Source organism: Pseudoalteromonas sp. S2721 (assembly GCF_005887425.1).
Classification (GTDB): Bacteria; Pseudomonadota; Gammaproteobacteria; order Enterobacterales; family Alteromonadaceae; genus Pseudoalteromonas; species Pseudoalteromonas simplex.
This window is the reverse complement of record NZ_PNCZ01000012.1, coordinates 1-57,671: the sequence shown is the minus strand read 5'-3', so window position 1 is coordinate 57,671 and position 57,671 is coordinate 1. Positions and strand designations below refer to the sequence as shown.

Sequence of the window (57,671 nt, the reverse complement as noted above, 5' to 3'; positions counted from 1 at the left end):
CATCGCCATCAATGGCAAATAACTCCTTATGTTCGCTACAGCAGCGCTGATTTAGCTGACTACCTCGCTGATGATAAGCTTAACTCAGGTATTTTTAATTTTTACAGAGAAAATCATTCATCTGGTTGGTTAGGGCTCTACCAATATAGATATCAACCCTGGGTCGATAACTACCTTAATTTTGGTGTTTCTTCCGGTTCTAATGATGATTGGAGCAGCTTGGATTATTTACGTTTTAACTCTAGTTGGAATCAATATTATGAAGGCCATATTTTCCAGGTGGGGCTAGATAGTTATTACCGCTTCGCTGATGAACATCGTGCTACTGCCACATGGCAATATATCTCTCGCTTTGCATGGCAAAAGCAGATTGACTTAGGGGGCTTCTCACAAGGCTGGCTTAAAGTAAGCTGGCAACAAGATTGGGTTTGGAATAACCACAATATTAGTGTTGAGTTTTCATCTGGCAATAACTTGCATACGGGCTTTGCTCCCTATGCACACGATGAAATTATTTTTCCAACACTTCAACTTAACCATTTGTTAGAGCTGAGTGACTATGAGCAGTAAAGTTTTAAAAGAGCGCCTTGAGTCTCTACTATTTGCCGATATAGCCAATTTTTGGTTAGACCTTTATCGCCAAAAGTATAAGCAACTCGTTAACGAATTAAGTGAGTGGGAGCTCATAAAGAACCAGCCAGATGATAATGACGAAGATGATTGGTTGTTACTTCAAGCTATTGCTTTTTTAACTCACAAAATTGATAAGCTGCAAAACCAATTAACCAAACTTGATGGCGATCATCGTCGCTTTGTTGAGCGTTTGAGTCATGCGGAATTAAAAGCCGAGAGGCAATTTCATATCCTTGATTATGCAAAAACATTAGGGGCAAGTGAGTTGCAACTGCAAAAGGATCAAGATGCTTTTCAGCGTTGGTTTGATGAAGGGGCAATGATTAATCGTTACCAAGATAAAACCTCTGAACTTGAGCAATCATTAAAGTTTTTGATAGGAAAGCTCGGTGATTTAACAAACCGTTATTTACGTAATCACCAAAATGACATGGCTCAGTCATGGTTAAGGCTCGATTTAGAAGGCTTCTTTTTAAACCTACTAGAAAAAACAGACAATGAAGCAACACGAAACTCATTATTTAGAGCGTTAGCTAATCAGGTAAATTTGCTTAATGAATATGTCGAAGATCCTGAGTTTAATGCAGATTTAGTTGAAAACTTACTACAGTCATTAGAGAAGCCAACAACACCACACGCAGCAAAAGTCGATATTTTAGAAATACTAATTAATCTTAGACCCACTTTTACTCGCTACTTTATGCGCTCTCATATTGATCTGGACGTTGATAAAAACGGCAAAGTAGATCGCCAGCAGTTATTTTTAATTACTTCATTTGCCAAAATCATCAGCAAACAGTTTTCCTTAAATGAGGCAAACCGTAAACTGATTTTTTTGCTTGCTAAACATGCTTACCCTCGTGTTCGTCAAAGTGTTATAGAGCAATGTTCCGTTTTGCCTTGGTCATGTGTAACCAATTTACTCAATGAGCGGATGCAACTTGAAAACAGCCCAGCTGTAAGACTAACATTAATTAAACAGTTATCAGACCCGCGCTTTAGTGAACAGCAATTAGGCTTTAAGTTATGGCAACAACTCCTTGAGGAAACTGATAACTTTGCAGAACAACGTCTATTACTTGAACTCACTCCGAGGATCATGTTTAACCTTCAAGTTGATAATGATAATCATGACTATACTCAAGATATATTTAAAGCGTTTATAAATGTATTAAACCGACAACTTGAAGAAAAAACTAACCTTGCAGTAAAACGTATTATTAGCCGTGTTCGAGAGCAGTTAGTCAGTTTTATGCATCAGCAACAAGTTGCACAATTAGAGGTGAGCTTAAGTTCAGACACATCCATTGACTGTAAAGAAGTAGATGAAGATTTGCTTGGCCGACTACTAAGTAAACAAGCTCAGCATTATGAAGCGTTCAATGTTATCCTGAAGAAAAAGTCATGGCAGGTGCAATTGGGTTATAAGCGTGGCTTTAGAATCTGGCGCTTATGGCATGAATTTAAGAACCCTAGTACCGGAAAAAGACAAAGCTATAACCATTTACAGGCCAGAAAGCCTAGTGCATTTATGCATGTACCAAGTTGTACTGTTGCAGAGATAAGCCAGACAGAAGTACCCGGTGAGCCTCGTTTTGATGAGTCTCAATTTAGCTCACGACCACACTTGCCATTACTTGATTTCTTATTAAGTACCTTGTCTCAAGATAATTTAAAAGCGCCAGCTAAATCCTATACCCCTGATGGCATTTTGATAGCTTCACCACCAACAAGTTTATTTAAGCGTTTATATGCATACTGTTGGATTTCATTGAACTACGAAAAATTGAATGAGTTACGAAATGGTACTGAAGTAGAACAACAACACTACCTAGAGAACATTCGCAGTAAGGGCTTTACGCTAGACTTCCAACCATATGGAATGTTGTTTGATGTAGCGTTTCCTGTCGAATCAGGTATTGCTAACCTTTATAAAAAGCTCGCAATTACACCCTTTATTTTTAACATTGGGTCAAGCTTTAAAGAGTATGCGTATTCAATTTACCAAAACAGCATTGGTCAGCTAATATTTTTTGTCATTAGCTTTATCGCTTACTTTTGGGCGAGACATATAAAAATCAGCCGTCAGATTCAATCTGACAGAGCACTTATTCCTGTATCAATTGGCGGCTGGGGAACACGTGGGAAATCCGGAACAGAACGCCTTAAAGCGGCCCTTTTTAGCAGCTTAAGTCTAAAAGTAGTAAGTAAAACAACGGGCTGTGAAGCTACGATGATTTATGCAAGGGCAAGTGGTGAGCAGTTTGAAATCCCATTATTTCGTCCATTCGATAAAGCCAGTATTTGGGAGCAAGGAGATGTTTTGCACTTTGCTAAGAATGTAAAAGCAGACGTATTTTTGTGGGAATGTATGGGGCTCACACCACGTTATGTGCGTATTCTTCGCAACTGGATGAAAGACAATTTCTCAACCATAACAAATGCCTACCCAGACCATGAAGATATACTCGGTCCAACAGGTATCGATGTTGCAAACGAAACCAGTCACTTTATTGGCGAGAATAGCTTAGTATTTACCAGCGAACAAAATATGGCTCCTATTTTAGACGTCAATGCCAAGCAGAAGAACTCAAGTTTGATCCAGGTGCATTGGGCCGATGGCTTGCAAATTACAGACGATATACGTTCTTTATACCCGTACCAAGAACATCCAGCTAATATTGCGCTAGTTTGTAAAATGGCACAGCATATTGGCTTAAGTAAAGACTATGTTTACAAAGAAACATCGGCCAGAATCATTCCCGATATTGGTGTTTTACAACATTTTGAAAAAGCTAAAGTGGGTAAAGTAGAACAATCATTTATTAATAGCATGTCAGCAAATGAACGTTTAGCAACGTTAGAGAATTGGCAACGGTTAGGGATCTATGATTTAAATGACAACCCCAAAAAACAGGTTATTGCTTTAATCAATAACCGAAATGACCGTGTGGCTCGCTCAAAAGTGTTTGCAGATATTTTAAGTCACGATTTGCGTTTCGATAAAATAGTTGTAATTGGTACAAACGTTGATGGGTTTTATAGCTACTTTATTAACGCACTCATTGAGCGATTAGATAAAATTATTGCTAATAATGATCTAGAAGAATTTAATAAACTTTTATCTCAGTTCAACTTTTTAACTGAAGAACAATTAATTGCTCGTTTGAGCGACGCATACGATCTAACTCTTGCTAATAAGCTCATAAAATTAAACGGCGACTCGCTTAAGAAATCTAATATTAACGCTCTTTTGAAAGATGCTACCGGTAACTCAAATGAGGCCGAAGCATCAGCTATTTTACAAAATCTATTTGTTTATCAACAACGTCTAACATTAGAGTTGCTTAAGCAAGATATCGTTAACAATAGCGAAAAGCTAAAAGAGGTTATTGTAAATACAATAAAATCTAACGTTGTGTTACATGAAAACAGTAGTTTATCTGCTGATGAACTAACGCGGTCAATTGCCCAATTAGGTTTAGTAAATAACCATCAAGTTATTGTTGGTATGCAAAACATTAAAGGCGCTGGCTTGAACTATGTTTACGCTTGGCAGCAGTGGCAGCGAATAAACCATACTCTTGAACATCTATTTGACCAACAATGTACAGCTAAGGAGTTCAGAACAGCACTAACAAACCTCAACATGATTGTTTCCTTTAATAGGTTAGAAGTGGCCACATTAAAACAACATTTGAGCACATTGAAAAAAATGCACTTGGCGCAGAATGAGTTCTGCCAAGCAGAAATCACTAATCTACTTGAAAAACTTGAGGCATATAGTTCTGAAGATAACATTGAGAAACAGCAAGCATTGCCTATTCAATATTTAAATCAAGTGGTTGAGTCATTTCTTGATGCAGGAGCAGCTGTTAAACGTAAGAAAAGAGCAAATCAAATTTATAAAGATATAGCTGATCAGCGAATTACCTTAGAAAAGGCGATAAAAATATTAGGCAAATTAAGCCGCAATCAAAAATCAGGTTGGTTTGCTAACAAATCTAAACCCAATTAACTTTTAACCTAGCATAAAAACGCAAGGTAATCCAAAAGGATTGCTTTGCGTTTTTTATTATTTTCCCATCGAAAAATCAGAATTTTCCTACAAACTAAATTCTTATTAAAAATCAAATGATTAATATAAATAATTAAAAAAGTATAAATTTAGATCTATTCCCTATTTGATAAACACCAGCAAAAAACAGTAAAATGATATTATTAAATATTAATTTTATGTTAACAACTTCGGAGACTGTCATGAAAAGCTTAGTTTCTAAATTAGCAGTGTTACCTTTAGCTATCGCATCTGGTATGGCAATGGCAAGCACAAACCTAGTTGAAAACGGGTCATTTGAAAATAACACAGTAACTGGCCATGGTGGACAATGGCAGTTATTCAGTAATATCGATAACTGGAGCCGTAGTAACAATGCTAAATTTGAGTTACAAACTAACAAATTAGGTATTGTTCCAGCTCAAGATGGTAATCAACTTCTGGAACTAGACTCAACTGCTAACTATTCAATTTCACAGAGCGTAGCTACTTCAGCAGGTAAAAAGTACGAACTTACTTTTTATTACTCTGCGCGTGTTGAAGGTAATGCGACAACAAACGCTGCCAAAGTTTTATGGAATGGTAATGAATTAGCGACCATTAATAGCAGCACAAAAGGCTGGACTAAATATAGCTTTACTGTAGAAGCAAACGATACTAGTTCAGTATTGAGCTTTGCTGGTGCTGGTAAATCAGACTCTTTAGGCGCATTTCTTGATAATGTTTCTCTAACAGAAATTCCAGAACCTTGTGCAGTTGAAACAGGTCTATATGGTATTAATAACTTCGGTTCAGAAACTGAGGGCTATGTTTATCATTTCAACCCAGTTTCAAGCTCTGTCACTATTGTTGCAGGCCTAAATAACACAGCTTCAAATATTGCAAGTAAAGACGGTGTGCTTTATTTCATGGAGCAACTAGATAAGAGCAGCAAAGCATCTAAAATTTACAGCTTAGATTTAGCAACTAACCAACAAGCGGAAGTAGTTGATGCGACTTCATTCCCTATTTACCGCTCAACAGTCACCGCTGATGGTCTTGCTCTTCGTGCAACAAGTAAGACATATATGTACGACTTTGATTTAGAAACAGGTGATAAGACAGTTCTTGGTAAACTATCTTACCCTGGTGATACTTTCTCAGATGGTGATATTGCTTACTCAAATGACTTTAACGTACTTTACGTGTTAACAGGTAAAGCACTTTATACGCTAGATGAAGGTAGCTTAGAATTGACACTTGTTGGTGAGCATGGTGTAAATTGGGCATCAGGTATTGCGATTGCAGATGATGGTACAATTTATGTTTCAGGCCGCGAAAGTGGTGAAAATGCTAAAATCTACTCACTTGACCAAAACACTGCAGAAGCAACGTTTGTAATGGATGGTCCTTCGCATGTTAATGACTTAACATTTGTTAGTGAAGCAGTTTGCGCTGCAGAGTAAACTGTGTTTAAAACCATAAAAATGCCAGCTTAGCTGGCATTTTTTTATTTATCTTGGGTATCACTTATTTGTGAGTTTCTTTTGCTCTAACATTTCTTTCCAGTGCATTACTTCTGTTGGCAAGATAGGAGCTACACCTTCAAACCCAGCAACTTCAAGCATTTCTTCAACGCTCACAACACCTTTCTTACGTTTAAATACCCCTCGTACATAGGCAATCGCATGCAATCCACGCTCAGAGTGAAACTTTTGTTCAATGTAAAAGTATTTATGATCCCAGCCAACTAAACGCGTACTAACAGTGTATTTTTGCATTGGTTTAATATCGCGAATATAGGTAATTGCAGTCGCATTAACGATCGGGAACCAACGACGTTTCATAATATGTTGAAGCAACCCTACTCTTTCTGTCATCCAAGTGCGCGCCAAATCCATCATTGCTAAATAACGGGAATTAGTCAGGTGCAAGTTAATATCGCAATCAGTCGGCAGTGCTCTGAATTCAATATCTATCGTGTCGAGTAAACCTTGATAGTCACGATTACGTTTGATTTTAAAAAACAATAATATTAGTCGAAAATATAGATTCACAATAAAAGGTCTAACCAGTTGATAATTCACAAAGTGTATCACAGCATATTGCTAAGGCGAATATTCTGCTCTAATCTGTGCATATATTATTATAAAAACAGATAAGCCTAATGAAACTATTCAGTTTGGTAACTCTATTTTCTGCTAGTTTATTTACCGGCTCAGCATATGCTGACTTCAACTTTCCAGGTAACGGTACTTTAAAATACCCAACGGGTGTGGAAAAAGATTTTAAATTTGGTTTTGCTTGGCAACAAACTGCCGAAAAATTCACTATTGGTGATAAAAGCTATGACATGTCTTTGCCTGAGTCATACTCCGTTGCGATTACACTGAGTAAAGACGAACAACAAGTTTGGGTACAAGAGTTTAATAATGGCTTTATTGAAGGCTTCAATTGGCAAATAGCAGATCACTCCTTAAAACTCGAAAAGCGCAAATTTAGCGACTCAGTCAAAGGCGATTATGTTATAAGCCTAGATAACCGAGATTACTTTTTTGCCCGCAATAACATAAGTATTGTTATCAAATTTGACAATGACGGTATCAAAAATATTGCCATTGATGGTGTCACCAAGGATATGGGTACCAAACAGTAGCAAAAAGCTTGGCTTTTCACCCAAGCTTTTTGCTTAATTAACGATTATTGTGGGGGGTTACTTTTAAACCTTCACTGTCTTACGGTTAATGCCATAATCTCGAAGTTTGTTTGCCACTGCGGTGTGGCTCAAACCTAATCGCTTAGCAAGCTGTCGAGAGCTAGGATAAGCCGGATAGAGCTTACGAAGTAAGGTCGCTTCAAAGCGTTTTACCGCTTGATCTAAAGTTCCTTCAAAGTCAGACTCAAGATAACCTAAATCATGAGTAAAGGTTGGTAACTGCAAATGTTCAATACGCAGTTCGTTATCATCTAACAACGACACCGCACGGTAAATCGCATTTTCTAATTGGCGTACGTTACCCGGCCACGGATAATCTTGTAAAAAGCGTAAACAATCTTCAGACATCACAGGCACAGAATGACCATTTTGTTGGGCATACTTTTGAATAAAATGTTCTGCTAACGGGCCTATATCAGCTTTTCTGTCACGTAATGGCGCAATTTCTAAGGTCAAAACATTAATCCGGTAATAAAGATCTTCTCTAAATGTCCCCTCTTGCACCATGGCCGGTAAGTCTTTTTGCGTTGCAGCAACAATACGTACATTCACTTTTACTTCGTTTTCATCACCGACTTTGCGAAATGTGCCATCTTGTAAAAATCGCAGCAACTTAGTTTGCAATTGAGTCGACATTTCACCAACTTCATCTAAAAACACTGTACCACCATCGGCTTGCTCCAAAACGCCACGTTTTGGTGCCGCGTTTTCTTCATAGCCCGCATAACCAAATAACTCTGACTCAGCCACGTCATCAGGTAACGATGCACACGATAAGGCAATAAAGGGTTTTACTGAACGGTTAGATGCATAATGACAAGCCCGTGCAAGTAGTTCTTTACCTGTCCCCGTTTCACCAGTTATCAAAATTGGCGCTTCAAGCTGTGCCATTTTGCGAGCTTCACGAACAACACGACGCATTGCAGTGCTAAAATTATGGATTGTCGCAAAACTTTCTTGGCCATATCGACGAAAGGCACTCACTTGCTGACCAAGTCGACTTTGCGATTTAATGTTAATTACGGCGCCCGCTAACACATCCCCTTCAGCACCTTGTGGAACTGAAATAGGAAGAATATCAGCAATAAAATCTTCGCCAGCAACTTCTACACGCGTTGTTTGACCAAGCACCTCTTTACCCTCTAACCAGCGAGTAAAGTTAAAGCCTTTCAGCAAGTTATTAATATTAGCGCCTATAACTTCATTTTCAGATAGCTGTAAATCGCGACAAGCTGCATCATTGCATAATCGCACCCAGCCTTTAGCATCAATAGATATTACACCATCAGGCAATGCTCGCAGTAATGTATTTAATTCATTATGCTCTCGCTCAGAAGGTAGAAATGCAGTTGTGCGAACATCCATCACGCCGTCAATTAAGCGAATAGAAGGCATGATCTTTTGAAATTGCTCAAATTCAATAGGAGGAAAACTGACATACATACGACAATTAACCGAATCTACTTCAATACCTTTTAAGTCAACCTGATAACTTACTAAGATATTGAGAATCTCTTGTGCGATACCGATTCGGTCAGCACAGTGGATATCTAAACGCATTACATCCTCAAAAAACGGGAACCTATAGTATGAGAATAATACGCTAACTACTAGCGGCTGAATAGTCTATTGTAAACAATTTTGGACAATTTAAAGTACTTGCTCAGCTATCCAGATGCCAAAAGATCCGCTTTCATTGCAACAAATTACACCTACCCAAACAAAAATAACTCATCACATAAACTTAAAATGAATTGCTAAGTATTACTGACAAGTATCAAGTAATCTTAAATTGGTTGTATTTGGTAAGGTTAAGTTAACGCAACAAATGGTGTACCTACCGCAAGATCTTCCCCTGACCAAGAGGTCTATGTATACTGTAGCGCACTTGTAGCTAGGATAAGGGTGTGTCCTATACCCTTAAGTTCATAACTTGAGCAACAAACCATTATCTTAGCTGCATCAAAAAAACATGGCCGCCCGTTCACTCAATAAATTACATAGAACGACCAAAGCAAAAACAATAAGGCCTCAAATAAAAACTTAGAGTTAGGAAGTAAATATGAGTTCATTACCTAAAGCAGGTGACTTTTTAGGGCATCCTAAAGGGTTATTCCTGTTGTTCGGCACAGAAATGTGGGAACGATTCGGTTACTACGGCATGCGCGCCATTTTAGTTTTATATTTAGTAGCGCTTGTACAAGAAGGTGGTTTTGGTTGGTCAAATGCAGACGCATTGAGCCTATATGGTACCTTCACAATGGCTGTATATATCACACCACTATTCGGTGGTTGGTTAGCCGATAACGTATTAGGACAACGTAAAGCAATTATCCTTGGTGGTTTATTAATGGCTGCAGGCCATTTCACTATGGGTATTCCTCACAGCTATTTAGCTGGCCAAGAAGAAAATATTTTCTACATTGGTTTAACACTTCTTTGCATTGGTAACGGTTTATTCAAGCCAAACATTTCAACTATGGTAGGTGATCTATACAAAGAAGGTGACCAACGTCGTGATGGCGCGTTCACTATCTTCTACATGGGTATCAACCTAGGTGGTGCATTAGGTCCTCTAGTTGCGGGTTATGCTGCAGCTGCAATGGGCTGGCAATGGGGTTTCATCGTAGCTGGCGTAGGTATGGTGATCTCAGTTCTTCTCCAACTTGCACTAAGTAATAAATACTTAGGCGAAATCGGTGTAGTGCCTTCAGCTAAGCTTTCTCAAGCACAATCTGAATCAAATACTAAAGAGCCATTAACGAAAGTTGAAACTGACCGAATTAAAGTTATCTTTACTATGAGTGTATTTAGCATCATCTTCTGGATGGGCTTTGAACAGGCGGGTGGTTTAATGAACCTTTTCGCTAACGATTACACAGACCGTATGTTACTTGGTTTTGAAGTGCCTGCTTCATGGTTCCAATCTTTAAATTCAATTTTCATCATTGTATTTGCACCTTTAGTTGCCATTATTTGGTTAAAGCTTGATAAACGTGAACCTAATTCACCAGTTAAATTTGCTATTGCACTTATTTTCTTAGCACTTGGTTTCATCACTATGATCTTCGCGTTAATGACACAAGGTCAAGGTGAGCACCTACAAATTAGCATGATGTGGTTAGTATTATTCTACTTATTCCACACACTAGGTGAGTTATGTTTATCTCCAATTGGTCTATCTATGGTGAGTAAACTTGCACCTCTTCGTCTAGCTTCAATGCTTATGGGTATTTGGTTCCTATGTACAGCGGTTGCAAACAAGATTGCTGGTTTCGTAGGTTCATTCCTAGGTGAAGGTGAAGAAGCGTTAGACAACGCGATGGGTATCTTCATTGGTTTAGGCGCAACAGCGGTACTTTCTGCTGTGATCATGTACTTACTAAGCGACAAACTTGTAGCTTGGATGCATGGTGCTGAAGGCCAACACGAGCCACAAACTACTGAGCACATCTTAGCTGAAGAGCTAGAAGTGACAGCTGAAAAGCAATAAAACTCAATCCCCACAGCTAGAGCTGTGGGGATACTTATAGCTTAATAGGCTACTAGTTAATAGTAGCAAAGTCACATACACTCCCCTTTCTGCCATTAATCTTTCCGATATTACTTTCTAATTCGAAACATTAACTCAAGAACGCTTCCATACAATGGCAAAACTCCTATTTAAAAACTCTCAATTTCTGAACTTCGTTTAATCATAAACTTGAGATACCAGCCCTTAACAATCAGCATAAAAATGTAAACAATTCGATACATTCACTCTAACTTTATTTGGCGAAAACAAAACGAATAAAATACAAAAAAGCTTATAAATATCAGTTCATTAAATATTTATTAACGGCGCTTTATTTACTCTTTTTAATCTTTATTTTTACTATTTTCACTTCACATGATGAAATTAAAACCATTGTCTCATTAAATTTACAAAAGGGACTTTGGCTAAATAACGCTGTGATCTTCCCCAAATTGAATTTCTGGTTAATCATCCGCTCATTACATAACAATAATTCTTTTTAGCGCAGTGCTTATAATTGCGGGAGTAATGACAATGAGCGAAGTAAATAATCCGTTAGGCCTAATGGGCATTGAATTCACTGAATACGCAACACCAGATGCAGATTATATGGACAAAGTATTTACTGATTTTGGCTTCTCAAAGCTAAAAAAATTCAAAGGTAAAGACATTGTTTACTATAACCAGCATGACATTCATTTCTTACTAAACAATGAGCGTGAAGGTTTCTCTGCTGAATTTGCTAAAAGCCACGGCCCGGCAATCTGTTCTATGGGTTGGCGTGTAGAGAATGCACAAAAAGCATTCGAGGTTGCTGTTGAGCGCGGTGCAAAACCTGCGACAGACTCAACTCACAAAAACTTACCATACCCTGCTATTTACGGTATCGGCGACAGCTTAATTTATTTCATCGAGCAATTTGGCGACAAAGGTTCTATCTATGAGTCAGATTTTGAAGATTTAAGCGAGCAAAACATTGTTGAAGACAAAGGCTTCATCCGTATCGACCATTTAACCAATAACGTTTATAAAGGCACGATGGAAACATGGGCTAACTTCTATAAAGACGTATTTGGTTTTACTGAAGTTCGTTACTTTGACATTAAAGGTCAAAAAACAGCGTTATTATCTTACGCACTAAAATCGCCGTGCGGCACTTTCTCGATTCCAATCAATGAAGGTAAAGATAACAACAACAACCAAATCGATGAGTACTTAAATGAGTACAATGGTCCGGGTGTACAGCATTTAGCATTCCTAACGAATGACCTAGTAAGTTCACTTGATAAGCTTGACCAATCAACGATTGCGACACTAGATATCATCCCAGAGTACTACGACACCATTTTTGACCGTGTGCCTTGGGTTAAAGAAGATAAAGAGAAGATCCGTAAGCATCAGATCCTAGTAGATAGCCAAAGCGAAAACTGTTATCTACTGCAAATTTTCTCGAAGAACCTATTTGGTCCTATCTTCATCGAGATGATCCAACGTGTAGATGACGGCGGTTTTGGTGAAGGTAACTTCCAAGCCCTTTTCGAGTCAATCGAACGTGATCAAGAGCGTCGTGGTGTAATCTAAACCGCCATATTGCGCTTAAAAAGCAGCGTTTAACACGCTGCTTTTTGTCGTTTTAAATTCTGTTTTAAACTAACTGTTTAAATTGCGTTGATTGCCTCCATATAGATAACTAATAAATCAGCGCGAACCAATAAGGAAAGAGTATGAGCCTAATTAACGAAACCCACGATATTAATCTAAAAAGCTGGGTTGCATCTGCTAACGAAGCGAACTGTGACTTCCCAATTCAAAACCTTCCTTTTGCAGAAGTACGTCGTAAAAATTCAGATGAAGCGTTCCGTGGCGCTGTAGCTATTGGTGATCAAGTTATCGACTTAGCAAAAGTAAATGAACTTGGTTTATTCTCTGGTGATGCACAGATTGCCGTTAAAGCTGCAAGCCAAGCTACACTCAATGAATTTATGGGTCTTGGTCAGCAGTATTGGTCTGCACTGCGTCTAGCGTTATCAAAAGCACTTCGTGAAGGTGCCAGTGAGCAAGCGCAATTAAGCGAAGCGCTTATCGCTCAAGCTGACATCGAATTTTCACTACCGTGCCGTATTGGTGATTACACTGACTTTTATACCTCTATTTACCACGCAACAGCAGTAGGTAGTCTATTCCGCCCTGATAACCCACTTCTACCTAACTACAAATGGGTACCAATTGGTTATCACGGCCGTTCATCGTCAATTGATGTATCTGGTCAAACGTTCCACCGCCCTAACGGTCAAACTAAAGCGCCAGATGCAGAAGTACCATCATTCGGCCCGTGTAAACGCCTAGACTACGAACTTGAGTTAGGTATTTACCTTGGTAAAGGTAATGAATTAGGCGATGCGATTGCCATCGAAAATGCTGAAAACCACGTATTTGGATTCTGTGTATTTAATGACTGGTCTGCACGTGATTTACAAGCGTGGGAATACCAGCCGCTTGGTCCATTCCTTGCGAAAAACTTCGCTTCGACAGTATCACCTTGGATTGTTACGACAGAAGCACTGGCACCATTTAGAACAAACTGGACACGTGACGAAAACGATCCACAACCAATGGACTATTTAGAGTCAGCTCATAACCGTGAGCTTGGTGCATTCGATATCAAAATGGATGTGCAAATTGAAACTGAAAAGATGCGTGCAGCCGGCGAAGCACCAACACAAGTATCTAAATCAAGCTTCAAGCACTCTTACTGGACAGTTGCGCAAATGGTGACTCACCACACTGTAAATGGCTGTAACTTTCAACCAGGCGATATGTTAGGTTCGGGTACGCAATCAGGCCCTGAGCACGAAGAAGCAGGTTCATTATTAGAGCTTTCTCGCGGTGGTAAAGAAAAGATCACCCTTGCTAATGGTGAGCAGCGTGCTTTCTTAGAAGACGGCGACAACGTAATTATGCGTGGTTGGTGCGAAAAAGACGGTTTTGCACGAATTGGTTTTGGTTCAGTTGAAGGAACCGTGCTACCTGCTAAATAAAAGTAACTCACTATTTTTATTTCCAGAACAAGTGTTAAGGGCATTTTTTGCCCTTTTTTTTGTGCTTTTTCAGCTGAGTTACAATTTTTTGCTGGCTTTTTTAACTGAGGTTGCTATCTTAACTCGGTTATTAGTTAAATTTTGTACGCCATGTTAGTTAAACTTAAGTCTTTTTATCGCACGTTTTTTCCAGCTCGACAGCTGTTGATCCGTCAAAATGGCGAAGTAAAACACTTGGTATTAGCGCCTTGGCTACAATTGACGACCTTAATGGTTATTTTAATAGCCATTGCTTGGCTTAGTATCTCAACACTTCAAATCATTTCACAAGCAGACAAGATAACCAGCATTGAGCAAAAACAGGTTACCAAGCAGCAAGAGTGGAAAAAGCAGCACTTTCAACAGCAAGCTGCCTATGAAAAACAATTAGAGCAACTAGCAATTCTTGAGCAAAAACAAGCGCTATTGCAAAGCATGATTGAATCACTACCAGAATCGATGAACAAACCCACCTTGCCAAACGATGCTGAACCTCTACTTTTACCGATTAAAGAAAATGCTGAAGATTTTCATGCTCCTTTAGAAGATGAGCAGCAACCAAAACAAGTAAAACACTTAGAAAGTATGACTGAGCGTTTAGCACGTCTTGATGCGGCTTATAATCGTAGTTTCGTAGTGCTAGATGAACAAATCAAATTACGCCATCAAGAAATTGTTGCCATGCTCGAAGGGGCTGGTCTTGATAGCAGTCTAGCCAATACCTCAATACTTGAAAGCTCAGACACAGCCCAGGGTGGCCCGTTAGACTTGTTTGACGAATCAAGAATTCCTGCTGAATTTTTAGCAATTGCCGACAACTTACTAGCGTTAAACAACCTAGAAAACTTGCTGAGTGAGTTACCACAAACACTCCCTGCTGCTGACTACTATATTTCTAGCAGTTTTGGCCTACGCAAAGACCCAATGAATGGCCGCCGTGCTTTTCATAAAGGGGTTGATTTAGCAGGTTGGCATAAAACCGAAATTTTTGCTCCAGCCGATGGCACCGTACTTCGTGCAGGTCGTAATGGCGGCTATGGCAACTTTATCGAACTACAACACAAAAATGGCTTCGTTACTCGCTTCGGCCACCTTAATAAAATTAAGGTTAAAAAAGGCCAAACAGTAACTAAAGATGATGTCATCGGTTTAATGGGTAGTACTGGCCGTAGTACCAGTACCCACCTACATTACGAAGTTTTAGTGAATGGCAAACATGTCAATCCAGTTAAAATAACAAAGGCGCTTTCTCGTGTTCGGTAAAAAAAAACAATCAACAGCTAGTTCGTCTGGCTCATCATTAAAAAGAACCAACCATACTCCTTCTATTATTTCTGAAGACGTACGCTTAACAGGTAGCCTTACCAGCCAAGGTGAGGTTCAACTTGATGGTCGTATCGAAGGCGACTTACATGTTAAACACTTAGTGATTGGTCACACAGGTATGATTGAAGGTGTTATCGAAGCAGACAGTGTGGTCGTAAAAGGTAAAATCATTGGTTCACTCATTGCCAACAAAGTGACAATTGAAAGTACTGCTGAAGTCCATGGTGATGTATTTCACGACACTTTAAGTATTGAAGCCGGAGCTATCATTGAAGGCAGCTTAAAACATCGTCACGAAGAAGATAATGTGGCGCCTATTAAGCCTGAAGAACAAACGAGTACTTCAATATTGGCTGATGATGACAACGACTTGTCGTTTGTAAACAAACAAGCCGCTGATAAGTCTTAACGTTTTTTGGCGGTTACATACATAGTAATATCCGCGGTGAAGACAAGTTCATCGCGGCTATTGTAAACCTTAACGGGCACAAGCAAATCCTGCTTTTCTAGCCACTCACTCGGCACGTCTATCTGTGCAACTGCACGCATGTCTGTATCAATTTTTGCTAGGTAGTTCACTGTCATGCCTTTTGGGATCCAGCGATGCGTTTTTGCCGGCACAGTTGCATCAACCATTAAGCCAGCACAAAGCTCTGCCACATTGCACTGTGCAATTGCATGGATGGTACCAATGTGATTATGGATTGCGCGGCGATTTTTAACAATTGCACTGCAATGCCCAGCAGTCAAATTTGTGATCAATGGCTTTATAGACCCAAAGTAAGGTGCTTTAAAGCACACGGCTTTACTAAACAACCAGTTACCTTTCGGCAATGACTGACACTTAGTCCAAATTTTTAATAATGATGATGGTGAGCTCACGACGTTTATCCATTATTTTTATGATGTAAGATAAAAAACTAACACATCAGACCAGATAGCGAAATGGAAATTTTTTGTAAGCAGTTTTAATGATTACGTATGTATTACACTTTTAGCCAAGTGAACGCTTTTCTTTTCCTTTAGGGGCACATAAAATACCGTTTTAAAGGAGAGCGAATGCAGTCACGCCAGCACAAAAACCTCAGCTTACTATTTATTCTTGGCCTTCTGGTTATCTTTAGCCCGTTAGCAATAGATATTTACTTACCCGCATTTCCGACCATTGCAGAACAATTCAGCGCTTCAGAAAAGCAAATTCAGCAAACCGTCGCTATTTTTATGCTTACCGTCGGGCTTGGACAGCTCATTGCAGGGCCATTAGCAGATAAGTTTGGTCGTAAGCCTGTGGCAATCACCGGTGTGACAATTTATGGTTTAGCGGCGTTTGGCGCGTATCTGGCACCTGATTTTGCAAGCCTGATGATTGCAAGAGCACTGCAAGGTTTGGGGGCCTGTGCCACATTTGTAGTAGCGTTTGCCATTGTAAGAGATAGATTTGGTAGTGAACGCAGCGGCCAAATTATTACTTATCTTAATGGTATCGTTTGCTTTATCCCTGCCCTCGCGCCAATTTTAGGCGCTTGGCTCACAGTACAGTTTGGCTGGCGCATGAACTTTTTATTCATGGCTGTATTTGCACTCATTGGTTTATTCATAACCATGTTAATGTATAAAGAAACCCGCCCTGCAGATAGTGTATATAGTGGTCATATTCTTGACTTACGCCGTTTTATGCCAATTATCAGCACGCCATTGTTTCTATTTCATAGCTTAATTTGCTTGGTAACTATGTCGGCTATTTTAGTCTTCGTTACGCTAGCACCTGGCTGGCTTATTACTGAATTAGGTGGCAGCGTTACCGACTTTACTTTCTGGTTTACCTGTAATGCGGTATTGAGCATTGTTGCAAGCTTTATAATGCCACTGTACATCAAACGTCAACCAAAGCGCGCGTTAAAAGCAGGACTCCTGCTGCTTGTAATCGCAGGAGCCTTAATGTTAGCCTTTAGCCAACAACGTACTGCGCTTGCGTTGATGTTTCCGATGTTTATTGCTGCGTTTGGTTTTGCACTGACACTTGGCTCATCAGCAGGCCGTGCATTAAGTTTGTTCCCTAAACAAGCAGGTACGGCTTCAGCACTTATAGGCTTAATGCAAATGAGTGGCGCAAGTTTATTAGTGTTTATAACGCAATTGTTAAATTTGACTACACCAGTATTAATTGGCGTGCACTTTTTAATGCTCATCCCATTTACCTATTTATTGTTCAAACATAAGCATTTGTCATAAAAAGTTTTATCATACTTTTAGTTATATTGGGTAAATGAGAATCGTTATATTCTATTTACCCGTTTAGACATCCTGTTATTTCCTACCGTTATAATAAGCATCTTTCTAGAATAATTTGTTCCAGTTTTGTGGATTATTTTTCTTGTACCTACTGCCCCATTAAACTATTGTTTACTTGCGTTAACACTTGGTTAACTCAAAAACAGGTTTGGGACACGAATTATGAAAAAGAATAAATTAGCATTAGCACTGATCATCAGTGGACTATGTGCAGCAGGAACTGCAAACGCAGCAAATGATCGTTACATCATCCAAGTCGACAACAATAAAAAAGGCGTAGTTAAAGCCCTCGCTAAAAAGCTTGGTGGTGATATTAAAGTTGATGGTAATGGCTTTATTGCAGCGCAATTTACAGGTCATGACCTTGCAAGTGTAAAAGGCTTACTAAACAACCCTCACATCAAACTGGTTGAAGAAGACCAAAAGCGTGTACCAATGGCGCTTTATAACGATGACGCTGGTAATGCAATGCAGCAGCAATTAACGCCTTACGCAGTTTACCAATCACAAGCTGATCAAGTTACCTTCGATGCAAATGCTGGCATGAAAGTATGTGTAATTGACTCTGGTTTAGATGCTACAAACCCTGATTTTGTATGGGGTAACATCACAGGTGATAATGACAGTGGCACAGGTAACTGGTACGACAATGGTGGCCCACATGGTACTCACGTAGCTGGCACAATTGGTGCAGCAGACAACAATGTTGGTGTGGTTGGTATGGCACCCGGTGTGGCAATGCACATCATCAAAGTATTCAACGCTGAAGGCTGGGGTTACTCTTCAGACTTAGCACACGCAGCAGATTTATGTTCTCAAGCAGGTGCAAATATCATCAGCATGAGCCTTGGTGGCGGTGGTTCAAATAGCACCGAGTCTAACGCATTTGCTAATTTCACAAGCGCTGGCGGTTTAGTCGTTGCTGCAGCGGGTAACGATGGTAACAGCGTACGTTCATACCCTGCAGGTTATCCATCTGTAATGATGGTTGGTGCAAATGATGCGGACAACCAAATTGCAGATTTCTCGCAGTTCCCTAGCTGTACATCTGGCCGCGGTAAACGCTCTACTACAGATGAAACTATCTGTGTTGAAGTAACAGCAGGTGGTGTTGATACACTTTCTACTTACCCTGCAGGTATGGCAACGTCAGCTAGCTTAGCAGCTGATGGCGCAGGCTTTGCTACTTCATCAATGGAAAACTCAGGCAATGCATCAGGCACGGCGTATTACATGGGTACTGCTGAAAGCGTAGATGCTGGCGCAGCGGGCAAAATTTGTATGATTGACCGCGGCAATATCTCGTTCTATGACAAGGTAAATAACTGCGAGAACTCAGGCGGTATCGGGGCTGTTATCATCAATAACGAAGCAGGCATGTTATACGCTACACTAGGCGAAACTAACGATACAATAATTCCAGCTGTCGGTGCGGCACTTGAAGACCGTTCAGCTCTTCTTTCAAGCACAACTATTGATATCGCAATTGGTACTAGTGATTATGGTTTCATGAGCGGTACATCAATGGCAACGCCTGCTGTTTCAGGTATCGCAGCGCTAGTGTGGTCAAATCACCCTGAGTGTACGGGTACAGAAATCCGTGATGCACTAAAAGCAACGGCAGAAGATCAAGGTGCTTCTGGTCACGATGTTTACTTCGGTCACGGTATTGTTAAAGCAGCTGACGCAGATGCATACCTAACAGCCAATGGCTGTGCAGGTGGTGGCGATAATGGCGGTGGCACAACACCAGGTGGTGATGATATTAGTCTTTCTACTTCAGGTTATAAGTCAAAAGGCACTAAATACATTGATTTAAGCTGGAGTGGCGCTGCTACAAGCACTGTAGATGTTTACCGTAATGGTAGCAAAGTAGGCTCAGTGGCAAACACTAACAGTTATACTGACACTATCACAACAAAAGGTGGTGGCACTTACACTTACCAAGTATGTGAAGCACAAAGCACAACTGTTTGTTCAAACAACAGCACTGTGACGTTCTAATACTTCCCCAACCCAAATTAGCGGGCATTGATTGCCCGCTTTTTCTTTTTCTAGAAGCTTGTTAAAATCAACTACCTAGCTTTTTATCTTTGTGCCGATGATCAATCCAGAATTTCTACTGTCGTTTTTAGGCGCCAGCTTTTTAATTGCCGTAGCTCCCGGCCCTTCTAATGCATTTTTAATGGCACAAACCTTTGCCAATGGCCGTAAAGCCGGAATGCAAAGTGCCTTTGGTTTTGCCTTAGGTGGTGTGGTGCATACTTTTTTTGCGGTGGTGGGTTTAACAGCAATCTTAAAAGCGTCGACTGTTGCTTATACCACGGTGCAGTATTTAGGTGCGGCGTACCTGTGCTATTTGGGCGTAATGACGTTAAAGGACACCTTCACACAGCCTGAATCAGACTGCGACGAAAAACCTCATGTACGTACCAGTAAAAAGCAAAATGTGATGTTTCAAGCAATGATGACCGAGGTACTCAATCCTAAAGTCGCCTTATTCTTTATTGCGTTTATTCCGCAGTTCGTCGATCCGAGCTTATCTTCAACGACCTTTCAGCTCGCTTTTTTTGGCTTACTCTACCCACTTTTTGCTTTTCCGATCGACTGCACGTATATTTATTTCGGCGATAAGATAGCCAGTTATTTTCGTGAGCACCCACAAACCCAAATTTGGATTGATCGGATCACGGGGCTGGTGTTTATTGCACTAGCAATTAACCTATTGATATAAGAGCACTTATGGAACAAAAACAACAAGCCTTACCAGCCAAAAAGAATATTGCCCTCGTAGCCCATGATGGTAAAAAAGCTGCCCTTCAGGCGTGGTGTGAAAAACACCAAGACATTTTAAGTAAGCACACGCTATACGGTACGGGTACAACCGGTCATTTAATCGAGCGTACAACAGGGCTTGAAGTGATTAAGCTGCTAAGCGGCCCTATGGGGGGCGATCAACAACTTGGTGCTAAAATTGCTGAACATGAAGTGCACATGCTGGTGTTTTTCTGGGATCCACTTGCATCGCAGCCACACGACCCAGATGTAAAAGCATTACTGCGTTTAGCTGCGGTTTGGAATATTCCTGTTGCCTGTAATGAAGTCAGTGCCGATATGCTATTAAGCTCACCTATGATGGAAACTGAGTTGTGCCGCACGTTGCCAGATTACGAAAAATACCTCGCAACGCGCCAAGTGACTCTTTAGTTCTATAAGTCGATATATCAAAGTGGGGGCTATTAGCTATAAAGCTTGTGCGCCCACTTAGTTAAACCTGCAGTAACACTACCAAAGTGATCGCCGTTCAGCATTGCAATATCACCTAAATGGGCTTTTAACGCAGCCTTGATAAGCGGTGATTGTGCACTACCGCCCGTTAGGTAAATAACATCAGGCGTTGTGCCTGCTTCTTGAATCGCTTGTTTAGCTAGGCTTACTATCTGGCTTATCGAATCATCAACGGCTAAAGCGAGATCTTTTAGCGTTAAGCACTGCGTTAAGTCTGAATCTAAGAAGCGTAAATCTGTAGTAAATTCATTCGCTGACGAGAGCGCAATTTTTGCCGCCTCGCCTTGCTGCACTAATTGATGACCTTGCTTATTTTGCTGCAATTGAATTAAGCGTTTAAAAAGCGCAGGCTCTTTGACTTCACGAAGTTGAGTCAGTAACTCACGATGATGGGCATCGCTATAAAACTGACTTTGCAGATTTACATCATTGATTTTACAAGCTTGCCAAAACGGTTGATTCGGCAGTGGAAGTCCCGATTTAAACTCAGTGCCTAAACCTAGTAATGGCATTAAACCATGAAAGCTCAGCGCAATATCTAAATCATTTCCACCCACACGCTTACCACTGTGAGCTAAAAAGTCATTGTCACGGCACTGTTTTTCACGAAAGCTCGGCCCCATTTGTACAAATGAGCAATCGCTAGTCCCCCCGCCAATATCGACAACCAACACTTTTTGGTCTTGCTGCAATGAGGTTTCATAATCAATCCCCGCCGCTAACGGCTCATATAAAAATGAGACCTCTTTAAAGCCTGCGCGTTTTGCTGCTCGCTCTAATATGCCGAGCGCTTGTTGATTAGACTCTTCACCACCGACTGATTGAAAGTTTACCGGTCGTCCAATTACCGTTTCTGTTAATGTGTCTTGCAAAGATTGCTCGGCGCGTTGTTTAATTTTTAAAATCATCGCCGTGGCAATGTCTTCAAAGAAGTTTATTTGCCCTTGCTTTAAGCCTACTGCACCAAAGAATGACTTAGGTGATTTTACAAAGTAACCTTCTTCAGGAAATTGCACATACTCGCTAATTGCTTCGCGACCTATAAATAAGGTCTCATCACCAGCTTGAATATCGAGGTCAGATTTAATCCGAGGAATGGTATTTAAAAGCGCTTGTCGCTCAGTTTTAAAATCCTGCTCAAACGGGCTACCTGTCAGATGTTTTGTGACAAAATCGACAACTAATGCACTGTGATGAGTATAAAGTGTTGAGGGTAAATACTGTTTGCCTTGCTCAAGGGGTACTAAAGAGACTTGTTGCTCATTATCCATTACACCGATTGCACAATTTGAGCTACCGTAATCAAAGCCAGCAAACATTCTAACACCTATACATCAATAAAAAGGCCGCGAAATTTACCATAGTCGCAGCCATTTTTGAATGACGCTATGGCGTTTCATGCAAAAAGCTTGCAAAACGTGGTAAGCCATTTTTAGTAAAGCCATGATATTTGTAGGTAATGGTACTACCTATCGCAGGGGGTGATGATCTTTGTTGATCGGTAAACCCCGAGCCAATTTTAAATTCGGTCCCATCACTGCTGCGCACTTTAAGTGCACCAAGCATATTTTTAAACTTACCTTTTCCTGCGATATAACCGATTACAACCGCTTCAGCGTCAAAATAAGGCTTTAACTTTAACAATGCATCACTACGCCCTGTACTGTGCTTAGCTGAGGCTAAATGCAGCATGACGCCCTCAGCACCTTGTGCGACTAGCTCATCCATAAACAAACTAAGTTGCTTGTTATCGTTAAAATGTTTTTGCTCAACAGCTTTAATATGCTCAATTTTCAGCTGGTTTACTAACCTTGAATAGTTTTCATAGCGCTGACTAAACGACTTTGCGGCATCAGGCATATCAAATATCATGTAACTGACGGTTTGCCATTCAGACTCTACAGGTGTGACTTTTCGAACAATCCCGCTCACATTGGCAAAGTCTTGGCGCTTAGTCCAAAGCTCTCCATCAAGCCAAACATCTGGCAGCGGCGCGGTAAACCACTTTGGCGCATAAATTAGGTTACCATTTCGGGTTACTTATTGACTCCCAGTCCAAATAGCTCGCACGCCATCATATTTTTCACTAACTAAATAGTCAGATACATTTACCTTTTCGGCTTGATAGACGTTTGCTAAAAGGACTGAAGGAGCTTGTTGCGCCTCGGCTGAAAAGCCTATAAATAAAGTGATTGCGCACAAAAGCGCACGAGTGAATTTAACCATCATTGCTTCCTTGCAAATTTGTGAGTTTTAAAGTGGCTATTCCTGCTTAATCATAACCACTTAACAATAGCTGTTTTGTGATTGCCAGCTAATTATAGTTTAGTTTGTAGCCATTTGAAAAATTCGTTCAAATCAGCAAACACGCCTGCCGCTTTACTAAAATCATGCTCTAACGTGAAATGATTAGGCACAGCAAACACAGCAACACCGGCATTGCTCGCAGCGGTGACACCGGTATAAGTATCTTCAACTGCTACGGCTTCATTAGCTGTAATATTTAACGTATCAAGAGCTAGTTGATAAGGGTCACCAGCAGGTTTAGGATTGTTAACATCATCTTTGGTAACCACACAATCAAACCAATCAAAAATGCCATAGCCTTTTAAAATAGGATAGGCTTCATTTTTTGCACTGCCAGTTACTAAAGCCATTTTTAAACCACTGGCTTTTACTTGCTCTAGCACTTCTCTAGCGCAAGGCATATAGGCGGGTAAATGAGTACTAACAAAATGGCCAAATGCCGCGTACTTATCATCCGTTAACTGCTCTGGATTGATACTAAGCCCATAACTTTCAACAACCTCCTTTGCGGCTTCAAATGTTGGTCTGCCAGAAAAGCGCTTACAAAAAGTAGCTTCATCATACTGCACACCAAAAGGAGCTAATAAATCATTCCAAATATTAAAATGCACACTTTCAGAGTCCACTAAAGTGCCATCCATATCAAACAATACTGCTTTTAAAGTCATCCTCATTCCTTCAAAGTAAAAAGGTGCCATAGGCACCTTTAAATATGATTATTCTGTTAAGCCCGCAGGTGGCTCAGCAAACGCTTCCTCGCCGGTTTCTACATCAACCAGCTCGTAGCCACGTTGCTTTCTTACCACTTTTAAAACCGGCTTAGAAAACGCTGTTTTTAAACGATCTGCATCTGCTTCAAGTTCTTCGACTGTATTACCAAATGGTGCGGCACCGGTTTCTGACCAGTTAGTCACTTTACCATTTAAGTTATATTCAACTTCATGAATTTGATATTGTGCCGCTTCATCTTTTGTTGCTTCACAAAAAATGACACGGTAGTTCCAAAATCCAGCCATAGCTATTCTCTTTCTCTTTAATTAATCCTGCCACTTTAGCAGTTACCAACGCGATTATAAACAAAAAAACCCGCTATACAGCGGGTTTTAATAGGACTTATTTTTCAGCTTAGAAGAAGCTTACTTTAAACTCAGCACCGATGTAACGCTCTTCGTTCACCATTGCTGTGTTGTTATTGAAGTCGATAGCACCGATTGATTGCTGCTCATCGAACATGTTACGAACGAATGCTGATACTTCATATTCGTTGTCGCCTTGTGCCCAAGCATAGCCTGCACGTAAACCAACTTCAGTTAAAGGCTTGCCTTCAAACTCAACTGACTCGTATAAGAAGTAGTTGATTTCACTGCGGTAAGACACGTCAGCGTAAGTGAAGAATTCACCATCAGCTACTTCGCGGCTATAACGTAATGTAAGGTTAGAGATCCACTCAGGTGCGTGCGGTAAGCTGTTACCGTCAAGAACAGCTTGACCTGCGCTGTTTAATGAGTTTGTTACAGTACACTGCGCACATACGTCAACAGCTAAGTCTTTATCTTTAAGCTCAGTGTTGTTGTAGCTTAAGTTAAATGTAGCATTTAGGTTGTCAGTTAATACCCACTCAGTGTCTAACTCAAAACCGTAACCAGTTGTCTTATCAGCATTAACTAAACGGTTGAAGTTTGCACCACCGCCTACAGCTGTTAATTGTTGGTCATCCATTGTGTAGTAGAACACAGTTGCGTTTACACGACCTTGACCGTCAAGTACGTCTGATTTGATACCTGTTTCGAATGACGTCACAGTTTCAGACTCAGCAACAGTAACTTCATCACCGAATAAGATACGACCTTGGATACTTGGTGCACGGAAGCTGTTAGCAACACGCGCGTACCAGTTTACGTCATCGTTGATCTTGTAGTTAGCAGATAAATCCCAGCTAACGTGGTCGTCACTTGGGTTTTCTGTTAGGAATAACGCACCGCCACCTGCTGGGCTTAAAGTACGGTTTGCAGAGAATTCTTTTTCGTCATCTGAGTAACGTAGTCCTGCAGTGATTTTTAAATCATCTGTGATTGTGTAATCTAATGAACCGAATACCGCCCATGCTTTAGTATCTTGCTGCTGGATAACATAGCCGTTTAACTCACCCGGTGTTGAACCGTATGTATCGTAGCTGAAGTTTTCGATTGTTAACGCTTCGTCAAAGTAGAATACACCTACTTGGAAGTTTACGTCGCCAGCATAGTTGCTAGATAAACGAAGTTCTTGCGTATATTGGTCTTGATCTGGAATGCCGTCAGCACTTTCAGAGTAGAATGGGATAAAACCAGGGCCCATATCTGGTAAGTAGCTTGCACCGTAACCACCGTCGATGTCAGCGCGAGAATAGATTTCAGCACTTTCCCATGCAGAGATTGACGTAAGAGTTAAATCATTGATATCCCACTCAAGCTTTAAGCTTGCGCCTTGAGATTCAACTTGCTGTGTCGCACGAGAAGCCGCATCGTGGTAAACCACATCGTGCTCAAAATTATCTACTAAGTCATTTGTACCCGCTTTAATAGCGTTACCACGGAATGCGATTGGCTTACCGTCCATATCACGAACGTGGTAGTTGAAAAGACCTGTGAAATCGTCACCTTCGTATAAAAACTGAATACGTGCCGCTTTTTCAGTGTAACCACCTAAAACGTCATCTTGTTCAAAACCTGGTGCACGATTATCAATATAATCGTCTTTTTCTTGCCAAAGTACGGAAACACGCGTTGATAAACGGTCTGTTAAGCCACCGCCAACAGCACCTTCAAAGTCAACTGCGCCACGGCTACCGTAAGATACTGAACCATAGCCTTCAAATTCTTGTGATGGTTTAACTGTATCAAATTTAACAAGGCCAGCCGGTGTATTACGACCGAATAAAGTACCTTGTGGGCCACGTAGAACTTCTACACGTGCTACGTCAAATACAGGGAAACCTTTTAAGATTGCGTTCTCTTGAACAACTTCGTCTACAACTAACGAAACTGGTTGAGAAGCATTTAGGTCAAAGTCAGTGTTACCTAGACCACGAACATAAAAGCGTGGGAAAGAACGACCAAACGAAGATTCGATTGATAAGCTTGGGATCTTCGCGTTCATAAAACGAATATCCATACCAGCTGAGCTGTAAGCGTCTAAGTTGTCACCTTGTAATGCAGATACAGCAACAGGTACTTCCTGAGCATTTTCTACACGTTTACGTGCGGTGATTTGAATAACTTCTAGTTGGTTGTTTTTTGCTGCTGGCGCTTCGTCTGCAGCAAGAGTTGAAAATGAAGTACCTGCTACGGCAGAGAACAACGTTGCATTGATAAGTGTTGCTAACGTAGATCTTTTCATTGCTTTCATGTCGGGTTTTAACCTTTTTTATGCACTCTTATTCAACGGTGATGATGTTGCGTCAATTCATTTGACGGGCTCGGCCAATTTTTCGCGCCTTGTAATAAGCTGCGCGGACCTCTAAATCGAGAGTGCAAAACGAAGTGAAGAGGCTGAACGAACGCTGACGATTATAACACTTTATGACACTTTTACTGCATTAAAAGTTAGAAATATACAAATTTTTTACAACAATTAGCGGCAACATCGGCGCATTTAGAAGATTTTATGCAATTATTTTTCAATAAAGCGGACATATGTCCTGTGCATCTAATTGCAACAATGTGTAGACATTATGTACAAATGAGAGCCACTTTCATTTGCTCCTTTTTCAGTAACTAATCGGTAACTCGTGCGAATTCTGGGTTAGCTAATTCGCATTCATGCTCATTTAATAAGCCTAACACTGCTAAATTTAATTCTTCGATTACTTCCATATAAAATGCAAAGTCGACGGTCTCTACGTAGCTTAGTACATCCACTTGTAAAGCCCAAGGCGTAAAGCCTTTAAAGCGAACCCGACACGGTTCAAAGGCGATATGCTTATGTTGTTCTAATAACTCTCTTAGGGCCTGCATAAACGACATAAGATTTTGTTGCTTGGTGTTGGCACTGAGCATCAGTTTAGGTCGATAAGAAATTCGCTCTCGTTCAGAGACGTTCTCAAGCTGCATATCAACAAACTTAGCATTTGCTACATAAATGACAGAGCGGTCAAGGGTTCGGATACGCGTGGCTCTTAAGCCTATTTCTTCCACAGTCCCCAACTGACTGCCAAATTTACATAGATTACCTATTTTTACCGGCGCAGAAATATAAAGGGTGATTGCAGCAATGATATTCTCAACAGTTTTTTGCGCTGCAAGGGCAATAGCAAGCCCACCAATGCCTAAGCCAGCTAACAAGGTAGTAGCATTAAAGCCTAAATTTTCAAACCACATAAATAGCAATGAAATGACAATCAGAGTTTTTGCTACATTGCTTATAGGTCGTAATAAGAAAATCGCTTGTGGCTTATCTTGTTTAATAAAACGCTGGCTTAATCTGTGTTTGGCAAGATCCACAGCACGTAAACAAATCCAACCCCACGCAATTAATAACACAGTTGCGCCATGGAATAGCGCCATTACAGCAATAGTGACATTTGATTGGTCGTTCAATGAACGCGCCATAAACACAGCAAGTAACAGGCTAATTGGCCCATTAATAAAACCAATAACGTCATTTTCTACAGGTACTTTCAAATGTGCTAGGATAAATGTGATTAAGCGAGTAATGATAATCGCGACTAGCAAAAACAACACAAATGAGAAGGCAAAATAAATCCATTGCCAAAGCATCACCCCCAAAAATTCGATGTCTGGCAGGTTATCATATAGCCATTCACCTACTTTGTTATAACCATACTCTTTGGTGAGTAACGGTATTTGACTTACCGTTGCATTTGATATTTTCCAGATCCGATTATCTGTTTTATCATCAGGTACTAGTTGTAATAAAATTTGTACCTTACCTTGTGATGTACTGATTTCCCCCACCAAATCACGATAGCTAGGCACACTTTCTTTTTGTTTACCTTCAGGCTTATTACTCAAGTTATCAACATCAACCCATAAGGTACGATCCAGTACCACTGATAAATTTTCAGCAAGTTGAATTTTTCCTAATGCTTCAACGTCTTTAGGTAGATTACGATAATCAAGATAATGGCTGGCCAGTTCAAAATCGCGAGCGCGAGCCGCTTTTAAGTAACCCTGCATTGAACTACGTGGCGTTATCCGGTCAAAGGCATCATAGGGCAAGTCATCTTCGAGAGATTCCTGCGCTTTTTCAGCTGTTGCAGGTGTATTGGTTTCTGATTCTTGTTTGACGGGCTTTTGTTCGACTTGTTCTTCCTTGCTGTCTTTATCAATTAAGGATTTAACGGTCACTTCTGGTGTGGTTGTTGCCCATAATGGCGCGTTAAACAACAGTAAAAAACACACTAATAATTTACTAAATTGTAATGAAAACTGGGTATTACAACGGCTCACGCTTTATTCCTTGTTAGATAAACATTAAATCGCTGAAATATTCAGCTAATTAAATTAGAGCATGGTTTGTGTAACTGTACAAAAAATAATTAAAAATCTTTGCAAGTAAGCGCTGAGATGTTAGTTATATAGAGACTAAAGCAAAGGAAAACGATAATGCAGATTTCAAGTTCACTCATTCCTCATTGGTCGTCATTGATGATCCATGGCGCCATTGCCATCGTTTTTGGCTTGTGTGGTTGGTTTGCCCCAGAAGCTTCACTAGCGATTCTGATGTTTATTTTCGCCGCTTACTTTTTTGTCGATGGTGCCATTAGGACTTGGTTAGCTATTGCTTCAAAAAATGAAAACCCACTTTGGTGGATGCTATTAGTGGGTGGTTTGATTTCAATTGCTGCTGCACTTGTAACCCTGTTTGCTCCCAACGTAACAGCTATCTTAATGCTCTACTTTATTGCCGCATGGGCCATTGCTATCGGTGTAATTGAAATATTGATTGCGAGTAAACTACGTAAAGAGATCAGTAATGAGTGGCTGCTAATTGGTAGCGGTATTATTTCAATAATCTTTGGTGGCTACCTGATATTTAACCCAGGCGCAGGCATAATCACCCTCCTGTGGCTAGTAGCAAGCTATGCAATCGTGTTTGGCATAATGATGGTGTTACTTGCTTTGAAGCTGAAAAAACTCAATGAACAAGCATAAAAAAGCGGCTAAGCCGCTTTTTTTATTTTTGGCTGTTACGCCTTGTTAAAGCAATTTCACCATCAATATGAATATCGCGCTGCGGGAATGCGATAGTAATGTTGTTTTCAGCAAATACTTTATAGATGCTAAAACGCAGCTCACTGCGCACTTGGCGAAGCGGTGCTTCTGATTCAGCACATACCCAGAAAATAGCGCTAAAAGTTAAAGAGCTATCAGCAAAGTCATCAAACAATACTGACGATGCAGGTGTTTTTAAAATGGCTGGATGCTCATTAAGAATTTGCTTCATCAGCTTTTCAACCAATACCACATCTGAACCATAAGCAACGCCAACATTTACAAACGAACGAGCATTACGGTCAATTAAGGTCCAGTTAGTTACCGTGTTTTCTAATAAATGGCTATTAGGTACCAGCATATGCACACCATCGTTACGACGGATACGGGTTGAACGGGTATTAATAGTCTCGACAACCCCTTTTGCTGTGCCTACTTCTAAAAAGTCACCAATACGAATTGGCCGCTCCCACATTAATATCCAACCACTAATAAAGTTATTAATAATGTTTTGCGCACCAAAACCAACACCGATAGCAATGGCACCAGAAACAAATGCAAACGCCGTCAGAGGAATATTGAGTACCTCAAGCGAGGTAAACACGAGCACAGCAATAGTAACGACAAGATAAATACGCGTGAACAGGTGAACTGTGTCAGGACCTAGGTTTTTTGCCTGCAATGCTTTTTTAATTAATCGACCAATCCAGGTGACCACAAACCACATTAAAAACAGTACCAAAGGTACTTGAATTACTTTTAGTACAGTAATTTGCACATCATTGTAGGTGAACAAGACAAACGATAATGCAGATTGCAGATCAGCAAGGGTCATAAATTAACATTCCTAGTAAAAATCAGTTTGGTTCAGTTGTGACTAAGTTTAGCACGGCATAATAGGTGAAAACTTGGTAAATACTAAGTTCTTTATGCGCAATATGCGCTAATTATTAACTATTTTAGACTACAGCTGCTATATACATAGAGAGAGCTTGAGGTTTCACAGGCTTTGAATAGCACGAGGAGAACACAATGTCACAAATGACGCTCACACAAAAACTTGCCACTTTACAACCCTTGGTCGATCTAAACTTATTTGAATCAAGTTTAGAGTACCGTAACCGCATCTTAAACTTACTTGCTGAGCAAGAACACTCACTGACTTTAATTAACAAAGAGTTTGGCAACGCTATGCCAGAAAGCTTTGGCTCAGAGAAAAAGTTTGTGTTGGGTTACAACTAACCTATGGTGATTTATTACCAACAAGATTTAAACTGGCAGCTAGTGCCACTTTTTACTTAAGTGAGCCATTAATACACAATTGATGGCTTTTTACGCACATTTATCCCCTCCATCACATTATTTGCGTTCAAATTCCCCATTCAGACGACAAACTTGATTGTTTCTAGCCAAAAATTTGATAAGTTAGAAAAGATTTATCCACATTTTTGGAGCTCTCATGCGTAAGACCTTAGTAGCAACTACGATTGCTAGTGTGCTTTTATTATCTGCTTGTAGTTCACAACAAGCCGACACTCAAACTCAAGTTGAAACTGCCGCTGAAACACAAACAGCTAATGTTGAAAACGTTCTTTTCAAGCCAAGCCCTTTACAATACATGGCCCCTGAGTTTGATAAAATTTCGACCAAAGATTACGAGCCAGCGTTTGAAGCAGGCATCGCACAGCAAAAAGCTGAAATTGCAAAGATTGCAAACAACCCAGAACCAGCAACATTTGAAAATACCCTTGTTGCTATGGAGTACTCTGGTGAGCTATTAGACCGCACGTCAGCGGCATTTTTTAATTTATCGGGTTTAATCTCTAACAGTGAGTACCAACGTATCGCCGCGAAAATGGCGCCGATTATGTCAGCTCACACAGATGATATTTACTTAAACAAAGCTTTATTTGCTCGCGTACAAAGCATTTACGACAACAAAGCGTCTTTAAATGCTGAAGATCAACGTCTTGTTGATTACTACTACAAAAAGTTCGTTAACGCAGGTGCAAAACTAACTGAAGCTGAAAAAGCAAAAATGCGTGAAATCAACGCAGAGCTTGCCAAGCTTTCAACTGAGTTTTCACAAAACATCTTAAAGTCATTCAAAGAAGATGTGATTTTAGTTAAAGATAAAAGTGAATTAGCGGGTTTATCTGAAGGTGAAATTGCAAGCCTTGCAGCTGCTGCCAAAAAAGCAGGTAAAGAAGGTTACATGATCACACTGGTGAACACGACTCGCCAACCTATCTTACAAAGCCTTGAAAACCGCAAGCTTCGTGAAAAGATTTGGACAACGTCTTCAACGCGTGCACAAGCAACAAACAGCCCTATCATCATCAAAGAAACTAAGCTACGTGCAGAAAAAGCGGCATTACTTGGTTATAAAGATTGGGCTTCGTATGTAATGACTAATCGTATGGCGCAAACAACTGAAAATGTTTACGGCATCCTTGATGACTTAGCACCGAAAGCGGTTGCTAAAGCAGAAGCAGAAGCAGAGCAAATCCAACAAGTAATTAAAAAGTCAGGTGAAACGTTTGCACTTCAACCTTGGGACTGGGCGTTTTACGCTGAAAAAGTTCGCCAAGAGAAGTACGACTTAGACCCAGCTTTAGTTAAGCCTTACTTTGAAATGCAGTCAGTGATCCACGACGGTCTATTCTTTGCGATGAATAAACTTTACGGTATTACCTTTAAAGAGCGTAAAGACCTACCGGTTTATCACGAAGACGTCATGGTGTTTGAAGTATTTAACGAAGACGGTAGCGCTATCGGCCTATTCTACATGGACCCTTACGCACGTGAAGGTAAACGTGGTGGTGCCTGGATGAGTGCTTATGTTAGCCAAAGCGGTCTTAAAGACACTATGCCTGTGATCTACAACGCACAGAACATTCCTAAGCCAGCTGAAGGCCAACCTACACTCATGACTTTCTCTGAAGTAACGACTATGTTCCATGAGTTTGGTCACGCTGCACACGGTTTATTCTCTGATGTTAAATACCCAAGCTTAGCGGGTACAGCCACTGCTCGTGACTTTGTTGAGTTCCCTTCACAAGCACACGAAGACTGGAATATTGAACCAACAGTACTGGCAAACTATGCCAAGCACTACAAAACAGGTGAACCAATTCCAAAAGCGCTTTTAAATAAAGTACTTGAGTCACAAAAATTCAACCAAGGCTTTGATACAACTGAGTATTTAGCTGCGGCACTGCTTGATATGGAATGGCACTCATTTGGTGTTGATGCTGACATTACAGACGTTCAAAAGTTTGAACATGATGCATTAGACAAGCACGGTATTGCTTACTACCCAGTACCACCACGCTATAAGTCTTGCTACTTCAGCCACACCTTTGCCGGTGGTTACTCAGCGGGTTATTACGCTTACCTTTGGACTGAAGTATTCGCAGCAGATGCGTTTGCACACATGACCGAAGAAGGTGGCTTAACACGTGAAAACGGTGATAATTTCCGTAAAGAGATTTTATCAAAAGGTAACAGCCGCGACTTAATGCAAAGCTACATTGAGTTCCGTGGTCAAAAACCAACAACAGACGCACTATTAAAGCGTCGTGGTTTAGTTGAATAATCACACTGTTGTTTAGAGTATGAGGGGCAACCCTCATACTTTTTAAGTATCAATTAAATTTTCACCCCGCTTTTATTCCTATTCACCTCAAAGTCGTTGTCAGTTAACTCGTTTTTGCTAATCTCAAAGAAAAACACGAGCTCACACATGAAAAACGCTTTACTTTTAGGACTTTGCTCAGCATTAGCTGCATGTTCATCAACCCCAGATGAGCGTGCCGATATCGTGATAGAAAACGCCCAAATTATTGATATGCAAACTGGGGCTATCGCAACACAGCAATCTCTTGCCATTCGCGATGGAATTATCATTAAACGTAGCGATAAACCTTTAAGTAGCCACTATCAAAGCTCAACATTGATTGATGCCAAAGGTCAGTATGTCATGCCTGGTCTATGGGATATGCATGTTCATTTTGGCGGTGGTGATGAGCTTATTGAAGAGAATAAACAGCTCTTGCCACTGTATTTAGCTTACGGCGTAACGACTGTTCGTGATGCTGCGGCTGATTTAAGTGAATCTGTACTTAGCTGGCGAGAACAAGTAAAACAAGGTCAGTTAGTGGGGCCAACTATTTTCACCTCAGGCCCGAAATTAGAAGGTAAAGGGTCTATTTGGCCTGGTGATTTAGAAGTAGAAACGACTGAAGAAATGCATGCTGCAATGGATCTGTTAGACAGCATGGACGTTGATTTTATCAAAATTACCGACAGCGCTCTAACGCCTGAGCTTTATCTAAAGGCAGTAAAAGAGGTTAAAAAACGGGGTTACCAAATTTCAGGTCATATTCCATTTTCATTGTCTGTGACTGATGTCTCCAAGGCGGGGCTTGATGCTATTGAGCATATGACCTATATGCTTAAAGCTGCGGCTAAAAACGAAGCGGATATTTCTGCAAAGGTTGCCTCAAAAGAGCTGAGTTATCGCACTGCACTGCCCATTATCACCGCGCAGTTTGATGAACCAACAGCCATTGAGAAGTTTACGGTTCTTGCTAACAACGACACCGCCGTGGTGCCAACCTTGATTGGTGGCAAAATAACGGCTTACATTGATGAAGATAATCATCAGGACGATGCCTATTTAGATTATTTAGGTAAGGGTTTAAAAGCGACTTATCAATGGCGAGTTGATAGAGCTAACAAAGACACCCCTGCACAAATTAAACAGCGCAAAGAGCGTTTTATTAAAACCGCACAGTTACTCCCTATCGCCCAACAAGCAGGTGTGAGCATTATTGCAGGCACAGATGCAGGCTTTTTAAATTCGTATATTTATCCGGGGCTTTCTTTACACCAAGAACTGAGTATTTTTACTGAATATGGCCTAACACCACTGCAAACGCTGCAAGCTGCGACACTTGCGGGGCCTAAATTTTTAAATAAACAACAGCAATACGGTGCCCTTAGTGAAGGCAAAGTAGCGGATCTCATTTTGCTTTCAAAAAACCCGCTTATTGATATTCGTAATACACAAACGCTAAAGGGTGTTGTCTCGCACAGCACGTTTTACGATAGCAACGCACTTGAGCTTTTAAAGCAACAAGCCAAAGCCTTTGTTGCCAGCCAACCCTAACCCCCCATTGCCCATGACCGCGTATTATCCGTCATGGGCAATTTTAATTTTCAGCCATCTCATATACACTGCCCTTTTTGCACATAACTCGAATAACATGACCTACTTATTTGCTGTAACCCTGCTTTGGGCCTTTTCGTTTAGTCTTATTGGTGTCTATTTAGCAGGCCAAGTGGATGCATGGTTTAGTGTATTAATGCGTATTGGCTTGGCAACTTGCGTATTTTTGCCCTTTTTACACTGGCGTAAAACTCCTAAAGCCTTAGCCCTAAAGCTCATGGCAATTGGCGCAGTACAACTTGGTGTGATGTACAGCTTCTATTACCATTCGTTTTTGTACCTTAGCGTGCCCGAGGTACTGCTATTCACGGTAATGACGCCACTTTACATCACTTTGTTAAACGATTTGCTTGAAAAACGTTTTAATGCCAAGTTTTTATTCGCCGCATTACTGGCTATTTTAGGCGCCGTTGCTATTCGCTATGAAGGCGTCGATGAGAACTACCTTATTGGTATGTTAATGGTGCAGGCAGCCAATATTTGCTTTGCCACTGGGCAAGTAACCTACAAACGTTTAATGCAAGATGAGCAGCTCCCCCACTCTCGGGTGTTTGCTTGGTTCTTTATTGGCGCTTTAATTGTCGCGCTGATTTGTTACGGTTTATTTGGTGATACCAGTAAGCTACCCACCACTACTACACAGTGGGGCGTGTTAATTTACTTAGGCACGATTGCTTCAGGGCTTGGGTATTTCGCTTGGAATAAAGGTGCGACCATCGTCAATGTAGGTGCCTTGGCTGTCATGAATAATCTACTGATCCCAGCAGGGATCATCGTTAACATTGTGATATGGAATCGTGATGCCGATATCATCAAGCTTGCCATCGGTGCAGCGATTATCTTATTAGCACTTATTATAAATCAGAAACTTAATAAAACTGCCATGGAGCAATGATAGGCTAAACTCTATTAGATTAGAGGAATGCTGTTATGCGCGCACTGGTTTTATGTTGTTTAGTTTTCATTATTCAAGGTTGTAAGAATCTGCCTGAGGAGCAGGCAGTGCAAGTGGGTGCTAGGCCTTACTATTTAATCGACAAGATGACTGATGGACCTTTAAAGCAGCAACTTGCGACATGCGCTAATGGCCCTTTCTATAAAACTGATTTTGTAATTGGTCATCGCGGTGCCCCCATGCAGTTTCCTGAGCACAGCAAAGAGTCATATTTAGCCGCTGCAAGAATGGGCGCTGGCGTACTTGAATGTGACGTCGCCTTTACTAAAGACAAACAACTCGTGTGTCGCCATTCACAGTGTGATTTACACACCACTACCAACATTTTAGCGATTCCTGAGTTGGCTGCAAAATGCAGCCAACCTTTTACCCCGGCCAAAGGCGGCCAACCAGCTCAGGCTAAATGCTGCACCAGCGATATCACCCAAGCTGAGTTTTTAACCTTAAAAGCTAAAATGGATGGCGCCAACCCAAACGCCAAAACCGTCGCAGAATATATGCAAGGCACACCAAGCTGGCGCACTGACTTATACGCAAACAGTGGCACCGTAATGACCCACCAGCAAAGCATTGAGTTATTCAAATCACTGGGTGTAAAAATGACACCCGAGCTAAAAAGCCCAGAAGTTAGCATGCCATTTAATGGTTTTAGCCAGCAAGATTATGCGCAAAAAATGCTTGATGAGTATCGGGATTTAGGTGTGAATAGCGATGATGTGTATCCGCAATCATTTAATCTTGAAGATGTGAAGTATTGGCTAAACAATCACTCTGAATTTGCAACCAACAGTATTTATCTTGATGGCCGAGATGAGCAAGCAGACTTTGATGCCATGGATGACACCACCTGGCAGCCATCAATGCAGGCTCTGTATAACGATGGAGTACGCATTATCGCACCGCCAATGTGGATGCTTTTGAGCCTTGATGAGTCAGGTGCAATAGTGCCATCGCTTTATGCTATTAAAGCTAAACAAGCCGGACTGAACATCATTACTTGGAGTTTAGAGCGCTCTGGTCCATTAAATAATGGCGGTGGTTATTATTACCAGTCGATTGCCCGTGTAATTAAACAAGATGGGCAAATGATGAAAGTGGTAGACGTCCTTGCTAAGCAAGTGGGTGTGATGGCTATTTTCTCTGACTGGCCTGCGACTCTTACCTATTACGCAAGCTGTATGCAGTATCCTGCCTCAAAGGAATAACTGAGCATCAATAAATTTCAAGGGCTTTGACTCGTCCAAAAGGTGGGGCTGAGGTATTATTAGCTAAACCGTTTTTTACAAGGATAAACATGATTATTCAGCACCAGAGCCACGACATAGCGACCAACACAGGCGCAATGCGCACCAGTATTTATCGTCCTGTAGAAGAAGGTAAATACCCGTGTATTATCTTCTATTCTGAGATTTTCCAAGAAACAGCACCAATTGCACGCTCTGCGGCAATACTTGCTGGTCATGGCTTTGTCGTGTTAGTGCCAGAAGTTTTTCATGAGTTAAATTCTATTGGGACAGTACTTGCCTATGATGATGCAGGTAAAGACAAAGGCAATGCCGACAAATGGGCAAAACCGCTTGAGAGCCATGACTCAGATACTGACGCCTTAATTGCATTTGCACGTCAGCAAGATTACTGCACAGGAAAAGTAGGTGCGATGGGCGTATGTATTGGTGGTCACCTTGCATACCGTGCTGCATTAAACCCAAGTATCAAAGCCGCTTTTTGTTTATACGCGACAGATATACACAGCGATACTTTACCAGCACAAGCAGGTAATAACTCATTTGAGCGCATGGCAGATATTAAAGGTGAGATCCACTTTGTTTGGGGTAAACAAGACCCTCATGTACCAAAAGAAGGCCGCCTTAAAATTTACCAACAAGCGGTGGCAACAGGCATTAATTACCAGTGGCAAGAAGTGAACGCCCAACATGCGTTTATGCGCGACGAAGGCGACCGATACGACCCAGTGCTTGCCATCGGCATGTATCAACAAGCAGTCGCTTTATTTAATCGCACACTTGTTTAAATCGTCATAGTGGCTACTTGATTAGTAAAATAATCCTTCAAGTAATCGAGTAAAACCCGCAGCTTTTTACTTCCCGCCGCCCCTGGCGGGAATACGCCATAGAGTTCAATATCGGCAGTTTTGTAATCATCTAAGATTGTGCGTAACAATCCTGCTTTGATCCTTGGCAATGCATCATAAACTGGGATTTTAGCTAAGCCATGCCCAGCTTCTACAAAGGCAGTTCGTGCAGCAGCGTTATTGGTACTTATGCCACCACTAACTGCCACCTCAAAGCGGCGTTTCTCTTTTTCGAGCGTGACAACAGCACTACTTGGTTGATACACCACCCATGTATGCTCTGCTAAATCAGCAATGCTCTTTGGTATAGGGTATTTTGTAAAGTAATCGACTGAACCACATAAGCAAGTCGCCATACTTGCAAGTTTAGTGGCTTGTAAGTTTGAGCTTTCAAGGGCCACGCCTCTAATCGCTAAGTCGTAGCCTTCTTTGATGATATCAACCACATCATCACTAAGCTGTAAATCAATATCAATTTTCGGATACAAACGCTTAAACTGAGCAAGTGCCGGTACCACAAGTTGCAAGCCTACATTCACCGGGCAACTCAATTTAATAACCCCAACCGGTTCACTCTTTAAGTTCTCAAGGTGTAAGTTAGCAGCCTCAGCGTGCTCGGTGATAGCCTGACAACGTTCATAATAAGCCATACCTGCTTCGGTGAGGGTCATGGTACGCGTTGAGCGGTTAAGTAACGTGAGCTTTAATTGCTGTTCTAATTTCTTTAAGTGATAACTAACTACAGCCCTTGATAGACCAAGTTGTTGAGCCGCTTTAGTTAAGCTGCCTTGCTGCACAATGTGGGCAAATACCACCATACTTTTTAGCTGCTCAAACGATACTTTCATACAAACTCCTAACCGAACCTGAATCATTGTATCAATTATTAATCCAATGAAGTCAAATTTATCTGCGTTGTTTAACTCTATTTTCACCCCTATAGTGTTATCGACGATGTTTAATACACAAAAAGGGATTCACTATGTCAGCTAAGAAAATTTTAATGGTACTTACTTCACACGATCAGCTTGGCGATACAGGCCATAAAACGGGTTTTTGGGTCGAAGAATTTGCAGCACCCTACTACGCCTTTATTGATGCTGGTGTAGAGGTAACTTTAGCCTCTGTTAAAGGTGGCCAACCTCCGGTTGATCCAAACAGTGCAGCCCCTGATGCGGCAACCGATGCCACAAAACGTTTTGAGCAAGACAGCGCAGCAAAAACTTTAATGGCTAATACTAAACCTCTTGCTGAAGTTAAAGCCGATGATTTTGATGCGGTATTTTACCCAGGTGGCCATGGTCCGTTATGGGATTTAGTTGATAACCAAGATTCGATTAGCTTAATTGAGCAATTTCTTAACTCAGAGAAACCAGTGGGTACAGTATGTCACGCCAGTGCCGTATTATTGAATGCGAAAAATGCCGCTGGTAAATCTGTGGTATTTGATAAAAAAGTAACAGGCTTTAGTAATTCAGAAGAAGATGCCGTACAGCTTACCAATGTTGTGCCATTACTTGTTGAAGATGAATTAATCAAACAAGGTGGTCAGTATCAAAAAACTGATGACTGGGGCGAGCTTGCAATTGAAGATGGCCTACTAATTACAGGGCAAAACCCTGCAAGCTCTGAGCTTGCCGCGAAAAAACTACTGACCAAATTAGGTTAGACTAGGTCAACATGCCCTAGACCTTTAGTAAACACCTTGCATATCAAGGTGTTTACCTTCACTTTTAATAAGTTATACTCATTCGGTCACATTGATTTAAGAGCTTCTCATCATGACTGAAAAAAAAACTGTCAAAATTCCTCCTATCAGTAGTAAACGATTCGCAATTTTCGGCATTATGCTGGTGTGCTTGGTACTGCAAATAGTTAATTCCCTACCCGGCATAAATTTAAACGGTTTAGGTATATTACCAAGGCAGATGCCTGGTTTATCAGGGGTATTTTTTGCGCCATTTTTACATGGTGGCTGGGCACACCTTTTTAGTAACCTAGTGCCATTTGCTATTCTCGGCTGGCTAGTTTGCCAATTTAGCGTTAAACGCTTTTGGCTGGTGTTTGCCGGTACTGCGCTCATTGGTGGATTACTAGTATGGCTATTTGGCCGCAGCAATATTCATGTAGGACTAAGTGGTGTTATCTACGGTTTATGGGGCTATTTAATTAGCTACGGCATTATGCACCGCTCATTCAAAGCCATTTTAATCAGTATTGCGGTTGTTGTGTTATACAGCGGCCTGATTTGGGGTGTTTTTCCGCAGCGCGTTCATATTTCATTCGAAAGCCATTTATTCGGCGCAATCAGCGGCGCACTAATCGGCTATATTATGGCAAAGCGTGATAAACAAAAGAGCCCTAAGCTTTAAACTGACAGCTGAAAGCTGAAAGCTGAAAGCTATAAGTTAGTCTCTTAATTTCATTGTCACCATCACAACGCCATGGTCGGTACTTTGATCATCATAGGCAAACTGTGGGTTGATTAAGTGCTGATCATAGGTGTGATAATCAACTACCTCAAAAAAGCTGCTCTGAAACCCGGCATCAAACTCACGGGATAACAAAATATAATCAAATACTGAGCTGCTACTACCAAAATAGTGGGTGGCCTCTCTTTCGTTCTCAGTGACAACATGGCGCTGATAGAGTTGCCAACTATCTTGTAGTTTGAACTCTGAACGAGGTGGGCTATTTTGCCTAAGACCGCTAAAACGAAGGTGGTCAGCGATTAAATGGTTAAGCACACCATCGTGTAACTCATTATTAAAGTCCCCCATCACAATCACAGGGTTATTGGTGTGCGCTCTGCGCTTAATAATTTCAACGAGTAACAGCGCTGCTTCACTGCCACGCTGCATACTTGATGCCCAGCGCCCAAGGGCTTGCGATTTTAACTGCATAACTAAGTTTTGCTGTTCGCTTTGGCTTTCATCATCTTGGTGATGGAGCATGCTGCGCTTTGATTTAAAGTGCACTACATAGCAATCGACGTGTCCTAAGTGAGGTACTTCAAGTGTCGCGCGAATAATACAGCGGCTAAAGTTAAAATTATCGCTCAAGCCCATCGCTAAAATATCATCTTGTTCTGCCTCAACCTGACTGACAGCAACAATTTTAAAGCGTGAGGCAATGGCCACAACCGGATCGCGATAAATAAAATCATCAATCACCGTTGGCTCATCAACGACTGCAAAATAGGGGTAACCCTCTGCGTTAACTTGTTGTTTTAGTTCATTGATACTGAACACTTCTTGAAAGCCAATAATATCTGGCTGCTGATTTTTAAGGTAATCGGCCAGCCAGCGCTGCTTTTTGGCCCATTGCTCAGCGCTATAAATGCGCTGAAAATCATAAAAGGCGTCAGGTGGCGCTAAATAATTATATAAATTAAATGTCGCCACCTTTAATTGGCTGTTTTCTATCACTTAATTCCTTATTCGTGTAACCACTCAGTGGCAATGATCGGGTCTTCAAAGTATTTCACTTCACCACTGATAAACCAGTTACCCACTTTGCTTGCCACTTGTTGCCAGTTTTTGTTACCAAGCACAGCTATACGGCAAAACTCTTTGTTATGTTTGAGGCCTAACTTAAAATCATCCCACGCTGCTTGTAACTCCCAGCCTTCTAACTCAGTAATATCAACATAGGCTCTTATTTTTGCACTCGGAACTGCCGCGACAGCATTATCGATAAGAGGGGTGAGAGTTTTGTAATCCTCGTGGGTGAGCTTTCCGACTACTTTAATTGTGAGATAAAAAGTCGTGCCAGTGCGCTCAAGGCCAATGGCTAAACCATGCTTTTTCATGTCATCCTCCTTGTTATTCATAATTAATAACTGTACTTCCCTTGCTCTATCTGATCAACTAGGATGGTAGTCTCGTAATGACATTCATTAAAGCACAATTTAGGAGTTTCAATGAGTAATACCGACAGTTATACGCCACCTAAAGTGTGGCAATGGGATGCAGAAAACGGTGGTGAATGGGCGAAGACAAATCGTCCGGTCTCAGGTGCAACCCACGAGCAAGACTTGCCCGTTGGTAAACATGACCTACAACTCTACTCGCTTGCGACACCAAACGGCCAAAAAGTCACTATCATGCTCGAAGAGCTATTAGAGCTTGGTATTGATGAAGCCGACTACGATGCATTTTTAATTAAAATTGGCGATGGTGACCAGTTTTCTTCAGGGTTTGTCAGTGTTAACCCTAATTCAAAAATCCCAGCCTTAATGGATCACAGTACCACACCCGTTACTCGCGTGTTCGAGTCAGGTGCAATTTTACAATACCTGGCAGAAAAGTTTGATGCGCTGATCCCAAGCGATCACGCCAGTAAAACAGAATGTCGTAATTGGCTGTTTTGGCAAATGGGCTCTGCCCCCTACTTAGGCGGAGGCTTCGGTCACTTTTATAGTTATGCACCATTTAAAATGCAGTACCCAATTGATCGCTTCACCATGGAAGTAAAACGCCAGCTAGACGTATTAAACCGTCATTTAAGCGACCATGACTATATGGCTGGTAGCGAATATTCAATTGCCGATATCGCTATTTGGCCTTGGTATGGCAGCTTGGTACTTGGCAATTTATACGATGCGGCAGAGTTCTTAGATGTTGAGTCATACAGCCATGTGATGCGCTGGGCAAAACAAATTGAGCGCCGCCCTGCTGTAAAACGAGGTCGTAGAGTCAATAGAACTTGGGGTGATGAAGCTGAGCAGTTAGCAGAGCGCCACTCTAAGGAAGATTTTTAAGGGCTTAACGGCCCTTTTTCATAAAAATAAAAAGTATGAAAAAGCTCAGTAAAGAAGATATCTATCAACGTCTTAGCAATACCGAAGATGCCCGTGCCTGTAAAGCGATTGATGAAACTGCTTGTAAAGTGGTGCCCGGCAATTTTATTACTTTATTAGTGAGCCAACTATTTAGTAAGTTTGCAGATGCCCTGCTAAACCCTAAAGTGACTCTGCCTTGGCTACTGCAAAGCATTAATGTACCAAGTAGTTTTATTGCTTGGCTTGTGCCTATTCGTGAGTCAGGCTCAATGTTGCCACAACTGGCCATCGCCAGTGCTATTCGTAGGCTGCCTGTTAGAAAGTGGGTTTGGGTGATTGGCGCCATAGTGCAAGCTTTGTGTATTGTAGGCATGCTTATTTGTGCTTTAACACTTCAAGGTGCAACAGCAGGTTTTGCTATCATCGCTATTTTGATTATCTTTAGCCTTGCTCGTGGCTTTAATTCCATTGCTGCAAAAGATGTATTAGGCAAGGTCATACCTAAACAACAACGAGGCAGTATTAGCGGTCTTGCTGCGAGTTTTGCCGGATTTGCAACGCTCACCTTTGGTCTTGGTTTATGGTATCTACAAAGTCTTGGCTATGAAAATGGGGTGTATGTTGCTTTAATGCTGGCCGCTTTAATGTGGCTGTTTGCAGCGCTCAGCTATAGTCGCATTCAAGAATACAAGGGCGCAACCGAGGGCGCTGAAAACGGCTTTTTGCATGCTTTGTCAAAATTAAAACTGCTTTACCAAGATAAACAATTTGCCCACTTTATTATCACTCGTGCGTTGTTGCTATGTTCTGCTTTGAGCGCCCCGTTTTATATCGTTCTTGCTAGTGAACAGGCTTTCGACTTTTCACTACTTGCTACGTTTATGGCGCTTTCTGGGCTTGCCAGCTTAGTCTCTGCGCCAATTTGGGGTCGATTAAGTGATTTATCGAGTCGCAAAGTATTAGTATTTGCTGCAATGCTCGTCACCCTCAACGGTTTCGCCGTTTATTTAGTTGCTTATCTGAGCCCACAAACGCTCAATGAGTCTTGGCTATTACCGCTCTGTTATTTTTTACTCACCGTAGCTCATCAAGGGGTTCGCCTTGGTCGTAAGACCTACCTTGTTGATATGGCTGAAGGAAACAAGCGCACTGACTATGTCTCTGTTAGTAATACGGTGATCGGAGTTATATTATTACTGCTAGGTAGCGTGGGCTTACTAAATACCTACTTAACGACTGCTGAGTTAATTTTTTTCTACAGTATCTTAGGCTTACTTGGTGCAATTAGTGCGTGGTTTTTACCCGATGCCTAGACCCTCGGGTAAAAAAAGCGCATAATCGCGCTGATTTTATTTCCAAAAAGGACTTACTATGAAAAAGGCAGCGCTTGCACTTTTTACCCTACTTACACTTTCTGCTTGTAGCACCAGTGTGCCTATTCGTAACTTTGACGCAAACCCTGTACCGCAAATGGCGTCTGGCCAACATGACCTTGAAAGTATCAAAACCAATATTTTAAAAGCATGTATGAAACTAGGCTGGACGTGTCGTTCAAATGCCGAAGGCCAAATCTTAGGTAAACTTGATATTCGTAAACACCAATTACGCGTTGATATTACGTTTAACAAGCAAGAATACTCTATTGATTACAAAGATTCGATAAACCTTGATTACAATGGCAAAAAAATCCACCGCCAATATATCAATTGGGTTACCAACTTAATGCGCAATATTGATGCTGAATTAGCTTATAAATAAAATTGACGCAGAATCAGGTATTAAAAAAGGCGACCTAGGTCGCCTTTTCTTTGCTAATTCTAGTTTTTCAAGTTCTTATCGAAGAACTCTAAAAACGCTTTCAACGTTTTAATTCTGTATGGCTGGTGCGATAAGTAATGATCGCCATCTTCAAGCTCAATGTAAGTAACATCTTTACCTTCGTCTTTAAGTTCATCATCCATTTCACGGCTATGATAAACAGGCACTACATTATCATCAGAGCCATGAACCAATAGCACCGGACGATTAATTTGCTTTGCAAAATTAACTGGTGAAACCTTTTCAAGTTTATCGCCATCAGTTCCAAATTGCTTACGCACAATTTCTTTATTAGTGAAATAACGCGCTTTACTAACAATACGCTCAAGATCAGTAACGCCTGCAAAGCTTGCTGCACATTTGAATGTTTCTGGGTGTTTAACCACCGCCATTAATGCAGCATAACCACCATAACTTGCCCCGCCAATACAGATTTTATCTTTATTAGCGATACCTTCCTCAACAAGCCAATTCGCCGCATCTTGCAAGTCATCTTGCATTTCTTTACCAAAACCTTGAACTGCAGCCATCTCAAATTCATGGCCATAGCCACTAGAACCACGGAAGTTTGGTTGTAGTACTGCATAACCATTATAAGCAAGTAATGCAGTCCAATAGTCAAAACCAGCGTAATCACGAGCCATTGGCCCGCCATGCGGGAACACAATAGTGGGTAGTTTATCGCCTTCTTTGTAACCCACAGGTAAAGTTAAATACCCTTCAATAGTTAAACCATCACGGGCTTTATAACTGATTTTCTTTTTACCGCTGTAAACTGTTTCATTTACATCTGGGAATGCACTTGCAAATACCGTTAGCTCACTGGTATCGCGATTCCCAATCATGTAAGTTCCAGCACTATCATCACTTGTTAAATAAAGCACATATTGGCGCTGATCTTTACTGGTATCAATGATATCTATGTCAAATTTATCTTTTGGTAAAACAGCGCGTAAACCTGTATAGAGCTTATTTAAATCTTCATTCCAGTAACGGATCCCTTCATCTAATTGAGAGTGTGTAAAGCCTGCTACTTCACCTGTAAGTGGTGAGTAGAAAATATGACCGTCGAAGTCATAATTATCATCGCTGAACACTAACTCTTTTTTCATGGTCGTTAGGTCCATTTTATAAAGCGCATCATAGCCATCTTTAAGAGCTTTGAAATAAAGAATATTAGGGTCTTTATCGAAGCCCAAAACAGTCACTACATCAGGGGTAAATGCTTTATATTTAAATAACGTTTTACGGTTATCTCTATCTTCATCGTAAAGAATATATTCGAATTCGTCTTCATCCATTTTAAGGGCAATACGCACATTACCTTGGCGGTCTGCTGTCCAATCAATCACTTTACTGCGTGAGCGCTGAATTTTTTTCTTACGAAGTGTACTTAAATTAAGTTCATACACGCCAGGGGCATTGGCAACATCAAAGTCACCTTGAACTAAAATTTTATCTTTTTGATCGGGTAAAAAGCTGATGACCTGATCACCAAATTGCGGTTGGCGTTCATCACGGTTAAAGTTCGGCTTTATAGCTAGTTTTGCCTTACCATCACCATTTATATTGTATGTATATAAACGCGTAGAGGTGTATTTAGGGCCGCCAAATTGGCGTTGAATGTAGCGGGCTCCAAGTAACAAAACGTCATCATTCGCCCACTCATACCAATCGAAGAAAATAGTGTGATTATCTGAACGAATAACAGCATCTGCTTCTTTAGTTTTGCGGTTATAAACCATTAAAACCAACTCACCATTCACATTTCGAATAAACGATATGTGGGTTCCGCTTGGCGAAAATTTTACTTGGCTAAAAGCCCGTAAAGAGGCAAATGATTCTACAGGGAGTTGCGTGTTTTCAGCAGCACGGGGCATTAAGCTCAGCACTGCAAAAAATGTAAGCAGTAAGTACTTCATAGTAAAGTCCATTTTTTATTGTTCCGACAATATTAACATTAAATTACAAAAAAAGACTAACTCAAAAAAACTTAGGCATATCTTTCATTCGCTTAAAACGAACATAACACTCGATTAATAGCATTATTAATTTATTTTTTGATAATTATAATGGCTGCACTACTTCAGTTTTCTTAGGTGACATGATGAAAAAAGTACTTGTGTTAAATTCATCTTTAAATGGTGAACAAGGTAATTCAACCAAACTTAGCCAACAATTTGTTGAGCAACTTGCTAACAACCAACAAATTTCAATAACAACGCGCGATTTAAGCGACAATGCGATTGCTCACTTAACGCAGACAGAAATGGCTGCTTGGATGACTGATGCAAACGAGCGTAGCGATGAGCAAAAAGCACTTGCTGCAATTTCTGACGATTTAATTGCTGAACTTAACGATAACGAACTGATTGTTATTGGTATGCCAATGTACAACTTTGGAATTCCATCAACATTCAAAGCTTGGATTGATCGTATTGCTCGTGCTGGTATTACGTTTAAATACACTGAGCAAGGCCCTGTAGGTTTAATTGCAGACAAGAAAGTGGTGGTACTTGCAGCACGTGGTGGTTTGTATCAAGGCACTGACATGGATACACAAACTAAATACTTAAAAGATGTACTTGGTTTTGTGGGTATGACTGACGTTGATTTTATTTATGCCGAAGGTCTTGCGATGCCGGGTGCAGAGCAAAGCTTAGAAGCAGCACAAAACGAAATAAAGACTTTTGCTGCAGCACTGTAATTAGCAGAGCATAAAAAAGCGGTCATCATGACCGCTTTGTGATTTACGCTGTGACCGATAACAGCGATTCACCTTCAGATAAACCAAACTTTTCTTGCACAGAGGCTAGAATCGCTTCTTTATCTTCTTCTCCCAGTTGATCAGAATATTGCGCTAACAACTCATCTAAATAACTGACAACTTCTTCAGTATCAACCTGCTCAAGTGAGTTACCACTAGGCGGAGGTGGTGGCGGACCAAGAGGACGCTCACCTTCAGGACGACCTAATTCACCGACTTCAGCGGCATCAAAGCCTGCTTCAGCCATAATTGCTTCCATTTCTTGACCTGGTTGAATACCCGCATCTTTAAATGTTTGCATAATAGATTGTGCATCTTCTGCAGTTAAGTTTTCAGGATCAAACTGAGCTAAAGTTTCATTCATTAACTCTGTCTGTTCACTGGTTAACGGCTCTGCTTGCGGTCGTTGCATGGGCTGAAAATTCGCACCCGATGAGACACTGTTGATCATCGTTGATTTTCCTTACGTTTTGGTGGTTTATGGTTGTTGAACTCGTCTTCAGTTACTTCACCATTTTGATCAGTATCCATGTCATTAAAAATGGTTTGCAGCATATCTTCTGGCATAGGCTGTTCACTAAACTCAGTAAAATCAATCACCCCATTGCCATCAATATCAATCGTCGTAAAGTCAGGTCGCTGGGGTGGACCGCCTTGATGGTCGCGAGCAAAGCAAGCGGGCGCTGTGACTAACAACGAAATAGCTAAAACAGAAAGTGCAGATAAATGCTTCATAGCGAACCTCTTATGTCATTCAATTGACCATAAGCATAATCTGAATATCATTCAAAAGTGTGTGGGCAATATGCTACAAATGTGGAAACTTTGTGGATCGTTGTAGCAATTAATCGAAGTTGTAACTTGTTACGTATTAAGAGCAAAACACTTTTTCAACTCCACGTTTATGGCAGACTCAAAAAAACAAAAAGTAAATCTTGTTTGGTTCAAACGTGACCTAAGACTGTCTGATCATCAACCACTTGCCAGTGCGATTGCATCAGACCTGCCTTGCTTACTCATTTATAATTTTGAGCCTCTATTACTCGACGACCCCCATTACAGCTTAAGGCACTGGCGTTTTGTTGCTCAGTCACTAAAAGACATCAACCAACAACTTGAAAAATACAACGCTGAAATCGCCATTTATAATCAAGAAATGATTACCTTGTTAGAAACCCTCAGTGAAGATTTTGATATTGCAGGGGTTTATAGTCATCAAGAAATAGGCCTAAACAATACATTTGAGCGAGATAAACAGGTCACACGCTGGCTAAACAGTAAAGCAATTCCATGGCACGAAACGCCACTTGGAGGTGTAAAACGAGCGCGGCCAAAACAGTTTGATTGGCAAGCACATTGGCATGGCGTGATGAACCAACGTCTTGTAACGCCAAATTGGCAAGCCTTTAATGCAGTGCTGCCTCATAATTACCAAGCCGCGACCTGTGTTAATGATTTTCTAAAGCACGACCCGCAGTTTCAATATGGTGGCCCTCATGCAGCTAGAGCTTGCCTACAGAGCTTTGTAGAAGAGCGTGCAAAAAACTACCAAAGTGGCATCTCAAGTCCTTCCAAAAGTAGAGGTTCATGCTCTAGGCTTTCGCCTTACTTAGCTTTTGGCAACCTGAGCCTCAGACAAGTTTATCAAACCCTAAAATACTATTTAGTAAAGCAGCCTTTAAGCTGGCGTCGCTCATTACATGCTTTTGAATCTAGGCTTCATTGGCATTGCCATTTTATGCAAAAGTTCGAAACTCAATGCAGCATGGAGTTTGCACCGCAAAACGCGGGCTACCTACATTACCCCTATCGCGATGATGAACTCGTTGCAGAGCACTTAAAGCGCTTTGAGCAAGGTCAAACAGGTATTCCTATTATTGATGCGTGCATGCGTTGCCTCGCAGCAACGGGTTACATTAATTTTCGAATGCGCGCTATGTTAGTCAGCTTTATGACTCATCATATGAACATTCATTGGCAATCAGTCAGCTTTATTTTATCGCGTTATTTTTTAGATTTTGAGCCGGGTATTCACTACCCACAAATCCAAATGCAAGCATCGGTCACAGGAACTAACACCATTCGTTTGTATAACCCAATAAAGCAATCTGAAGACAAAGACCCAGATGGTATATTTATAAAAACATGGTGCCCTGAGCTTAAAAACTTACCCAAAGAAGATCTCCACCAGCCATGGCAACAACCGCCAATGGAAGCCTTGTTTAATAATTTTAAACAAGGCGAAGACTACCCAGAGCCCATGGTCGATATTGAACACGCAGCCAAACAAGCACGTGAGCGGTTATGGTCATTTCGAGAACGTGATGACGTAAAACGTGGCACAAAAGCCGTACTGCATAAGCATGTGATAAGCCTTAAAAGACAACGCCATGGCTCATAAAAAGCTGAATTTACCCAGCAAAACCTGCCCCGTTTGCGACAGGCCATTTATGTGGCGTAAAAAATGGCAACGTGATTGGCAGCATGTTAAATACTGCTCAGAACGTTGCAAGCGTGAGGCAAAAAGGAATATTGGCGTTTAAGTTGCACTTATATCGTGAACTCACCGTTTTCGGCACAAAACCCTGAAAGCCTTTCACGGTCGTCGAAAAAATTTACAAAGGAGATGACGATGACAATTAAAAAATCTGCACATACGAGTTGGTCTGGTGATATTAAATCTGGCAAAGGCTATATTTCTAGTCAAAGTGGCGCGCTTGAGAAACAGCCATTTGGCTTTAACACTCGCTTTGAAGATAAGCCAGGTACTAACCCTGAAGAACTGGTTGCAGCGGCACACAGTAGCTGTTTTAGCATGGCGCTATCGCTGGCACTAACTGAAGCAGGCTTTGTCGCTGACGACATAACGACCAAAGCAACAGTGAGCCTTGATGAGGTTGATGACGGCTTCGAAGTGAGCCACATTGCACTTGATGTCAGCGCAAAGATAAAAGAAGTCTCACTCGAAAAGTTTGAGCAACTTTGTGAGAAAACCAAGCAAGGCTGCCCTATTTCTAAACTGATGAATGCCGAAATATCACTCACCACAACGCTTAATTAATCTCTGTAGGCCAAGCAGTGCTTGGCCTTTTCACAAACTAACAGACCCACAACACTTTATTACATTCTTTTTACCGCCTCGTTGTATTATCTTTATGAAGCAAAACCAAATACAACAAGGATATGTATGATTAAAAAATTAGCCCCGATCGCTCTTGCAACACTTGCTTATTCAAACTGCTCAATCGCCACAGAACAACAAGTAAGTAAACAATGGTTCAACAGTATCGAATACACTCATATTAATAATGACTATTATGACTTTGATGGCTATCAATTAGTAAGCCATTACTACTTTGAAGAGCAGCAAAGCTCGGGGGTGCTCGATGATTATGGTTACCTAGATACAGATACAAACTTTCGAGTGAATTACTCAGGAGGAGACTATTACAACGATATTGGTTTATCAGGCGAGTATTTTTTTAACAACTGGTTTGCTGTAGCTGATATTAGGGACGTGAGGGATTTAGACAATTACACGCTAGGACTTGGCTACTTATTTGCCGATGCCTTAAAAGTCTCTGTAAATAGGGATGTGCGTAGCTATGGTGATGATTATTTCCGCTTGAAAGCGCAGTATAACCTCCAAATCAACGATAAGGATTACCTTGGTTTTAGCGCAGAAACAGATGATGAACTCGACGTTTGGAATGTCTCTGCCAGATACTTTAATCATTTAAGCGGTAGCCATTACATTACCGTCGATGTTGGCCATCAAGACAGCCTTTATAATTCAGCAAGCAATGCCATGATCAGCTACTACTTCGGCGATCACTATGCCATAGGTGCAGGGTTGGATGATTCTGAACTCGTTTTACAAGGTAAGTACTTTATTAATGATAAATACTATTTAACCGCGAATTACACTGAAAGCGGCTCTGCTGAACTTTATAACCTTAAGTTTGTTGCCCAATTCTAAATAGGAATGAGTCACCAGTTTTAAACAAGAACGCCGCTATAAAGCGGCGTTTTCAGTTTATAGAATTACATATTACCTAGCTTCATCAACATTGCAGTATACATTTTTAAGTTCAGTGCTAACTGCTCTTCAGTAATAAACTCATGCTCTGAGTGACCTGTGTACTTTTTACCTGGCATTGATGGACCAAATGACACCGCATTATCAAACAGCTTAGCATTTGTGCCACCACCAATTGACACAAAGCCCGCGTCCTTATCGCCGGTAAAGTGCTTAAAGATATCGAGTAATGCTTCTGCATGAGGCGCACCATCTAACAGCATTGGCGTACCAATAATAACTTTAGTGTCTTTTAACGTAGCACCATTAGTGGTTTGCCAAGCACTAAGTGCTTCATTAATTTGCTGCTTAAGCACCGCTTCTTCTTTACCTACCGGACGACGCATATTAATCGACAGTTTAATGTCGTTACCGTCGCGGCTTAATAAGGTAGGCGAAACAGTCATCGGGCCCATAAAGTCATGCTTGTAACCAATTTCACCGAATTGCGCGCCGTATAAATCAAGGCCAATTAGTTGATTGATAAACTCAATGGCTTGACCATCACTATTGTTCTCAAGATCAATACCTTTAAAGATTTCTGCAAGGTGCGCAATGGCATTTTCACCCGCTTCTGGCTCAGATGAATGCGCTGAAATCCCCTTCACTTGGACTAACAAGCCATTGTCTTGCTCTGTCATCGCCACTTTGACATTTTTAAGCTTAGCGACATTGTGGTGTAATTTAGCCACTGTCGCCGCATCAGCGTTATGCATTATCACGCTGGCATCTTCAGGGATTTGGCTAACAAAGGCGCCACCTTTTAAATCACTGACATATAAGCCTGTTTGTGCTGAGGTCGCAGAGAAAGTCGGCGCAATTAGGCTCCAGCCTTTTTCTGCAACAACCACAGGGTATGAAGCATCAATAGTGACAGCATATTTTGGTTGCTGATAGGTTTTCATGAACTCTTCGAGTGGTGCCCAGTCAGACTCTTCTGCAAGGTAAACCATTAATTCAATACGGTTATTTAAGGTAATACCCTTGTCTTTAATCGCCTTCATTGCATGCAGTGCAGTCGCAATTGCGCCTTTATCATCTTCTGTACCACGAGCTATTAGCTTTCCTGGCTCAGAGGTTTTATCCATTTTAAAAGGACTTTGCTGCCATTTACTGGCATCTGCAGGTTGCACATCACCATGGGTTACTATGGTTACTTTGTCAGCTTGGTTACCCATGCCAATTAACACTGTGTAGCCTAAATCTTGATAATCAAAACCAAACTGCGCCGCTTTCATTTTTAAGAACGACTTAAAGCCAATAAAATCTGGGTTATCAGGAGTCGCTAGACCTTCTTTATTTACCGTTGGATACGAAACTAAATTCTCTAAGGTATGAATTTGCGCTTGTTGATATTGCTCTACCGCGTAGCTAGCCAGCTTTTCACTTTGCTCAGACACAGCAGCCTGACTAGAGAAAGTACTTAATAAAAATGCAGCAAGTAATGAATGTTTCAAGATAAGCTCCAGAGTTTAAGAAGGTTTTTAGAAAGTCGCCTTGATTGTAACGCTTATAACGCCGACATAACATCTCTAATTAAAGCAAAATAGATCGCTTAAAAATACCAACAAGGTACAATAGCCACTCACCCTATAAATTCGTTTGTTAGACTCATGAACCGCAGAAAAAAGATCTTCACTAAACTTAAGCAAAAAGATAAGCGTGCCAATGCAAAATTGCATAAAAGCAATAAACCGGCCTACATCTCAAAGGCAGAACGCGAAAAATTAGCACAGCAAGAAGCTGATCAGGAAAATTAAAATACCTAGCGGTAAGCGCGATTTTATATCGCGCAACACGCTAATAAACTTCACGCTGTAATCAGCCGTAGGCGTCACGCTTGCTTGGCGCGTCTCAAACACCACCACAAAACAAACACCTTCGCGCGAAATAAATTTCACGCCTACGACAGCTTGTATCTCTCTTTACCTAACTTGCTAACTTTACTCTCGTAACTAGAAACTCTGGTTTTCAAACTGAAAGCTGACGGCTCGTAATTCTCTTCTCATTGTGCAATCTGGTTTCGTGCGTAGAAATTTCACGCCTAGCAACTCAACTCTTCTCACACTCATTCACAAATTGTGCTTCACATAGTTCCGATTTTTAAGTATTTTAAAATGAATTAAATAACAACAATAAGATACAAGGGAATGAGACGTTTATTGCTGCTTAGCTGTGCGCTTTTATTAAGTGCATGCGCATCTAAAGTTACCAACATAAAAGAAGACCAAGACACGCTATCTAAAGCCGATGAAGGCTACCTACTGATTGGCATTGAAACTAACCGCAGTTTAAAAGCCATTTATATTGATGGCCCAACGTCGCTTGTTCTTTCGGCTAAGGACATTCGAAGTGGTAGCAATTATATTTTAGCGAATCTACCACTGGGTGATTACACCATCACACGCTTAAACTTAAATCAATATTCCTATCTTGAATTTGATAACAAGGAAGCAAGTTGGCAATTCACTCTAGCCCCTAACAAAGTTAATTATGTTGGCCATTTAGACATAACAACTGTAGGTTACTGGAACACACGCTCTCATATTGTTTTAGAAAACAGAAGCTCTGAAGCACTGCAATATATGGAACAAAACTTCCCTACGATTTTGTCTGGTCGCTCGCTAAATTATGGCGGCCCAGGGGAAGACTCATTCTTTGATTATTTGGAACAAACATTTTCGCAGAAGGAAGCAAAATAATGAAAAAGTTACTTATTTTATTATTTTTTATTTTTCCCTTGCATGCTGAAATATTGTCGAGTGAAGACTTAATGTATTCGCCCGTTCAAAGCCAAGTTAAGGTTTCGCCCAGTGGCCGCTGGATCAGCTTTTTAGAAGCGCAAGAAGACAAAACCAAAACTCTCAATATCATCGATATGGATTCGATGAAAATGTACTATATCGTCAAACTCGACGAGGATAATGATTTTTATAATTATCAATGGTTAACAGATGATGATATTTTTATCAGTGTAAAAAGTCGCGTTAGTGGAGACTTTGAAGTCGTCGTGAATGTTATTGAAGGCGAAAAAAATCCAAAAATTGAACAGCATAGAGTTAAAGCAAAAGGCTACATTGTAGATAGGTTACTCAGTGATCCTGAACATATCTTATTTGCTAAACCTAATAAGAAAAACACACTGCTTTATCAAGTGCCCTTAAAAGCCTTATACAGTGATGATTACAGCACTTATACTCCCATCGAGAAAGGTTTAAAAGGTGCTTTTAGCTACTTCTTTGACGAGCACAAACAACAGCTTTTTACTGCGAAATTTGATGAAGAAGAAAAAAGTTTACAGTTCTTCTATAAGCTTATTGGTAATAATAAGTGGATCCCGATTTTTACTCTCACTGACGCAGATTATCAGTTTTTTCCAATTGGATTTACTGACCAAGATCACCTTGCCGTCATTACCAACAAGAATACCGATAAGAGCCAGGTTAGCCTTTTTAATATTAACACGCAAGAAATCACCGACACACTTTATCAACACCCCAAATATGACATTCAGTCCGCCGAGCTTGATGATAATGGCAATCTTATTGCCGCCTCGTATATCAAGCATGGTAAATATACTACCGATTATTTTATTGACGCCTATGAGCAATTGCATAGCAAAGTTGCGGAAGCTTTAGGAGACGAACAGTTTTTTTGGGTTGATAGCTCTATCGATGGTAAGACACAAATTTTATTTAGTCACTCAGCCACCGTGCCTGGCAAATACTATTTATACCAATCAGAAACAAATCACATAGAGTTACTGTTTTCTGTCGCCAAAAATAAAGACGCAACGTACGCTAAAACAACGTTTTTTAACTTTAAAGCCTACGATGGAACTAACCTTGAAGGTTACTTAACCAAACCTATTAACAACGATAAGCAGGTATTATTAGTGATGCCTCATGGTGGCCCAATTGGTATTCGTGAAAGTGATGAATTTAGCCCTGAGGTGCAATACCTTGCTTCCCGCGGCTTTTCAATTTTACGAGTTAATTTCAGGGGCTCAGCAGGGTTTGGTAAAGAGTTTTTAGAAAGCGGTGTTGGTCAATTTGGTAACCTTATCGAACAAGACATATCTGCCGCAGTAGCTCATATTCGTTCACAACATAGCTTTAAACATACCTGCTCTATTGGCTCAAGTTATGGTGGTTATTCAGCAGTTATGCTGGCAATTAAACACCCTGATATTTATGAATGCGTGATTGCAAGTTTTGGCATTTATGATTTACCTCTACTGTATAACGCAAGTAATAATGCCTTAACTAAAGATTATCAAGAGCTTATTGAGCGTACGGTTGGTGAATATAGCCAAGATTTAAAAGATATTTCCCCCGTTTATCAGGCTACCTATTTAAAAGCCCCAGTTCTTATTATTGCTGGCAAGCAAGATGAAATATCGGGCTTTGAACAAAGTAATCGCTTTTACTATATTTTAAAGCGTTTAGGTCATAATGTAGAAAAAGCGTTTTTCGAGCGTTCAGGGCATGGTCATCAGAATTGGTATTACGATCAAATAGAAGCAGCTTTAGCTAACGACTTTCTTGAAAGAAAACTTAATCTAAACAGTACATTGACTAATTATACTGAATCAGAAAAGAAAGCGGTTCAACGTGATGCCATATTGTTAGCAGATACGTTTGACAGTAAAACAATAGAAACTGATCGTAAAAAAGAAAGCTTTGACTACTACCAATTAGCTGCCAACTTAGATCATGACCGAGCAATGTTTAATGTCGGTAGTTATTATCATCGTGGTGATAATAGACCAATCGATATTAAAAAAGCTATTGAGTATTACACTCGAGCGGCAGAATTAGGCTATGAGCAAGCGCTGGAGCGTTTAGGCTATATATACTCTGTGAGTAAGCTAGTTAAACCGGATTATCATAAAGCAAAAGAGTTCTTTCAAACAGCCTTTGATAAAGAACATAGTATTGATAATGCATTTAACTTAGCCTCTATCTATTGTATCGCTGATAATGAAATCAGAGATGTAGATAAGTGTTTATCTATGCTTAATAGCTATGCAAATAAAGTTGATAATGAATCTCGCCAACATGTTCGAGAACAAATATCAATCATTATGCAAGAAGGAAACTACTCCGAGAATGAGCTAAAAGGTCTTCACAGTGTCTTAGCTAAGCTTTATGGCTTGAATTACCCGAATGCTATTTTGGAGTTAGAACGCAAAGGCTTATTTAAACTAGTACTTTCCGATAAGTTTAACGGTGAACCTGAAATAGAACAGCTATCAAAGCAATTAGATTTCAGCTATAAACTCGATGATGAACTACGCTTTGGCATAGAGTTTTACATGAATCGTGATGGCCTCGATACTCGTAGAGATCGACTTGTTGTGTTTACCAAATGGCACTTCACTCCTGACGATAAAGCGCTCAATGATTTTGTTTACTATCAGACTCTGTGGGGCGACCCAATTACCGAATGGTCTACCTACCGCACTTTAGATGAAACATCGACTCCAGGTACGTGGACACTAGATGTGATGGGCGCAAACCAACAGTTGCTCTATCAAAACACCTTTAAAGTGACAGCTATCAACTAAACTCAAAATGCGCAATTTCAATCAGGTAACGACTTAGGGGCCATGGCAAACTGGCCCCACTTCTGAAAAGCATTAACGAGTAACCATGAAAACGAAGCAACAACAACGCATTGAGTTAGTCTGTGACTACATTAGCCAGCATCTTGATGAACATTTATCACTGGAGACACTCAGTGAGGTAGCATGTTGTTCGAAGTATCATTTTCATCGTTTATTTGTCGCTGGAGTTGGCCTAAGTGTTACCAAATATGCGCAGCTTGCGCGCTTAAAGCGTGCCTCATTTCGACTTGCATTTGAGCATCAACTTAAAATCATTGATGTTGCATTAGAAGCGCAATTTGATAGCCCAGAAGCATTTAGTCGTGCTTTTAAACGCACCTTTACACAGTCGCCAAGCGAATTCAGAAGCAAACCAAACTGGCCTAATTGGCACTCACAGTTTGAATTTTCATTACCTGACAAAAAGGTTTGCCCTATGAATGTAAACATTGTTGATTTTAAAGCACAGCCGGTGGCTTTATTAACCCACCAAGGCGCTGCTAATACCCTGATGAATACCGCTGCACAATTTATTGAGTGGCGCAAAGAATCAGGCTTTTCACCTGTTAAAACCAGTAACACGTATGGGATCCCGTATAGCGATCCGGCCACCACTGAAGACCATGCGTTTCGTTTTGACTTCGCAGGCAGTATCACCTCACCGATTACTGAAAACCCGCAAGGTGTGCGAAATGGTGAAATTCCAGCAGGACGCTGCGCCGTAGTTCGTCATAATGGCTCTCATGACACCATTAGCGATACAGTTTACTACTTATACCGTGAATGGCTGGTGCAAAGCGGCGAAGAAGTCCGAGACTTCCCTTGCTTCTTTCATTACCTCAACCTCATCCATGAAGTTGATGAATGTGACCTGCAAACGGATATATATTTGCCGATAAAATGATTGCGAGATTCGAGGTTCGAGGTTCGAGG

Annotated in this window: 51 protein-coding genes and 1 pseudogene (1 of these 52 running past the window's edge); 34 read left to right on the top strand and 18 right to left on the bottom strand. The window is 40.9% G+C overall.

Annotated features, from left to right (window positions below; genetic code table 11):
• The 3 genes from CWC02_RS05565 to CWC02_RS05555 form a co-directional block, all read left to right on the top strand.
• A protein-coding gene (locus tag CWC02_RS05565; RefSeq protein ID WP_138616935.1) for a hypothetical protein crosses the window boundary here: on the top strand, nucleotides 1-570 show its final stretch. The gene continues 3,708 nt to the left of window position 1, outside the view; 570 of the gene's 4,278 nt are visible here — the last part of the coding sequence; its start codon lies off the left edge, out of view; the stop codon is at nucleotides 568-570.
• Nucleotides 560-4,651, top strand: coding sequence for a poly-gamma-glutamate synthase PgsB (locus tag CWC02_RS05560; protein WP_138616933.1), 4,092 nt, complete (start codon nucleotides 560-562; stop codon nucleotides 4,649-4,651). The genes CWC02_RS05565 and CWC02_RS05560 overlap by 11 nt, the downstream gene beginning before the upstream one ends.
• A gap of 242 nt (nucleotides 4,652-4,893) precedes the next feature.
• A complete protein-coding gene (locus CWC02_RS05555) occupies nucleotides 4,894-6,135 on the top strand; it encodes a DUF642 domain-containing protein (protein WP_054551960.1) in 1,242 nt (413 codons plus the stop codon).
• Nucleotides 6,136-6,195: 60 nt separating this feature from the next.
• On the opposite strand, the gene CWC02_RS05550 is transcribed toward CWC02_RS05555, so the two are convergent.
• Nucleotides 6,196-6,726, bottom strand: a complete 531-nt coding sequence (locus CWC02_RS05550) for a thioesterase family protein (protein WP_138601468.1) — start codon at nucleotides 6,724-6,726, stop codon at nucleotides 6,196-6,198.
• A gap of 110 nt (nucleotides 6,727-6,836) precedes the next feature.
• Between CWC02_RS05550 and CWC02_RS05545 the strand changes: the two genes are divergently transcribed.
• Nucleotides 6,837-7,325: a hypothetical protein gene (locus CWC02_RS05545; protein WP_054551777.1), complete on the top strand. Its 489-nt coding sequence runs from the start codon at nucleotides 6,837-6,839 to the stop codon at nucleotides 7,323-7,325.
• A gap of 63 nt (nucleotides 7,326-7,388) precedes the next feature.
• On the opposite strand, the gene tyrR is transcribed toward CWC02_RS05545, so the two are convergent.
• A complete protein-coding gene (tyrR, locus tag CWC02_RS05540; protein WP_138601465.1) occupies nucleotides 7,389-8,945 on the bottom strand; it encodes a transcriptional regulator TyrR in 1,557 nt (518 codons plus the stop codon).
• Nucleotides 8,946-9,447: 502 nt separating this feature from the next.
• Between tyrR and CWC02_RS05535 the strand changes: the two genes are divergently transcribed.
• The 5 genes from CWC02_RS05535 to CWC02_RS05515 all read left to right on the top strand — a co-directional run bounded on the left by CWC02_RS05535 (nucleotide 9,448) and on the right by CWC02_RS05515 (nucleotide 15,711).
• Nucleotides 9,448-10,878, top strand: a complete 1,431-nt coding sequence (locus tag CWC02_RS05535) for a peptide MFS transporter (protein WP_138616931.1) — start codon at nucleotides 9,448-9,450, stop codon at nucleotides 10,876-10,878.
• A 555-nt stretch (nucleotides 10,879-11,433) separates the two neighbouring features.
• A complete protein-coding gene (gene hppD / locus CWC02_RS05530) occupies nucleotides 11,434-12,480 on the top strand; it encodes a 4-hydroxyphenylpyruvate dioxygenase (protein WP_055021474.1) in 1,047 nt (348 codons plus the stop codon).
• 143 nt (nucleotides 12,481-12,623) lie between these two features.
• Nucleotides 12,624-13,937: a fumarylacetoacetase gene (fahA, locus tag CWC02_RS05525; RefSeq protein ID WP_138616929.1), complete on the top strand. Its 1,314-nt coding sequence runs from the start codon at nucleotides 12,624-12,626 to the stop codon at nucleotides 13,935-13,937.
• Nucleotides 13,938-14,087: 150 nt separating this feature from the next.
• Complete coding sequence (locus tag CWC02_RS05520) at nucleotides 14,088-15,239, top strand: M23 family metallopeptidase (RefSeq protein ID WP_054551782.1); 1,152 nt, start codon at nucleotides 14,088-14,090, stop codon at nucleotides 15,237-15,239.
• Nucleotides 15,229-15,711, top strand: a complete 483-nt coding sequence (locus tag CWC02_RS05515) for a bactofilin family protein (RefSeq protein WP_054551783.1) — start codon at nucleotides 15,229-15,231, stop codon at nucleotides 15,709-15,711. Before CWC02_RS05520 ends, CWC02_RS05515 begins: the two co-directional genes overlap by 11 nt.
• On the opposite strand, the gene CWC02_RS05510 is transcribed toward CWC02_RS05515, so the two are convergent.
• Nucleotides 15,708-16,184 (bottom strand): hotdog fold domain-containing protein, encoded by a 477-nt coding sequence (locus CWC02_RS05510; protein ID WP_054551784.1) that lies wholly within the window; start codon nucleotides 16,182-16,184, stop codon nucleotides 15,708-15,710. The two genes, CWC02_RS05515 and CWC02_RS05510, sit on opposite strands and share 4 nt — an antisense overlap.
• A gap of 177 nt (nucleotides 16,185-16,361) precedes the next feature.
• Between CWC02_RS05510 and CWC02_RS05505 the strand changes: the two genes are divergently transcribed.
• From CWC02_RS05505 to CWC02_RS05490, 4 genes are all read left to right on the top strand, one after another.
• Nucleotides 16,362-17,534 (top strand): multidrug effflux MFS transporter, encoded by a 1,173-nt coding sequence (locus CWC02_RS05505; RefSeq protein ID WP_138616927.1) that lies wholly within the window; start codon nucleotides 16,362-16,364, stop codon nucleotides 17,532-17,534.
• 222 nt (nucleotides 17,535-17,756) lie between these two features.
• Nucleotides 17,757-19,598, top strand: a complete 1,842-nt coding sequence (locus tag CWC02_RS05500; RefSeq protein WP_138616925.1) for a S8 family serine peptidase — start codon at nucleotides 17,757-17,759, stop codon at nucleotides 19,596-19,598.
• A gap of 97 nt (nucleotides 19,599-19,695) precedes the next feature.
• A complete protein-coding gene (locus CWC02_RS05495; protein ID WP_138616923.1) occupies nucleotides 19,696-20,328 on the top strand; it encodes a LysE family translocator in 633 nt (210 codons plus the stop codon).
• Between the two features lie 8 nt (nucleotides 20,329-20,336).
• Nucleotides 20,337-20,801, top strand: a complete 465-nt coding sequence (locus tag CWC02_RS05490) for a methylglyoxal synthase (protein WP_054551787.1) — start codon at nucleotides 20,337-20,339, stop codon at nucleotides 20,799-20,801.
• Nucleotides 20,802-20,833: 32 nt separating this feature from the next.
• Here CWC02_RS05490 and yegD read toward each other — a convergent pair whose 3' ends face one another.
• The 6 genes and pseudogenes from yegD to CWC02_RS05460 all read right to left on the bottom strand — a co-directional run bounded on the left by yegD (nucleotide 20,834) and on the right by CWC02_RS05460 (nucleotide 28,639).
• Complete coding sequence (yegD, locus tag CWC02_RS05485) at nucleotides 20,834-22,201, bottom strand: molecular chaperone (protein ID WP_138616921.1); 1,368 nt, start codon at nucleotides 22,199-22,201, stop codon at nucleotides 20,834-20,836.
• 67 nt (nucleotides 22,202-22,268) lie between these two features.
• Nucleotides 22,269-23,108, bottom strand: a pseudogene (locus CWC02_RS05480) (DNA ligase).
• Between the two features lie 92 nt (nucleotides 23,109-23,200).
• Entirely contained in the window at nucleotides 23,201-23,857 is a 657-nt protein-coding gene (locus CWC02_RS05475) for an HAD family hydrolase (protein ID WP_138616919.1), read from the bottom strand.
• A 48-nt stretch (nucleotides 23,858-23,905) separates the two neighbouring features.
• Entirely contained in the window at nucleotides 23,906-24,205 is a 300-nt protein-coding gene (locus tag CWC02_RS05470) for a hypothetical protein (RefSeq protein WP_054561952.1), read from the bottom strand.
• Nucleotides 24,206-24,314: 109 nt separating this feature from the next.
• Nucleotides 24,315-26,576 (bottom strand): TonB-dependent receptor, encoded by a 2,262-nt coding sequence (locus CWC02_RS05465; RefSeq protein ID WP_054551792.1) that lies wholly within the window; start codon nucleotides 26,574-26,576, stop codon nucleotides 24,315-24,317.
• 368 nt (nucleotides 26,577-26,944) lie between these two features.
• The gene (locus CWC02_RS05460) at nucleotides 26,945-28,639 is read right to left on the bottom strand and encodes a mechanosensitive ion channel family protein (protein ID WP_249362531.1); all 1,695 of its coding nucleotides are present in this window, start codon (nucleotides 28,637-28,639) and stop codon (nucleotides 26,945-26,947) included.
• 156 nt (nucleotides 28,640-28,795) lie between these two features.
• On the opposite strand from CWC02_RS05460, the gene CWC02_RS05455 reads away from it, so the two are divergent.
• Entirely contained in the window at nucleotides 28,796-29,344 is a 549-nt protein-coding gene (locus CWC02_RS05455; protein WP_054551794.1) for an HdeD family acid-resistance protein, read from the top strand.
• 22 nt (nucleotides 29,345-29,366) lie between these two features.
• Here the strand turns inward: CWC02_RS05455 and CWC02_RS05450 are convergent, their stop codons facing one another.
• Nucleotides 29,367-30,239: a mechanosensitive ion channel family protein gene (locus CWC02_RS05450; RefSeq protein WP_054551795.1), complete on the bottom strand. Its 873-nt coding sequence runs from the start codon at nucleotides 30,237-30,239 to the stop codon at nucleotides 29,367-29,369.
• A gap of 197 nt (nucleotides 30,240-30,436) precedes the next feature.
• Between CWC02_RS05450 and CWC02_RS05445 the strand changes: the two genes are divergently transcribed.
• From CWC02_RS05445 to CWC02_RS05420, 6 genes are all read left to right on the top strand, one after another.
• Nucleotides 30,437-30,646 (top strand): hypothetical protein, encoded by a 210-nt coding sequence (locus CWC02_RS05445; RefSeq protein WP_138616917.1) that lies wholly within the window; start codon nucleotides 30,437-30,439, stop codon nucleotides 30,644-30,646.
• Between the two features lie 217 nt (nucleotides 30,647-30,863).
• On the top strand, nucleotides 30,864-33,002 hold the full coding sequence (locus CWC02_RS05440) for a M3 family metallopeptidase (protein ID WP_138616915.1): 2,139 nt from the start codon (nucleotides 30,864-30,866) through the stop codon (nucleotides 33,000-33,002).
• A 147-nt stretch (nucleotides 33,003-33,149) separates the two neighbouring features.
• Nucleotides 33,150-34,577: an amidohydrolase family protein gene (locus CWC02_RS05435; protein WP_138616913.1), complete on the top strand. Its 1,428-nt coding sequence runs from the start codon at nucleotides 33,150-33,152 to the stop codon at nucleotides 34,575-34,577.
• 97 nt (nucleotides 34,578-34,674) lie between these two features.
• Nucleotides 34,675-35,532 carry a carboxylate/amino acid/amine transporter gene (locus CWC02_RS05430; protein WP_063700288.1) on the top strand — a complete coding sequence of 286 codons (858 nt, stop codon included), beginning with the start codon at nucleotides 34,675-34,677 and terminating at the stop codon, nucleotides 35,530-35,532.
• A 35-nt stretch (nucleotides 35,533-35,567) separates the two neighbouring features.
• Complete coding sequence (locus CWC02_RS05425) at nucleotides 35,568-36,797, top strand: glycerophosphodiester phosphodiesterase family protein (RefSeq protein WP_138616911.1); 1,230 nt, start codon at nucleotides 35,568-35,570, stop codon at nucleotides 36,795-36,797.
• Nucleotides 36,798-36,886: 89 nt separating this feature from the next.
• Nucleotides 36,887-37,624 carry a dienelactone hydrolase family protein gene (locus tag CWC02_RS05420; RefSeq protein ID WP_138616909.1) on the top strand — a complete coding sequence of 246 codons (738 nt, stop codon included), beginning with the start codon at nucleotides 36,887-36,889 and terminating at the stop codon, nucleotides 37,622-37,624.
• Here CWC02_RS05420 and CWC02_RS05415 read toward each other — a convergent pair.
• Nucleotides 37,621-38,532, bottom strand: a complete 912-nt coding sequence (locus CWC02_RS05415) for a LysR family transcriptional regulator (RefSeq protein ID WP_138616907.1) — start codon at nucleotides 38,530-38,532, stop codon at nucleotides 37,621-37,623. The two genes, CWC02_RS05420 and CWC02_RS05415, sit on opposite strands and share 4 nt — an antisense overlap.
• A 134-nt stretch (nucleotides 38,533-38,666) precedes the next feature.
• Here CWC02_RS05415 and CWC02_RS05410 point away from each other — a divergent pair, with 134 nt between their 5' ends.
• Complete coding sequence (locus CWC02_RS05410) at nucleotides 38,667-39,353, top strand: type 1 glutamine amidotransferase domain-containing protein (RefSeq protein WP_138616905.1); 687 nt, start codon at nucleotides 38,667-38,669, stop codon at nucleotides 39,351-39,353.
• A 112-nt stretch (nucleotides 39,354-39,465) separates the two neighbouring features.
• Entirely contained in the window at nucleotides 39,466-40,056 is a 591-nt protein-coding gene (locus CWC02_RS05405; protein ID WP_138616903.1) for a rhomboid family intramembrane serine protease, read from the top strand.
• 36 nt (nucleotides 40,057-40,092) lie between these two features.
• Here CWC02_RS05405 and CWC02_RS05400 read toward each other — a convergent pair whose 3' ends face one another.
• Together CWC02_RS05400 and CWC02_RS05395 are read right to left on the bottom strand one after the other, a co-directional pair.
• Nucleotides 40,093-41,112, bottom strand: a complete 1,020-nt coding sequence (locus CWC02_RS05400; protein WP_171043820.1) for an endonuclease/exonuclease/phosphatase family protein — start codon at nucleotides 41,110-41,112, stop codon at nucleotides 40,093-40,095.
• A gap of 8 nt (nucleotides 41,113-41,120) precedes the next feature.
• The gene (locus CWC02_RS05395) at nucleotides 41,121-41,495 is read right to left on the bottom strand and encodes a SpoIIAA family protein (RefSeq protein WP_058585519.1); all 375 of its coding nucleotides are present in this window, start codon (nucleotides 41,493-41,495) and stop codon (nucleotides 41,121-41,123) included.
• Nucleotides 41,496-41,606: 111 nt separating this feature from the next.
• Between CWC02_RS05395 and yghU the strand changes: the two genes are divergently transcribed.
• The 3 genes from yghU to CWC02_RS05380 are packed head-to-tail and all read left to right on the top strand — an operon-like array spanning nucleotide 41,607 to nucleotide 44,225.
• Nucleotides 41,607-42,446, top strand: coding sequence for a glutathione-dependent disulfide-bond oxidoreductase (gene yghU, locus CWC02_RS05390; RefSeq protein WP_054551806.1), 840 nt, complete (start codon nucleotides 41,607-41,609; stop codon nucleotides 42,444-42,446).
• 35 nt (nucleotides 42,447-42,481) lie between these two features.
• The gene (locus tag CWC02_RS05385) at nucleotides 42,482-43,780 is read left to right on the top strand and encodes an MFS transporter (protein WP_138616901.1); all 1,299 of its coding nucleotides are present in this window, start codon (nucleotides 42,482-42,484) and stop codon (nucleotides 43,778-43,780) included.
• A gap of 58 nt (nucleotides 43,781-43,838) precedes the next feature.
• Nucleotides 43,839-44,225: a hypothetical protein gene (locus tag CWC02_RS05380; protein ID WP_138616899.1), complete on the top strand. Its 387-nt coding sequence runs from the start codon at nucleotides 43,839-43,841 to the stop codon at nucleotides 44,223-44,225.
• 59 nt (nucleotides 44,226-44,284) lie between these two features.
• On the opposite strand, the gene CWC02_RS05375 is transcribed toward CWC02_RS05380, so the two are convergent.
• A complete protein-coding gene (locus tag CWC02_RS05375) occupies nucleotides 44,285-46,207 on the bottom strand; it encodes an alpha/beta hydrolase family protein (protein WP_138616897.1) in 1,923 nt (640 codons plus the stop codon).
• A 185-nt stretch (nucleotides 46,208-46,392) separates the two neighbouring features.
• Here CWC02_RS05375 and CWC02_RS05370 point away from each other — a divergent pair, with 185 nt between their 5' ends.
• A complete protein-coding gene (locus CWC02_RS05370; protein WP_138616895.1) occupies nucleotides 46,393-46,992 on the top strand; it encodes an FMN-dependent NADH-azoreductase in 600 nt (199 codons plus the stop codon).
• Between the two features lie 43 nt (nucleotides 46,993-47,035).
• Here CWC02_RS05370 and CWC02_RS05365 read toward each other — a convergent pair whose 3' ends face one another.
• Together CWC02_RS05365 and CWC02_RS05360 are read right to left on the bottom strand one after the other, a co-directional pair.
• Nucleotides 47,036-47,503, bottom strand: coding sequence for a hypothetical protein (locus CWC02_RS05365; RefSeq protein WP_138616893.1), 468 nt, complete (start codon nucleotides 47,501-47,503; stop codon nucleotides 47,036-47,038).
• Complete coding sequence (locus CWC02_RS05360; protein WP_054551812.1) at nucleotides 47,500-47,787, bottom strand: EF-hand domain-containing protein; 288 nt, start codon at nucleotides 47,785-47,787, stop codon at nucleotides 47,500-47,502. Before CWC02_RS05360 ends, CWC02_RS05365 begins: the two co-directional genes overlap by 4 nt.
• A 169-nt stretch (nucleotides 47,788-47,956) precedes the next feature.
• Between CWC02_RS05360 and CWC02_RS05355 the strand changes: the two genes are divergently transcribed.
• The 4 genes from CWC02_RS05355 (at nucleotide 47,957) to CWC02_RS05340 (ending at nucleotide 51,031) form a co-directional block, all read left to right on the top strand.
• On the top strand, nucleotides 47,957-49,453 hold the full coding sequence (locus tag CWC02_RS05355; protein WP_138616891.1) for a cryptochrome/deoxyribodipyrimidine photo-lyase family protein: 1,497 nt from the start codon (nucleotides 47,957-47,959) through the stop codon (nucleotides 49,451-49,453).
• Entirely contained in the window at nucleotides 49,443-49,595 is a 153-nt protein-coding gene (locus CWC02_RS05350; RefSeq protein WP_082389187.1) for a DUF2256 domain-containing protein, read from the top strand. Before CWC02_RS05355 ends, CWC02_RS05350 begins: the two co-directional genes overlap by 11 nt.
• An 89-nt stretch (nucleotides 49,596-49,684) precedes the next feature.
• Nucleotides 49,685-50,113: an OsmC family protein gene (locus tag CWC02_RS05345; protein ID WP_138616889.1), complete on the top strand. Its 429-nt coding sequence runs from the start codon at nucleotides 49,685-49,687 to the stop codon at nucleotides 50,111-50,113.
• Nucleotides 50,114-50,239: 126 nt separating this feature from the next.
• On the top strand, nucleotides 50,240-51,031 hold the full coding sequence (locus tag CWC02_RS05340; RefSeq protein WP_138616887.1) for a putative porin: 792 nt from the start codon (nucleotides 50,240-50,242) through the stop codon (nucleotides 51,029-51,031).
• A 65-nt stretch (nucleotides 51,032-51,096) separates the two neighbouring features.
• Here CWC02_RS05340 and CWC02_RS05335 read toward each other — a convergent pair whose 3' ends face one another.
• Nucleotides 51,097-52,530, bottom strand: a complete 1,434-nt coding sequence (locus tag CWC02_RS05335; RefSeq protein WP_502705397.1) for a dipeptidase — start codon at nucleotides 52,528-52,530, stop codon at nucleotides 51,097-51,099.
• Nucleotides 52,531-52,743: 213 nt separating this feature from the next.
• Between CWC02_RS05335 and CWC02_RS05330 the strand changes: the two genes are divergently transcribed.
• Nucleotides 52,744-52,890 (top strand): DUF2986 domain-containing protein, encoded by a 147-nt coding sequence (locus tag CWC02_RS05330; protein ID WP_138616883.1) that lies wholly within the window; start codon nucleotides 52,744-52,746, stop codon nucleotides 52,888-52,890.
• On the opposite strand, the gene CWC02_RS20730 is transcribed toward CWC02_RS05330, so the two are convergent.
• Nucleotides 52,858-53,031, bottom strand: coding sequence for a hypothetical protein (locus CWC02_RS20730; RefSeq protein WP_171043819.1), 174 nt, complete (start codon nucleotides 53,029-53,031; stop codon nucleotides 52,858-52,860). The genes CWC02_RS05330 and CWC02_RS20730 overlap by 33 nt on opposite strands.
• 249 nt (nucleotides 53,032-53,280) lie before the next feature.
• On the opposite strand from CWC02_RS20730, the gene CWC02_RS05325 reads away from it, so the two are divergent.
• The 3 genes from CWC02_RS05325 to CWC02_RS05315 all read left to right on the top strand — a co-directional run bounded on the left by CWC02_RS05325 (nucleotide 53,281) and on the right by CWC02_RS05315 (nucleotide 57,642).
• The gene (locus tag CWC02_RS05325; RefSeq protein WP_138616881.1) at nucleotides 53,281-53,832 is read left to right on the top strand and encodes a hypothetical protein; all 552 of its coding nucleotides are present in this window, start codon (nucleotides 53,281-53,283) and stop codon (nucleotides 53,830-53,832) included.
• Entirely contained in the window at nucleotides 53,832-56,699 is a 2,868-nt protein-coding gene (locus tag CWC02_RS05320) for a prolyl oligopeptidase family serine peptidase (protein ID WP_138616879.1), read from the top strand. Before CWC02_RS05325 ends, CWC02_RS05320 begins: the two co-directional genes overlap by 1 nt.
• An 85-nt stretch (nucleotides 56,700-56,784) precedes the next feature.
• Nucleotides 56,785-57,642: an AraC family transcriptional regulator gene (locus CWC02_RS05315; protein WP_138616877.1), complete on the top strand. Its 858-nt coding sequence runs from the start codon at nucleotides 56,785-56,787 to the stop codon at nucleotides 57,640-57,642.
• The last annotated feature ends 29 nt before the right edge of the window (nucleotides 57,643-57,671 follow it).

What these genes read in the sequence shown, in the direction of transcription:
- CWC02_RS05560 (WP_138616933.1), top strand. Translation starts at nt 560, where the DNA reads ATGAGCAGTAAAGTTTTAAAAGAGCGCCTTGAGTCTCTACTATTTGCC.
- CWC02_RS05555 (WP_054551960.1), top strand. Translation starts at nt 4,894, where the DNA reads ATGAAAAGCTTAGTTTCTAAATTAGCAGTGTTACCTTTAGCTATCGCA.
- CWC02_RS05545 (WP_054551777.1), top strand. Translation starts at nt 6,837, where the DNA reads ATGAAACTATTCAGTTTGGTAACTCTATTTTCTGCTAGTTTATTTACC.
- tyrR (WP_138601465.1), bottom strand. Translation starts at nt 8,945, where the DNA reads ATGCGTTTAGATATCCACTGTGCTGACCGAATCGGTATCGCACAAGAG.
- CWC02_RS05535 (WP_138616931.1), top strand. Translation starts at nt 9,448, where the DNA reads ATGAGTTCATTACCTAAAGCAGGTGACTTTTTAGGGCATCCTAAAGGG.
- hppD (WP_055021474.1), top strand. Translation starts at nt 11,434, where the DNA reads ATGAGCGAAGTAAATAATCCGTTAGGCCTAATGGGCATTGAATTCACT.
- fahA (WP_138616929.1), top strand. Translation starts at nt 12,624, where the DNA reads ATGAGCCTAATTAACGAAACCCACGATATTAATCTAAAAAGCTGGGTT.
- CWC02_RS05520 (WP_054551782.1), top strand. Translation starts at nt 14,088, where the DNA reads ATGTTAGTTAAACTTAAGTCTTTTTATCGCACGTTTTTTCCAGCTCGA.
- CWC02_RS05505 (WP_138616927.1), top strand. Translation starts at nt 16,362, where the DNA reads ATGCAGTCACGCCAGCACAAAAACCTCAGCTTACTATTTATTCTTGGC.
- CWC02_RS05500 (WP_138616925.1), top strand. Translation starts at nt 17,757, where the DNA reads ATGAAAAAGAATAAATTAGCATTAGCACTGATCATCAGTGGACTATGT.
- CWC02_RS05495 (WP_138616923.1), top strand. Translation starts at nt 19,696, where the DNA reads ATGATCAATCCAGAATTTCTACTGTCGTTTTTAGGCGCCAGCTTTTTA.
- CWC02_RS05490 (WP_054551787.1), top strand. Translation starts at nt 20,337, where the DNA reads ATGGAACAAAAACAACAAGCCTTACCAGCCAAAAAGAATATTGCCCTC.
- yegD (WP_138616921.1), bottom strand. Translation starts at nt 22,201, where the DNA reads ATGTTTGCTGGCTTTGATTACGGTAGCTCAAATTGTGCAATCGGTGTA.
- CWC02_RS05475 (WP_138616919.1), bottom strand. Translation starts at nt 23,857, where the DNA reads ATGACTTTAAAAGCAGTATTGTTTGATATGGATGGCACTTTAGTGGAC.
- CWC02_RS05470 (WP_054561952.1), bottom strand. Translation starts at nt 24,205, where the DNA reads ATGGCTGGATTTTGGAACTACCGTGTCATTTTTTGTGAAGCAACAAAA.
- CWC02_RS05465 (WP_054551792.1), bottom strand. Translation starts at nt 26,576, where the DNA reads ATGAAAGCAATGAAAAGATCTACGTTAGCAACACTTATCAATGCAACG.
- CWC02_RS05455 (WP_054551794.1), top strand. Translation starts at nt 28,796, where the DNA reads ATGCAGATTTCAAGTTCACTCATTCCTCATTGGTCGTCATTGATGATC.
- CWC02_RS05450 (WP_054551795.1), bottom strand. Translation starts at nt 30,239, where the DNA reads ATGACCCTTGCTGATCTGCAATCTGCATTATCGTTTGTCTTGTTCACC.
- CWC02_RS05445 (WP_138616917.1), top strand. Translation starts at nt 30,437, where the DNA reads ATGTCACAAATGACGCTCACACAAAAACTTGCCACTTTACAACCCTTG.
- CWC02_RS05440 (WP_138616915.1), top strand. Translation starts at nt 30,864, where the DNA reads ATGCGTAAGACCTTAGTAGCAACTACGATTGCTAGTGTGCTTTTATTA.
- CWC02_RS05435 (WP_138616913.1), top strand. Translation starts at nt 33,150, where the DNA reads ATGAAAAACGCTTTACTTTTAGGACTTTGCTCAGCATTAGCTGCATGT.
- CWC02_RS05430 (WP_063700288.1), top strand. Translation starts at nt 34,675, where the DNA reads ATGACCTACTTATTTGCTGTAACCCTGCTTTGGGCCTTTTCGTTTAGT.
- CWC02_RS05425 (WP_138616911.1), top strand. Translation starts at nt 35,568, where the DNA reads ATGCGCGCACTGGTTTTATGTTGTTTAGTTTTCATTATTCAAGGTTGT.
- CWC02_RS05420 (WP_138616909.1), top strand. Translation starts at nt 36,887, where the DNA reads ATGATTATTCAGCACCAGAGCCACGACATAGCGACCAACACAGGCGCA.
- CWC02_RS05415 (WP_138616907.1), bottom strand. Translation starts at nt 38,532, where the DNA reads ATGAAAGTATCGTTTGAGCAGCTAAAAAGTATGGTGGTATTTGCCCAC.
- CWC02_RS05410 (WP_138616905.1), top strand. Translation starts at nt 38,667, where the DNA reads ATGTCAGCTAAGAAAATTTTAATGGTACTTACTTCACACGATCAGCTT.
- CWC02_RS05405 (WP_138616903.1), top strand. Translation starts at nt 39,466, where the DNA reads ATGACTGAAAAAAAAACTGTCAAAATTCCTCCTATCAGTAGTAAACGA.
- CWC02_RS05395 (WP_058585519.1), bottom strand. Translation starts at nt 41,495, where the DNA reads ATGAAAAAGCATGGTTTAGCCATTGGCCTTGAGCGCACTGGCACGACT.
- yghU (WP_054551806.1), top strand. Translation starts at nt 41,607, where the DNA reads ATGAGTAATACCGACAGTTATACGCCACCTAAAGTGTGGCAATGGGAT.
- CWC02_RS05385 (WP_138616901.1), top strand. Translation starts at nt 42,482, where the DNA reads ATGAAAAAGCTCAGTAAAGAAGATATCTATCAACGTCTTAGCAATACC.
- CWC02_RS05380 (WP_138616899.1), top strand. Translation starts at nt 43,839, where the DNA reads ATGAAAAAGGCAGCGCTTGCACTTTTTACCCTACTTACACTTTCTGCT.
- CWC02_RS05375 (WP_138616897.1), bottom strand. Translation starts at nt 46,207, where the DNA reads ATGAAGTACTTACTGCTTACATTTTTTGCAGTGCTGAGCTTAATGCCC.
- CWC02_RS05370 (WP_138616895.1), top strand. Translation starts at nt 46,393, where the DNA reads ATGAAAAAAGTACTTGTGTTAAATTCATCTTTAAATGGTGAACAAGGT.
- CWC02_RS05365 (WP_138616893.1), bottom strand. Translation starts at nt 47,503, where the DNA reads ATGATCAACAGTGTCTCATCGGGTGCGAATTTTCAGCCCATGCAACGA.
- CWC02_RS05360 (WP_054551812.1), bottom strand. Translation starts at nt 47,787, where the DNA reads ATGAAGCATTTATCTGCACTTTCTGTTTTAGCTATTTCGTTGTTAGTC.
- CWC02_RS05355 (WP_138616891.1), top strand. Translation starts at nt 47,957, where the DNA reads ATGGCAGACTCAAAAAAACAAAAAGTAAATCTTGTTTGGTTCAAACGT.
- CWC02_RS05350 (WP_082389187.1), top strand. Translation starts at nt 49,443, where the DNA reads ATGGCTCATAAAAAGCTGAATTTACCCAGCAAAACCTGCCCCGTTTGC.
- CWC02_RS05345 (WP_138616889.1), top strand. Translation starts at nt 49,685, where the DNA reads ATGACAATTAAAAAATCTGCACATACGAGTTGGTCTGGTGATATTAAA.
- CWC02_RS05340 (WP_138616887.1), top strand. Translation starts at nt 50,240, where the DNA reads ATGATTAAAAAATTAGCCCCGATCGCTCTTGCAACACTTGCTTATTCA.
- CWC02_RS05330 (WP_138616883.1), top strand. Translation starts at nt 52,744, where the DNA reads ATGAACCGCAGAAAAAAGATCTTCACTAAACTTAAGCAAAAAGATAAG.
- CWC02_RS05325 (WP_138616881.1), top strand. Translation starts at nt 53,281, where the DNA reads ATGAGACGTTTATTGCTGCTTAGCTGTGCGCTTTTATTAAGTGCATGC.
- CWC02_RS05320 (WP_138616879.1), top strand. Translation starts at nt 53,832, where the DNA reads ATGAAAAAGTTACTTATTTTATTATTTTTTATTTTTCCCTTGCATGCT.
- CWC02_RS05315 (WP_138616877.1), top strand. Translation starts at nt 56,785, where the DNA reads ATGAAAACGAAGCAACAACAACGCATTGAGTTAGTCTGTGACTACATT.